Raw genomic sequence first — 57,105 nt, forward strand, 5'->3', positions numbered from 1 at the left:
CGGGCGCGGACCCCGGATCGGCAACAGCCCGATGTCGTTCGCCGCGCCCGGGGTGCGGGAACCGGAACTGGTCATGGACATGGCGCAGTCGGTCAGTTCGCGCGGGCGGATCAAGGTGTTCGAGGCCGAGAACCGGGAGCTGCCGCAGGGGTGGGCCGTGGACCGCGACGGGCTGCCGACGAGAGATCCGGCGGCCGCGCTGGCCGGCGGGGTGCTGCCGAGCGGCGGGCACAAAGGCGCGGCGTTGTCGCTGATGGTCGAAATGCTGGCGTCCGGGATGACCGGCGCCCGGCTCACTCGCGACATCCGGCACGCCGGGTTCACCTCGGCGGGTGCCCCGGACCTCGCCTCCGACGTCACCGTCGGCAATTCCTTCCTGGTTCTCGACGCGGCAGTGTTCGGCGACGCCGCCGCGGTCCGCCGCAGGGCGACCGAGATCGCGGAGCACGTGCGGCGCAGCGAGCCGGCCCGCGACGTCGACCAGGTCCTCGCCCCGGGCGATCCCGAGCGGGCGCGGTTCGCCGAGGCGGCCGCGGCCGGGGTCCCCTTGTCTTCCGCGACCGCCCATGGCCTTCGCGCTCTCGCGGATGAACTCGGACTCGCCTTCCCCCATCCCCTCAACGACGATCAGGGAGCCGACCATGGACACCGACGCAAGCAAGAAACCGGCCCCCTGCCCGAATGACGAGCTGCCCGCCGCCACCTCCGCGCGGGACCGCCGCCGGACGATCGTCGCGGCCTCGGCGGGCAATTTCGCGGAGTGGTACGACTGGGGCGTCTACGGCGTCGTCGCCACCATGATCGCCCAGCGGTTCTTCCCGGCGGGCGACAGCGCCTTGGCTCTCGTGGGCGCCTACGCGATCTTCGCGATCGCGTACCTGACCCGCCCGTTCGGAACTGTCCTCTTCGGACACATCGCGGACAGTTTCGGCCGGACGAAAGCCCTGTCGCTCACTATCGTCCTCACCTGCGGCGCGACCGCGCTGATCGGTTTCATTCCGACCTACGCGTCCATCGGCGTCGCCGCGCCGCTGCTTCTCCTGCTCTGCCGGTTGATCCAGTCGCTGGGCACCGGCGGGGAACACGCGACCGCCATCGCCTTCGTCTACGAACACGGACCCCGGGGCGGAAAAGCGAAGGCGGTCGGCATGCTGAGCGCACTGACCCTTGCCGGCCTGCTGTCCGGAACGCTGCTGGCGACCGGCCTGTCCGCCGTGCTGCCGCCGGACGCGTGGAGCACCTGGGGCTGGCGCATGCTGTTCTGGCTGTCGCTCCCGATGGGGCTGATCGGCCTCTACGTGCGCCGCAACACCCAGGACAGCGAGGAGTTCCGGCAACTGCAGCGGTCCCGGCAGCACAAGGCCACGCTGCGCACCTCGCCGGTCCTCGAAGCCCTCCGGACCTCGTGGCGCAAGATCCTCCTGTTCGTCGCCTTCCTCGGCACCTGGTCGATCGTCTCGGCGATCGTGACCTCATACCTGGCGACGTTCCTCAAGCAGAATCACGCGCTCTCGCAAGCTCAGGCTTACGCCGCCAACACGACATCCTCAGCGACGGCCGTGGTGTTCGTGCTGCTCTTCGCCCCGTTCGTCGACCGCCTCGGGCTGCGCCGGGCCACCGTCGTCGCCTGCCTCTTCGTAGCCGCCGCTGTCGTGCCGGGCTTCCTGCTGGCCGGCACGACTCCGGCGGGAGCGTTTCTCGGGGCTGTCCTGCTGGGCGCGGCCAAGGGCATCCTGGCCGTACCGTCGCTGCTCGCCGTGAGCCAGATCTTCCCGGCACGCTTCCGGGTCAGCGCCGGCGGCCTGTCGTACAACGTAGCCGCGTCCGGGCTGGGCGGCACCGCGCCGATCGTGGCGATCGCGCTCAACGAGACTTTCGGGTCGTCGCTGGCTTTCGCCTCCTACATCGTTCTCGCTGCTCTGGTCACCATCGTGATCATGCTGACGGCGGGGCGTCGGTGGACGGGGGAGTCCGCGTAGCAAGCAACTCGGGGAGGACCCGACTCGCCGATGTACCGCCGTCATCGAGGCCGAGTTGGATGCGCAGTGCTGGCGTATCCATCGGCTGCGGCTTGCGTTCCCGGCTGCCCGGCGGTCGCTCCGGATGCGTCCCGTTCAGTAGCATGCGAGCGATATTCGCGGCTTCGGCCGGACAGGTTGCCTGGGGGACGCATGGCCATGAAGTTCCACCCGCCTTTCCCGCACACTTTGCCGGATCCCCGTTCCTTGGGGTATGCGGCGGCGGTCGAGACTTACGCGTTGCGCCTGCGCAGCTTCTACCACGCGCGCGCGATGTGGCACCGGCGGTTCTTCCGGCTCAGCGGGATCACGGTGATCGTGGTCGGCGCGGCACTGCCGCTGCTGGTCACACTGGACTACGCGGGCCGGAACCTGATCGTTTCGGCCGCGGGCGTGCTCGTCGCCGGGGTGACCGCGCTGCGTGCGTTCTACCGGTGGGACCAGTCTTGGATCCTGCTGCGCAACACCGAGCGCGCGATCACCGCGGCCTGGTGGGAGTGGCACGGCCGGATGGACGCGGCCGGTTCCGGCGAGGACGGGCCGGGTCCTGGGCAGCAGGAAATCACGCGGGGGTTCGCGCGGGACCTTTTCGCCATCCGCAAGCGCGAAGCGGACCGGTTCTTCACCGACTTGGCGTTCCCGGCCCACGACATGCACGGCGGCGGCGAGGCTCCGGCCGGCACACCCGAGCCTCCGGGGTGAACCCGGAAAAGAAGCAGCCGTCGGCGAGCCGGGCGGCCCGTTCGGCCTCCGCCGGGGAATGCGCGGTGTAGGCGAGCACCGGGCGCTGCGGCCCGCGCCAGAAAGAGACGAACGGGTCCGGCAGTGCGGACAGTTCGTAGGTGAGGAAATCCGGGCGCACGACAGCGTTCGTGAGCATCGTCCGGCCCAGCACGGTTTTCAGCGGCCCGGCCGACGGCAGCGTTCCGGACGCTTGACCGGCCGCCCGGTCCGGCAGCAGCCGCCGGAGGCGCGCGACCGCGAACGGGTCGAAAGACTGCACGACCGCCGCGCCGGAGTATCCGCGCAGCCGGTCCGCGACCGCTCGTTCGAGCGCCGACGAACGGTCGAAACCCCAGCGGCGGACGTCGACCACCATCGGGACCTTGCCGTCCACCGCATCGAGCACGTCGTCGAGCCGCGGGATCGGCTCTCCCGACTCGCCGATCCGCAGCTGCCGCAGCCGAGCCCAGTCCAGCTCGCACACGAGCCCCGCGCCGCTGGTCGTCCTAGCGACGTCCGCGTCGTGCACCACGACCGGCACGCCGTCGCGGCTGAGCTGGACGTCGAACTCGAAGGGCACCTCCTCGGACACCGCGTGCGCGAAGGCGGCAAGGGAGTTCTCCGGCCGTGCGCCGCCCTCGTCGTGCAGGCCACGATGGGCGATGGGCGCCGAGGTGAGCCAGTCGGGTGCGGTCACAGTCGTTCCTCCGGTCGCGGAACGCAACCCTATCGCCCGCTGCGGTCCGAGATTGCCGCGCCGGGACAGTCGAGGTCCTCGACCAGCGGAGCCGGCCGGCGCAAGCGTTTGGCCGTTGCCCCCGCGGTGACCGGGACATCCGCGCCGACACCGCGACCGTCCTGCTCGCCGCCGATTCGCTCAGCCGATGATGCCGAGCTTCGCGCGGAGATGTCCGAACGGATCGGAACTTCAGATCGACGACAAGGGCTCGGCGGGAACTCGCGCGGTTTCCAGCCCGAGGCGGCGGCGATCCCGCTGCTGGTTCGCGAACAGCGCGCACAGTACGCCCATTCCCAGGCTCAGCGCGCCGGCCAGGATGAACGCGCTCGGGTAGCCGCGGGCGGCGGAGGTCGTGCTCCCGATCAGCACGCCGGACACTGCTGGTGCGAAGAGCCCGGCGCTGGTCTGCGCTGCGTTCGCCAGGGAAAGGTTCGCGCCGCGGCGGGCGGCTGTCGTCAACTCCGTGACGATCAGGAGGCTCAGCGGGAACAGCGCGGGAGCGGTGCCGAAGCCGATGGTCAGCAATGCCACCGCGGCCGTTGGCGAGTGCACCCACACGGCCGCCAGCACCGCGCTCCCGGAGACGATGGCACCTCCGCCCAGCAGCCACGCCCGGGATCGACGCGTGGGCACGCCGCGTCCGTGCAGTCGTTGGGACAGCGCGTTCAGGCCGATCATGGCGGCAGTGCCCCAGACGGACGGCAAGGCGATCAGCACGCCGGCTTCCTGGCCGGAAAAGCCCAGTACGGTCTGGAAATACGCTGGTCCCCACGACATCGCGAGGGTGAAGGTCCAGTACCCGAAGAAGGACGTCCCCAACGCCAGCAGCCAGGTCGGGTTCAAGATCGTGCGCGAGTACGGGACGGTGCCGCGCTCGGCGGGCTGACCCGCGGATTCCATGCCGTCGTACGGACCTTCCTTGCCGAAGAAGACCCAGTACGCCGCCCAGGCCATGCCGGCCGCGGCGAGGATCGCGAACGCCGCCCGCCAGCCGTAGGCCGTGGTGAGCCAGGCCAGCACCGGCGAGAACGCGACGATCCCGAGCGTGACGCCCGCGGAGGCGACCGCTCCGGGGGTCGCGCGTTTTTTCTCCGGAAACCACTTGTAGATCCCGTGCAGCATCACCGGCGCGAGCGGTCCTTCGCCGAGACCGAGCAGGAGGCGGCCCGCCCACAGCGCGGGTGCGGTCGCGAACAGCAGCACCGGCAGCTGCGCCGCCGACCAGAGCAGGCACAGGACGAGCAGGGCCCATTTCGCGGACACGCGGTTCACGACCGGCGCGCCGAACACCTGGGCCAGGACGAACGTGCCGAACATCGCGCTGCCGAGAAGGCCGAATTCGGCCGGGCTCAGGCGGAGCTCCCGCATGATCGGCACCGCCGCGATGCCGAGCACGGCTTTGTCCGCCCAGTTGAGCATCATGAGCAGCAGCAGCGAAAAGGTGACGAGCCAGGCGTAGCGGCGCCGCCGGCAGGCGCCCCACGACGCCGGTCCGGTCCGGGGTTCGGTTCGGGCCATCTCGATCCACTCCTTCGTGGCGGAGAAGCACTGCGGGCTAGTCCAGGCCGAGCGTCATGAGGTCTTCGCCGACGACGAGGGTTCCGGAGAACCCGGCCTGGGCCCTTCGCCATTTCCCGGCGGGGGCGTTGGCGGGCACGAGATGGGTGAGCACGAGCGTGCCGACGCCGGCTTTTTCCGCCTGCGGCCCCACTTCTTCGACGGAGGTGTGCGCGGCGAGCATGTGCTGCATGAGGTTCGGGTCGGGCGTCTCCGATCCGGGGCCGATGAGCTGTTCCACCCAGTCCAGGTCGATGCATTCGTGCACGAGCAGGTCGGCGCCGCGGGCGATGGTCACGAGGTTGTCGCACACGCCGGTGTCGCCGGAGAGCACGACCGAGCCGCCGGCGGTGTCGAACCGGAACGCGAAAGCCGGGAAGACCGGCCGGTGGTCGACCAGGATCGCGGTGACGCGGACGTTTTCGTCGCGGTAGACCTCGAACGGGGACATCTCCGGCGCCGGATCGCCGTTCGGGTCGTCGCCCGTGCCCTCGGGCAGCGGAATGTCGCGGATCTCGAAGATCTCCCGGAGATCCGGTTTCGCGTTGTCCCGCATGCGGTCGTTGATGTCGAGCGCGTACGCCTCGAGCAACCGCCCGGTCGACTCGACCAGTCCGGGGGTGGGGGATTCGGGGTGGAACACCTCCGGCGGACGCTCCCGCCGTTCGGGCGCGAACACCGGCGGGAGAGTCCCGCGGTCGCCGGGGCCGAACACCTGGATCGGCCGGCGCAACCCGTCCGCGCCGTTGTGCCAGGCCAGCAGAAGCAGGTTCGGGTAGTCGACGAGATGGTCGGAATGGTGGTGGGTGACGAACACGCCGCGCAGGCCGTCGAGCCCTCTTTGGAACCCGGCGGGGCCCAGGCCTGCCGCGCGGAACCGGCGGCCCCAGCCTTCGCCGCAGTCCACCAGGTAGTGCTCGTCGCCGACCGAGACGACGGTGGAGATGCCGGCTCGGTCGGAGCCGTCCCACCACGGCGGTCCGCCTGCCGTCCCGAGCAGGGTGACGCGGGTGCGGTGGCGGGCGGCGGCGCGCGCCTCGCCCGGGCGATGGACCGTGACCATGCGAGATCTCCTAGGAATCGCGGGCTGGCTCACCGCCAGCGTCGCCCTCGCCCAGCGAGATGACAAATATCAAAAGTGCGCGCAAGCCATACAATATTCGACTATGCACCTGCGGAAGATCGAGTACTTCGTAGCGGTGGCGGAGGAGGGCTCGATCTCTCTCGCCGCGCAGCGGCTGCACATGACGCAGCCCCCGCTGAGCCAGGCGATCCTGGCGCTGGAAAGGGAATTCGGTGCCCCGCTGCTGCGCAGGCACGCGCGCGGCAGCGAACTCACCCCGGCGGGACGGCTGTTGCTGGAGCAGGGCCGCCGTCTGCTGCGCTGGTCGGAACGGCTCGGCGAGGACGTCCGGCGGCTCGGCAGCGGCGAGGCCGGGCGCCTGCGGATCGCCTCGGTCCCGACGTTCGCGTGGTCGAACCTGGCCCCTCTGCTCGTCGCGCTGGCCGAGGACGCTCCCGGGCTCACTGTCGAACTCAGCGACCCCGATCCCGGCACCGTGCTCCATCGCGTCCGGGAAGGCGAGGCCGACCTGGGTTTCGTCGCCACCTCCAGCACAGCGGGCCTGGCCGCCGCGCATCCCGAACTCCGCGTCCGGATGGTGAAGGAGATGCCCCTCGTGCTGGCCGCCCGCGCCGGCTCGGCGGACGGGGCCTCGCTCGCGGACCTGGTGGAGCAAACCTGGATCGTTCCCGTCGCCGTGCCGGGATTCCCCGGTCTGCTGGAGGTCGCCGAAGAACTGGCGCGCCGCGCCGGGCACGCGCCCCTCCGGATCCAGAGCGTGACGACGCTGCAGACCGCCCTGCCGTTGATCGCTGCCGGGCTGGGCGTCGGCCTGGTCCCGGCCGATTTCGTCAGCGCCGCGGCCGGGGGGATCGCCGTCCAGGACGTGGGCGTGCCGATCCCGCCGATCTACGGGACGTCGGTGCAGTCGGCGGATCTCGAACCCGCGCCCGCGCTGAAGACGTTCCTCCGGACAGTTTCGCGGCACTTCGGCATCGAAGAGCATCCGGATGCCCAGACTTAGCGGCCCGTCGAACGCGCGCGCCTCGGCTCCGCACTGGGGAGTCGTTCAGGAGCTGCAGGCGACAAGCGCGCCGTTCCAGCCTGCTGATGCGCAGGTTCCTGCCCGGCGTGGTGTCGGAAGGAGAAGCTGGGCTCTTCTCGCCGGTGTTTGTGCCGGGCGCGGCGACCCGGCGCTCCTGCGCTGGACTGAGAGCTGCGGGCACAGAGCTAGACCTGCCGACTACGGTTTGGGAAGCCATACTGCGACTTCGGCAAGGGCGTCGAGCACGTCGTCGTTTACGTGGCCTCCGATGGTCTCCGTTTCAGCGATGACGGCGAGTGGAGTGATGTCGCCGCTGCCCAGAACCGCTTCGAGGTTTTCGAAGGCGTCTGCGTCGGTGCGGTTCGCGAAACTGGTCCACGTCACGGAGATGACTGCGGAATTCCCCGCGGGATCGCCGACGGCCAGAAGCATCCGGTCGAGTGCGGGAATCCGCGATCCGCGCGTGCGAGTCCTTTGTGGACGACGACGCGGCGGTCGCGGACTTCGCCGACCTGATGCTGCCGATCGTGAGCTTCTGACGGTGCTACCGCTAGGAAACTCCCGCGCGCTCAAGATTCCCCGGGGTACGGCCTGCCTCCACGACCTGGCCAATCCGGCAGGACTTTCAAGCGCGAACTGGCCGCGCGAGCGCCTCGTGTGCTGACTGATGTTCAGTCGGTGGCGAGTGCGGCGACCAGCATGTCGAGTAGCCCGACGTGGCCACGCCCCACAAGAACGGGGCGGCTTGCCCGGCGTGCGCGGGCACGGCGCCGAACGCCGCGATCAGCGACAGCAGCATGGCGAACGGGAGCAGGAGGCGCCGCGGGCATGGGACGCTCCCGGCATGTTCGGCCGGCTGGTCACCGCGCACCGCGGCGCGTACGACCTGATCCACCGGCTCGACCCGGGCGCGCCGGTGTCGAGCAACGCCGCGTACATCCCTGGCGTGCAAGGGATTCTCGACACGCAGTTCGTGGATCAGGTCAAGGACAAGCTCGACTTCGCCGGCCTGGACTACTACTACGGCGCGAGCCTGGACAACCTCTCCGCGGTGCACGCGGCGAGCGGCGAGTTCTGGAAGGTTACGCCCCAGCCGGACGGCATCTACTACGCGCTTCGCTACTACGCGCACAAATTCCCGGACCTGCCGCTGTATGTGGTGGAGAACGGAATGCCGACCGACAACGGAGCGGCCCGGCCGGACGGCTACACCCGCGCGCAGCATGTGCGTGATCACATCTATTGGGTGCAGCGCGCGAAAGCGGATGGAATGAAGGTGATCGGCTACAACTACTGGAGCATCACCGACAACTACGAGTGGGGCAGCTACCAGCCGCGGTTCGGACTGTACACAGTGGACGCACGGACCGATCCTTCGCTCACCCGCCGCCCGACCGACGCGGTGGCCGCATACCGCGACCTGATCCGCGACGGCGGAGTACCAGCAGGCTATCTGCCGGTCGCGCACCCGGCGACGTGTTCGCTGGTGGACGGGTTGAACAGCTGCCTGTTCCCGGCGCGCTATCCCGGGCCCGTCGCACCGCTGAACTGAGCGGGTGCGGGCAGCCGCCTGGAACCTGACCCCGAGGCACCCACGCGGCTGGCGCTACGGCGGGCTCCGTTGCCGGTGCTGCCCGAAGCGCTACCACCATCCGGTCGCCGGCGACGTCGGGCCGGTGACGTACGAGTCCGCATTTTCACCCCGACCTGCGAGCTGCCGTTCGCCGGGCACCCGACCTTGGGAACCGCGATTGCACTGGCCCAATCGACCGACCGAACCTCTCTCACCATGGAGACGATGGTCGGCGAAATCGAGTTCACATTCCGCCGCGAAGGCGGCGAAGTGGTGTCAGCCAGCATGCGGCAACCTGTACCGGAGTGGGAGCCGTACGAGCATGCGGGCGTCCTGGCCGATGGTCTGGGAGCGTCGCCTGCGGAACCGGTCGTGTTCGGATATCGCAATGGGCCGCGGCACGTCTTGTTCCCGGTACGGGAGGTCGAAACCCTCTCCGGTCTCAAGCCCGACCTTCGGGTGCTCGCGACGCTGCCGGACATGAGCGCCTTCTGTTTCGCCGGCCAAGGCAGGCAGTGGCGGGCCCGGATGTTCTCCCCGGCCTACGGAGTGACCGAGGACGCGGCTACCGGCTCGGCCGCTGGATCACTCGCGGTGCATCCGGCCAGAACCGGGAAGATCGGTTATGGGGAACGGATCGAGATCCGTCAGGGGGTCGAGATGGGACGACCGTCGACGATGTTGGCGACGGCGTGGGGCTCTGCCGACTGTCCCGAGCGGGTGGAGGTGAGCGGAACCGCGACAGCCGTCGCGCGTGGCGAGTTCTTGATCGAGGGCGACGGGTCTGCAGAGTGATTCCAGGGAATCCCGCACCGGCATGCGCGCAAGTGCGAATATGACCGAAATCCAAGCGTGCGGCGGGTTCGATTCAGTGTTCACAAGTAGCGTCAGCTTGCCACCGTTGTGTGATTTAGACATAGAATTCGACCCCTGCTTGCCGTGGATCGGCGGTGAAGTGCACCGGCATACCGTCTAGGGAGTGACCGGACTGCCCTGGACGCCTCGCGCGGGGAGAGAACGAGATCTGGAAGGTTCCGGCAAGTCCGCATCCGGTCACAGCGTTCCGGCGCACGTCCTGATGCGGTCTTCGACGGCTAATCGTCCTGGGACGGCACGCCCCGTCGGTCCGTTGCACGCCGCGGGAGTGTCACAGTGAAGACGGCACCGCCGTCGTTGTGCGCGGTGAGGTCGCCGCCGTGGATCAGGGCGTTCTCCCGGGCGATGGACAGTCCCAGCCCGCTGCCTTCGGTCTGCTGTCGTGCATGATCACCCCGGACGAAACGGTCGAACAGGATCGGAAGCAGATCCTTGGGGACTCCCGGACCGGAATCGGAAACCGTGATCGTCACGTTGTCGGGAGTGCCGTCGATCGACACGGCGATCGGGGCTTGGCCGTGTCGCACGGCGTTGACCAGCAGGTTGGACACGATGGTGTGGACGCGGCGCGGGTCGGCGACCACAGTCGTCCCGCCGGTGGTCGTGACCCGGACCTCCGTGTCCGGCCCGCTGGCCTCGCTCGCATCCTCGACCAGCTCGGGCAGGTCGAGGAGTTCGAGACGGAAGTCGGCGGAGCCCGCGTCGAAGCGGGAAATCTCCATCAGGTCCTCGACGAGTCTCGCTAGTCGTCGGACTTGCGTTGCGAGCAACCGCGCCGCCCGGGTCCGGGTCTCGGGGTTGGCGTTGTCGAGGGCACCGGCGCTGGCGACCAGCGAGGCGACCGGGGTCCGCAGGTCGTGGGCGACGTCGGCGACGAACCGTTGTTGCTGACGGTCCTTGGCGAGAAGTTCCGCGACCGACTCGCTGACGCGCTGCGCCATGGTATTGAAGGACGCAGCGAGATCGGCGAGTTCGTCGCGGCCCTTGACGGGCACGTGCACGTCGAAGCTACCCTCGCCCAGTTCGCGGGCGGCGGAGGCGACCCGGCGGACTGGGCGTTGGACGTACCGGGCAGCGAGCAGTGCGGCGACGATCCCGAGCGCCGCCACGCCAAGTGCGATGTACACCAGTGTCTGTGGCTGGCTGGTCAGGTTCTGTTCGAGCGGCGTGAGGTCGAAAAACTGCACTACCCAGTAGCCGGCGACGTTCCCGCTGACCACGAGTAACGTCCGGCCGGTCGGCGGGTCGACCGTGGTCGCGGTTCGCACGTCGGCAGGGTTGTTCGTGCGCACCAGGACCTGGTCCGCGACCGAATCCACGACTGTCGTCCGGTCGGAAACGCGCAGCGGAATCGGTTGCGAGGGCCGCCAGAGGTTGTGCGAGCCGTAGTCCACCAGCTGGGCTGATCCGTCGGGCGTCTTGGCGATGAGCGTCCAATCTGTCGTCCGGTCTGACATCACGCGAGCGAAGTCGGACAACGTGGCCTGGTGGCCTGCCGCCGCCTGCTCGAGCACACGCCGGGTCTGCTCGAACAGGGCGCCGAACGACGACTGTGCCGCGAAGGTGAATCCGTTGCGTACGTCGTCCTCTTGCAGTCTGGTCGCCGCGAAGACCATCACCGCAGTCGCTGCCGTCGTCGCCAGCGCGACCGCAGCCGTCGCTCTCGCCCAGAGCCCGAAGACAGGCCGCCTCACTGGTCCACAAGCCGGTAGCCGAGCCCGCGCACCGTCCGCAGCACCACCGGATTCGCCGGGTCGTCCTCGATCTTCGCCCGCAGCCGCGCGACCGCCGCGTCGACGATCCGCGAGTCGCCGACGTATCCGTAGTCCCACACCCGCTTCAGCAGCACCTGCCTGCTCAGTACCTGGTTCGGATGCTCGGCGAACTCGACGAGCAGGCGGATCTCGGTGGCGGTGAGCGCCAGTTCGGCTCCGTCACGGGCCACGCTCATCGCCCCGGCGTCGATCTCCAGGTTCCCCGCCCGTAGCAGGCCCGCCGACGGCCCGGAAACGGTGACGGCGCGGCGGCCAACGGCCTTGATCCGCGCGTCGATCACCCGGGGTTCGGCGGGTTTGACCACGTAGTCGTCGGCTCCGCATTCCAGTCCGGCCACGATGTCGATCGGGTCGCCACGAGAGGTCAGCAGGAGCAGCGGGAGCCTGCTCCCGGCGCGGATTCGACGGCAGACCTCGAAGCCGTCCATCCCGGGCAGCATGACGTCGAGTAGCACGAAGTCGAACCCAAGCCGGTCGGCGAACAGGGTTTCCAGCGCTCGTTCCCCGGTCGGTGCCACGACGACGTCGTGCCCGAGCGCGTCCAGCGCCAGCGTGAGCGCTTCGGCCAACGCCCGGTCGTCCTCGACGAGCAGGAGCCGCGGCATAGGACCTCCAAAGATCAAGTTCGAACCCGATCCTAGGGCGGTGGGGCGTGGGCGCGGTGAATTCGTGCGCAACTGTGGCGGTGGCGTGCGGTTTCGTTACAAGAAGACAGGCGTTCTCGGGTTCGAGGCTCGGACAGTCCGGGGTGCTGACCTCGTTTCCGTTGTCGGCGACGACAACACTTGTCTGTCCGAACCGGACATCACCACGACCTTGCCGGGCCGCTGTCCGCGAAGACCTTCCTGGCGTGCAGCACCGCGCGAGCGGCTCGATGACAGAACCGTGCGGAGCGGTCGAGAGTCCGTCACGGTAGGCGCATGATCCGTTCGTAGTTTGGGCTCCAAGAGATTCCTCAGAGGGCTAGTCAGTGAATTGCCCAGGCAATGGAACTAACTTCGAAATACGCAAGGGCCTATTCGTTCTATGAATACTAGCGTACCTGTTGTACGTGCTGTCGATACCGCTCGCGGTTCTCAGGCGACGAGAACCCGCTGGAATCTGACAGTCATGGCGGCCGCGGCGTTACTCGTCGCGGTTCTGGGATACTTGACGCGTTGGATCTGCGACGACGCGTTGATCTACACTCGCGCAGTCGAGCAGATCCTCGCGGGAAACGGACCGGTCTACAATATCGGCGAGCGGGCGGAGACGTCGACCAGTGCACTCTGGCAATGGCTGCTCGCATTGGCCGGATTCGTCTTCAGGCAGCCGGATACCTCGATGATCTCGTGGGTGCTCGGACTTGTGTTCACCGCGGCTGGGGTTGGCCTCGCGGTCGACGCCACGTCCCGGCTTCACAACTGGCGCAACACCACGGTGCTACTGCCTTGCGGCGTCCTCGTGCTGCTGGGATTGCGGCCTGTCTGGGAGTACGCCACCTCCGGCCTGGAGACCGGGCTCAACACCTTCTGGATGGCGGCCAGCTGGTGGCTTCTCGTGCGCCTGCGAGAGCGGAGCTCGACGAAAGCGACCCTGTTCACGGCCTTCACGATCGGCCTCGGTCCGCTGGTACGGCCGGACCAGGCACTCGTCGCCGCAGTGTTCCTCGCCGCGTTGTGGTTGGCAGTCCGGCCCGGCTGGCACTTGACACTGGGTGCCGCCGGTGCGGCGGGCACGCTGCCGGTGGCCTATGAAATCTTTCGGATGGGCTTCTACGGCATCATCGTTCCGATGCCCGCGCTCGCGAAGAACGCGGGCGAGTCGATGTGGACGCGCGGGTTCGCCTACGTCGCGGATTTCGCCGGCCCCTACTTGTTGTGGCTGCCGCTGGCTGTGCTCATGGTCGTGTTCGCCAGGCTGCTGCATTGCTTGAAAAGCAGGCGTACTGATCTGACGTTGGCACTCGCCCCGGTAGCGGCGGGTGCGCTGCACCTGGCGTACGTGGTGAAGGTCGGCGGAGACTACATGCACGCGCGCATGGCGTTGCCGGCCCTGTTCCTCGTCCTGCTGCCTATTCTCGTGGTCCCCCGTTCTAGGACCGCGGGTGCAATCGCGGTGGTCGTGATGGTCTGGGCGTCCCTCTGCGCGGGCTTGTGGCGGTATCCGGCGGTGGACGGCTCCGTGCGCGGCATCGACGACGAGCGTGCGTACTACGTCGCGTGGACTGGCAGTTCGCATCCCACGGATTCCGCGACCTATGTTCGGAAGCTCCAGGGACTGAAGGACGTCGTGACAGCCGAGGCTGGTTCGGGGCATCGGTCGCTGATTTACCATGGGTTGGGTCCGGCCAACGACATCATCACCACGTCCATACGTACGGGTATTACGGAGAGGGGCATGGTCGTCGGCGTCTACCTCGGTACAGCCGGAATGCTCGCGCCCATCGACGTCGGGATAGCTGACTTCTGGGGCCTGGCCAACCCGATCGGTTCCCGGTTCGAATTCCCGACGGCGAAACCGGGACATTCGAAACCCCTCGGCAACGCCTGGCTGCTCGCCGACTACGCTGATCCGGCGACACCGCCGCACCCCTCTGGAAACTTCGCCGTATCCGGCACCGTCACCTCGGAACAGGTGATCGCGGCGCGACACGCACTCAGCTGCGGGGACCTCGCCGAAATCCAGCGATCCGTACGAGAACCGTTGACGTTCAAGCGCTTCTGGGACAACCTGACCGGTGCCTGGCACCGGACCCGGGTCACCATCCCGCCGGACCCTTTCGAAGCCGAGCGAAAATTCTGCGGGCGACCGTGAACCAGGAAACCCCACGTGGTCTCGGCCAACGAGTCCTCCGCGACACCTCGGTGTCAGTGAGGCGCACAGCGGCCGATCTGTCTGCGCGGCACGAGACCTCAACAGAACCGCAGCGTCGCCCCTGCTGGTCCGGTGCCCAGCCACGGTCGCATCATCGTCAACGGCCAGTGATCCGGATGCGGCACGGGATAGATCAGGAGGACATCCGCGGAACTGTTGGCGGCCAGCAGCAGTGGGTCGCCGGTGCGTATTTCGCACCGCGACCGCAAACCGGCTGGCGCCTTCACCCGTGGCCCGCCGATTACGGCGAACGCGCCCTCCGGATCTCGGTGGACGAGTACTGCGGTGTCGTCGCGCGACGTGACGGACAGCCTGGTGCCCGCGGTCCAGCCAAGCGTCTGCAGCAGCCTCCGCTCTGCGATCCGCCCGGACCGGTCGATCCGGGCGATCGTGTAACTCCATGCGGCTTCAGGGAGCCGGCGGCGGAGTGCGGGCAATGCCGGCGACGGCGAAGGGGCGTTCCCGGAGCCGATCGGGCGCGCGGTCGCAGGCGGGATCAGCGGCGTGAGTCGCGGCTCAGGCATCCGACCACCCGCCAGCCTCGCCGGGCTTCCCGGCCGGGTCTGTCAGGCCGCACTTGACGGACCTGGGCGAACGCGCAGGGTTGCGGCAATGGTCACCGACTGTGGTGTGACGGTCGTTGTAGCGGCTTGAGGTTGCGTGGGGATGCATCACCGATATTCTGCGGTAAGCGGCCGCTTAGCGGAGGCTGTCCAGCGTCGGACAAGGAGACGGTGTGGTGGAGTCGTTCAAGGATCGCGTTGCCCTGGTCACCGGGGCCAGCCGGGGGATCGGGCTGGCTATCGCGAAGGGGCTCGTCGAGCGCGGGGCCAAGGTGTGCATCACGGCGCGCAAGCCGGAGCCGCTCGCTGAGGCCGTCGAGCAGCTCGGCGGGCCGGACGTCGCGATCGCGGTGCCCGGCAAGGCCGACGACGCCGCGCATCAGCAGGAGGCGGTCGCCGCCGCGGTCGAGAAGTTCGGCAGTCTCGACATGCTGGTCAACAACACCGGCATCAACCCGGTTTACGGGCCCACGCTGGAGGTCGACCCGGCCGCGGCGAGCAAGATCTTCGCGGTGAACGTGGTCGCGCCGCTGTCGTGGATCCGCGCCGCGCGGGACGTGTGGATGGGCGAGCACGGCGGGGCGGTGGTCAACGTCGCCTCGATCGCGGGCATCCGCACCTCGCCGGGCATCGGCATGTACGGCGTCAGCAAGGCCGCGCTGATCCGGCTCACCCAGGAGCTCGGCGCGGAACTCGGCCCGAAGATCCGGGTGAACGCGGTGGCTCCGGCGGTGGTCAAGACGCAGTTCGCGACCGCGCTGTACGAGGGCCGCGAGGAAGAAGTCGCGGCGGCGTATCCGATGAAGCGGCTTGGTGTGCCGGAGGACATCGCGGGCGCGGTGGCGTTCCTGCTGTCCGGTGAGGCGGGCTGGATGACCGGGCAGACGGTCGTTCTCGACGGCGGCGTGACGCTCGGCGGCGGTCTGTGAGCGCCGGAGTCGTCATCACCGGTGGCGGCGGCGGGATCGGGGCGGCGCTGGCGCGTCGGTTCGCCGCGGACGGGGCGCGCATTGTCGTCGCGGACCTCGACGGTGATCGTGCCGCCGAAGTCGCGGCGGAGGTCGGCGGGACGGCGTTCGCGGGTGATGTGGCGAGCGAAGCCGGCGTGGCCGACCTGATCACTGCGGCCCGCGAAACGCTGGGCGAGATCGATGTTTTCTGTGCGAACGCCGGGGTCGCGCCGTTCGGCGACGCCCACGCGGACGAGGACGCGTGGGCGCTGGCTTGGGACGTGAACGTGATGGCGCACGTCCGCGCGGCCCGGTTGCTGCTGCCCGCGTGGCTGGAGCGCGGCGAGGGCCGGTTCGTCGCGACGGTGTCCGCGGCCGGTGTGCTCACCAGCCTTGGCTCGGCCCCGTATTCGGTGACCAAGCACGGCGCGCTGGCGTTCGCGGAATGGCTGTCGGCCACCTACCGGCACCGCGGGATCACCGTGCAGGCGATCTGCCCGCAGGGCGTGCGCACCGCGATGCTGGAGGAGACCGGCGAGCGCGGCAAACTGCTGATGGGCGCGACCGCGATCGACCCGCCGCAGGTGGCCGACGCGCTGTTCGCCGCGATGGCCGAGAACCGCTTCCTGGTGCTGCCGCACGCCGAGGTCGCGGACTTCTATGCCTTGCGCGCCACCGAAACCGACCGCTGGCTCGGCGGGATGAACAAGCTGCAGCGGAAGATGGAGGAGCTGCCCGGCGACGCGTGACCCGATAGTCTCCCGTGGCGGCACCGGGCCGCAGGGGAGAACAGGGAGCCGGAATGACCGCACCCGCGCGTGCCGACACCTCGCGCATCGCCACCGCCAGTTTCATCGGCACCGCGATCGAGTTCTACGATTTCTACATTTACGGGACCGCGGCGGCGCTGGTGTTCGGGAAGGTCTTCTTCCCGAATTTCTCGTCCGCCGCCGGGGTGCTGGCGTCGCTCGGCACCTTCGCGGTGGGCTTCGTCGCGCGCCCGGTCGGCGCGGTCCTTTTCGGACACTGGGGCGACCGGATCGGCCGCAAGTCGATGCTGGTCACGTCGCTGCTGGTGATGGGACTGTCCACAGTGGCCGTCGGGCTGGTGCCGGAGTACGGCACGCTCGGCATCTGGTCGCCAATCCTGCTGGTGGTGCTGCGGTTCGTGCAGGGCATCGGCCTCGGCGGCGAATGGGGCGGCGCGGTGCTGATGTCCACGGAGTACGCGCCGCCGGGCAAACGCGGGCTGTACTCGGCGTTCCCGCAGCTCGGCCCTGCGATCGGATTCGTGCTGGGCAACCTGCTGTTCCTGGTGCTCGACGCGGTGCTGCCGCCGGAGGCGTTCCTGTCCTGGGGCTGGCGGCTGCCGTTCCTGTTCTCCACGGTGCTGCTGGCGGTCGGCTTCTACGTCCGGATCAAGATCGCCGAAACACCGGTTTTCCAAGCCGCGCTAGACAAAGCCGAGCAGGCGAAAGTGCCGCTGTTCGAACTCCTGCGGAAGCAACCGCGGGTCCTGGTGCTGGCGACGCTCTCCTTCGTGCTCTCGCACGCGCTTTTCTACACTGTCACCACGTTCTGCCTTTCGATGGCGACGACCACGCTCGGCATCCCGCGCACGACCGTCCTGATCGGACTGCTCATCGCGGCCGCGGTGATGGGCGTGGCGACACTGGTGTTCGCGATGAAATCCGACCGGTGGGGACGGCGGCGGCTGAGCGCGGCAGCCGGGGTTTCCGTTGTGGTGTGGGCGTTTCCGCTGTTCGCGTTGCTGCAGACGGGAAATCCGGTGCTGCTGACGCTCGGGTTCGTCGGCGGGCTGGCGTGTTTCGCGATGCTGTACGGGCCGATGGGCGCGTACCTGCCGGAGCTGTTCCGGGTGCGGTACCGGTATTCCGGGGCGTCGATCGCGTACAGCGTCGCCGGGGTGCTCGGCGGCGGGATCGTGCCGCTGATCTCGACCGACCTCTGGGCGTCGACCGGTTCGACGGTGCCGGTCGCGCTGGTGCTGGTCGGCCTCGGGGTGCTCAGTTTCCTGTGCGTCCTCGGCCTGCCGGAGACAAAGGACCACGACTTCGCCGACGGGCTGGCCGAGGAGTCCGGGCGCACCCACCCGGGCGGGGGATAAAGCCGCCCGGGCGCACCGTTTCCGGTCCGGTGCGCCGTTCGGGCTGCCGCTCTTGACACGTTGTTTTGGTCTAGTCCAGTGTGTGACGGCACCCTTCCGGGTGCACTCCTCCCGGGTTGATCCCGCCGCCTCAAACCGGAGGTGTTCCGTGGTGCTCGTGGGAGGAACACGATGAGAACAATGCGTCGGCTGGCCGCGCTCGCGGCCGCGGCAGGGGCGGCTCTCGGGGCAGTGGCCGGGGTGGCTTCCGCCGCGCCCGCCCCAGGCCTTGCGGCCGCGCCGGACCCGGTTCTGGCGTCGCCGTACCTGTACCAGTGGGCGGGACAGACCAGTGCGTCGGCGGCGATGTCCGCGACCGGGATCAAGACGTTCACGCTCGCGTTCATGCTGTCGGACGGCTCGTGCAACCCGAAATGGGACGGCGACCGTGCGCTGTCCGGTTCGGACAAAACCCTGATCAAGGGCATCCGCGACGCGGGCGGCGACGTGATCCCGTCCTTCGGCGGCTGGTCCGGCACGAAGCTCGGCGCGAAGTGCACGACGCCGGCCGCGCTGGCCGGGGCGTACCAGAAGGTGATCGACGCGTACGGCCTGAAGGCGATCGACCTCGACATCGAGAACACCGACGAGTTCGAGAACGCGACCGTGCAGGACCGGATCCTGAACGCGGTCAAGATCACCAAGCAGAAGAACCCCGGCGTGCGCGTGGTGATCACGATCGGGACCGAAACGTCCGGCCCGAACACCTGGGGCAAGCGGCTGATCAAGCAGGCGAAGGCGATCGGCGCGCCGGTGGACGTGTGGTCGGTGATGCCGTTCGACTTCTCCAGCGGCGGCGACATGGCGGGCAAGACGAAGTCCGCCGTGGACGGTCTCGTGGCACAGCTGAAGTCGACCTTCGGCTGGGACAGCGCCACGGCGTACCGCCGCGCGGGCCTGTCGTCGATGAACGGCAAGACGGACAACGCCGGCGAGGTCGTGTCGGTGGCGGACTTCACCGCGATCCGCGACTACGCCGCCAGCCACCACCTCGGCCGCTTCACCTTCTGGGCCACCAACCGGGACTGCTCGGGCGGCGGCGAGTGCAGCGGGATTTCGCAGCCGAAGTACGCGTTCACGAAGGTTGTGGCCGGGTACCACGGCTGACCTGGTCCGGGCTGGGAGCTGGCCAGGGTTGGGGCTGAGCCTGGGCCGGGCTGGCTGCGGTTGGGCTGGCCTGGCCGGGTTTTGGCGAGGTGTGGCTGAGCCTGGCCCGGGTGGACTGGCCCGGCCGGGCCGAGTCCGGGTCGAGCTGGGGCGAACCCGGCCGAACCCGGCCGAGTGTGGCGACGAGGCCGCCGTTTCCGAGGGGTGCGGCCTCGTCACCAGCTGCTGGGGGGTCGTGAGTGGCGATCCCGGTTCTAACCGCGATTGCCACTCACGACTCAAGCAGGCAGATCCACCAGCTCAGCCAGCCGGGCCCGATGCCGCCCCGGCGTGCCGAACGCGATCTGGTCGCTCTTGGCCCGCTTCAGGTAAAGATGCGCCGGATGCTCCCACGTCATCCCGATCCCGCCGTGCAGCTGAACAGCCTCCTCCGCCGCGTGCACCGCGATCGGCGACACCCGTGCCTGCGCGACCGCCACCGCGATCGGCACGTCATTCCCGCTCGCCAGCGCATCCGCCGCGTACCGGGCCGTCGCTCGTGCGTTGACCAGTTCCGTGTACAGGTTCGCCAACCGGTGCTTCAGCGACTGGAAACCACCCACCGGACGGCCGAACTGGTACCGACCCTTCAAGTACGTCACGGTCTCGGTCAACGCCCATTCCGCGATCCCGGTCTGCTCCGAGGCCAGCAACCCGGCCGCAGTGGTCAGCGCGTTGTCCAAAGCGGCAGAAGCAGCCGAGCCAGTGCAGATCTCCTGCGCGGCAGCGGATTCGAAGGTCACATCGGCGATCCGACGCGTCAGATCCAGCGACACCGCTTCGGTCACAGTCGCCGCAGAAGCGTCCACGGCGTACAGCGCCGGACCGTCCGGGCCGACAGCCGGGACTACCAGCACATCCGCCACCGAAGCATCGACCACTGTGGACACCCGGCCGGTCAACACGCCGTCAACAGACCGCACGGTGGAAGGAAAATCAGCACCCGGCGCCGTCGACAAAGGCACCGCCAGCGCACCGGTCACCGCGCCGGAAGCGAGCTGGGGGAGCAGGTCCGAACCGGTGGGAAGCAAAGCCGAGGTCGTGAGCACCGCACTGCCCAAGAACGGCACCGGCGCGACGCTCCGGCCCAGTTCCTCCAGCACGACCGCCACCTCGCGCGTCGAAGCCCCGTGCCCGCCAAGGGATTCCGGCACCATCAAACCAGCCGTGCCGAGGTCGGCGGCCAGCGTCTTCCACAGCGAAAGGTCGTACGGCGTGTCCGTTTCGACCCGCGCGAGCAACTCGACCGGACCGGCACGGTCGGCCAGCAGCGACCGCACCGAGGACCGCAGATCCTCTTCCACGTCCGAGTACAGCAGGTCCGGCGTGCTCATCGCGGCAGGTCCTTCCAGGCGACGTCCTTGTCCACCCGCGGCTCGGACGGCAGCCCCAGCACGCGTTCGGAGATGATGTTCCGCAGCACCTCCGAGGTGCCGCCCTCGATCGAGTTCCCCTTGGCGCGCAAGTACCGGTACCCGGCGTCGCGGCCGAAGAAGTCGACGTTCTCCGGACGGCGCATCGTCCAGTCCTCGTAGCGCAGGCCCTCCTCGCCGAGCAGTTCCAGCTCCAGCCCGGACAGCTCCTGGTTCAGCTCCGCGAACGCCACCTTCATCGCCGAACCCTCCGGGCCCGGCGCGCCGACCGCGAGCTGCTGCCGGAGCCGGGCGCCGGCCAGCCGCAGCGATTCGGCCTCGACCCAGTGCTGCACGAGCCGGTCGCGCAGTTCCGGCGTGCGCAGCTCCGGGCGGTCCCGCCAGGTCTTCGCGACGATCCCGATCATGCCGCCCTCGCGCGGCATCGCATTGCCGCCGATCGCGACGCGTTCGTTCATCAGCGTGGTCTGGGCGACCTTCCAGCCTTCGCCGACCGCGCCGATCCGCTGCGAGTCCGGAATCCGCACCTCGGTGAGGAAAACCTCGTTGAACTCCGCCTCGCCGGTGATCTGCCGCAGCGGCCGCACCTCGACGCCGGGCGCGGTCATGTCGCACAGGAAGTACGTCATGCCCTGGTGTTTCGGCACGTCCGGATCGGTGCGGGTGACGAGGATGGCCCACTGCGCGAGATGCGCGCTGGACGTCCACACCTTCTGCCCGGTTACCACCCAGTCGTCGCCGTCACGCACCGCGCGCGTGCCCAGCGCGGCGAGGTCGGAGCCCGCTCCCGGTTCGCTGAACAGCTGGCACCACACCTCTTCGCCGGTCCACAGTGGACGGAGGTAGCGCTTTTTCTGTTCCTCGGTACCGAAGGCGAGGATGGTCGGCGCGGCCATGCCGAGCCCGATCAGGATCCGGCGCGGGTTGTTGTCCGGTGCGCCCGCTGCGGCGAAGGCGGCCTCGACCTCGCCCTGCAGTTCGCGCGGCGCGCCCTGGCCGCCGAGCCCCTCGGGGAAGTGCACCCAGGCGAGCCCGGCGTCGAAGCGAGCCTGCAGGAAGTCCAAAGTGGACAATGAAGCGGGATCGTGCCCGGCAAGGAACGCGGCGACCTGCGCGCGCAGTTCCTCGGCGGTCACTTGCCCGCCTCCGTCCGGTACTTCTTCAGCTCGCGCCGCGCCAGCGACCGCTTGTGCACCTCGTCCGGACCGTCGGCGAGCCGCAGCGTGCGCACCCCGGCCCAGATCTCCGCCAGCGGGAAGTCCTGCGAAACGCCGCCCGCGCCGTGCGCCTGGATCGCCTTGTCCAGGATCCATTCGACGGCCAGCGGGGTGGAGATCTTGATCGCCTGGATCTCGGTGTGCGCGCCCTGGTTGCCGACGGTGTCCATCAGCCACGCGGTCTTCAGCACCAGCAGCCGCTGCTGTTCGATCCGCACCCGCGCCTCGGCGATCCAGTCCTGCACCACGCCCGAATCGGCGATCGGACGGCCGAACGTCTCACGCGACAGCGTGCGGCGGCACAGCGCCTCCAGCGCGCGCTCCGCCATGCCGATCGCGCGCATGCAGTGGTGGATGCGGCCGGGCCCGAGGCGGGCCTGCGCGATGGCGAAGCCGGAACCCTCGTCGGCGATCAGGTTTTCCGCGGGCACCCGCACGTCCTCGAACAGCACCTCGGCGTGCCCGCCGTGGTCGCCGTCGGTGTAGCCGAACACCTGCATGCCGCGCACGACGGTCAGGCCCGGCGTGTCGCGCGGGACCAGGATCATGCTCTGCTGCTTGTGCGCGGGCGCGTCCGGATCGGTCTTGCCCATCACGATGAAGATCTTGCAGTTCGGGTTCATCGCGCCGGTGATGTACCACTTGCGCCCGTTGATGACGTACTCGTCGCCTTCACGGCGGATGCTCGTCGCGATGTTGCGCGCGTCCGAAGAGGCCACTTCAGGCTCGGTCATCGCGAACGCGGAGCGGATCTCCCCGGCCAGCAACGGTTCCAGCCACTGCTTCTTCTGCTGCTCGCTGCCGAACATGGTCAGCACTTCCATGTTCCCGGTGTCCGGCGCGGCGCAGTTCACCGCGGCGGGCGCGAGATGCGGGCTGCGGCCGGTGATCTCGGCGAGCGGCGCGTACTGCAGGTTGGTGAGCCCCGCGCCGTGGTCGCCGGGCAGGAAGAAGTTCCACAGCCCGCGCTTGCGCGCCTCCGCCTTCAGCTCGTCGACGACCGGCGGCGGCGACCACGGGTCGGTGCGCGCGGCGAGCTGCTCGTGGAAGACGGCCTCGGCGGGGTAGACGTGCGAATCCATGAATTCGAGAAGCTGCCCGCGCAGTTCCTCGGTGCGGGCGTCGAACGCGAAGTCCATCAGTTCTCCTTGGTGAGCGTCTTGCTGCCCTGTTCGATCAGCGGGGCGACGGCGGCGCCGATCTGGTCGAAGCCCTCGCCGACGGTTTTGCCTTGCTGGAAACGGAAGTAGATGCCTTCGAGGATCACCGCGAGCTTGAAGTACGCGAAGCTCACGTACCAGTTCAGCGCGGACAGATCGCGGCCGGAGCGCTGTGCGTAGCGGGCGATCGTCTCGTCGGTGTCCGGGTAGCCGGGCGCGCTGCTGGCGTTGGACACCATCGGCAGCGACAGCTGGTCCCGCTGCGCGTAGGTGATCATCAGGCCGAGGTCGGTGAGCGGGTCCCCGAGCGTGGACATCTCCCAGTCCAGCACCGCGGTGATCTTGTCGTCGCCGTCGACGAGCACGTTGTCCAGCCGGTAGTCGCCGTGCACGATGGCGGGCGGGCCGGACGCCGGGATCGCCGCGGCGAGCTGGTCGTGCAGCCGGTCCGCACCCGGCAGGTCGCGGCTGCGCGAACCGTCGAGCTGCTTCTTCCACCGGCGCAGCTGGCGTTCCAGAAAGCCGTCCGGACGGCCGAAATCGCCGAGCCCGACCGCTTCCGGATCGACCGCGTGCAGGTCGACGAGCGTGTCCACCAGCGAATCCGCGATCGCCCGCGTCCGCTCCGGGCCGAGCTGCTGCAGTTCTTCGGCGGTGCGGTACGGCGTGCCCTCGACGAACTCCATCACGTAGAACTGCGCGCCCAGCACGTCCGCGTCCTCGCACAGCAGAACGGTTTCCGGCACCGGCACCGGAGTGCCGGCGAGCCCGCTCATCACGCGGAACTCGCGCCGCATGTCGTGCGCGGTCGGCAGCACGTGCCCGAGCGGCGGACGGCGCACGACCCACCGCCGCGTGCCGTCGGAGACGAGATAGGTGAGATTGGACCGCCCGCCCTGCACCACGTCCGCGGTGAGGGGGCCGGCGACGAGCCCGGGCCGCTCGCGGTCGAGATGGGCGCGCAGCCTCGCCAGGTCGAGGCCGGGCGGGTCGGTTTCGGTCATCGGAGGGACTCCAGTTCGTGCGGGGTCGGCGATCAGAGAATGAGCCGGGAAACCATCTCGGCGACGCAGGCGGGCTTGTCCTCGCCCTCGATTTCGACGGTCCAGCGCACGACGGCCTGCTTGCCGCCGGGCACGTCGGTCAGCTCGACCAGCTCGGCGGTCCCGCGCACCCGCGAACCGACCTTCACCGGCTGCGGGAACCGCACCTTGTTGAGGCCGTAGTTGATGCCCATCTTCAGGCCGTCGACCCGGTAGATCTCCGGCAAGAACGCCGGGATCAGCGACAGCGTGAGGAACCCGTGCGCGATCGTCGAGCCGAACGGGCCCGCGGCGGCCTTTTCCTGGTCGAGGTGGATCCACTGGTGGTCGCCGGTGGCGTCGGCGAACAGCTGCACCTGCTCCTGGGAGACGGTGTGCCATTCGCTCGTGCCCAAGGGCTTGCCGACCGCTTCGGCGAGTTCGGCGACGTCGGAGAACACGCGCATCGGGATCAGTCCTTCGGTCCGCCGGCGACGTAGATGACCTGGCCGGACACGAATCCCGCGCCCTCGCTGACCAGGAACGACGCGACGTTCGCGATGTCCTCGGGCGTGCCGACGCGCTGCACCGGGATCTGCGAGGCGGCCGCGGCCTTGAAGTCCTCGAAGCTCATGCCGACGCGCTCGGCGGTCGCCGCGGTCATGTCGGTGGCGATGAACCCGGGCGCGATCGCGTTGGCGGTGACGCCGAACTTGCCCAGCTCGATCGCCAGCGTCTTGGTGAAGCCCTGCATGCCCGCCTTGGCCGCGGAGTAGTTGACCTGGCCGCGGTTGCCCAGCGCCGACGTGCTGGACAGGTTGACGATCCGGCCCCACTTCTCCTGCGTCTGGTACTTCTGCACCGCGCGGGTCATCAGGAACGAACCGCGCAGGTGCACGTTCAGCACCGAGTCCCAGTCCTGTTCGGTCATCTTGAACAGCAGGTTGTCGCGGGTGATGCCGGCGTTGTTGATCAGCACGGTCGGCGCGCCGAGATCCTCGGCCACGCGGGTGACCGCGGCCTCGACCTGCTCGGCGTCGCTGACGTCCAGCGCGACGCCGACCGCGCGGCCGCCGTCGGCGACGATCGCTTCGGCGCCCTGCTTCACCCCGGCCTCGTCGAGGTCCAGCAGGCCGACGGCGAACCCGTCGGAGGCGAGGCGGCGGGCTACGGCGGCGCCGATGCCACGGCCGGCTCCGGTCACGATGGCCACACGGGAAGCGGTCACGGGGTTCTCCTCATCGTCGGGGAAAGCCTGCTCGGCACGTCCGGACAGGCTGGGCACGCTCGGACTGCCTGCGCAGGATGCCACGGAGCGGCACCTGTCGCTGGCGGCTAAGCGTACGCTTATTACGCGTCGATCGCGAGCCCCTCGTCCGATCGGGGCGGGGTCAGCGGCGGCGTCCGACCGGAGCGGCGAGCGCGGCCAGTGCGACGAGTTCGGTGAGCGCCATCCCGCGTTCGACGAGGCCCAGCGGGATGAGCAGCCACCAGTGCTGCCCGGTCATCGCGGCGACCGCGACCGCGCCGAGGATCACCGCGAACCACGCGAGCGACGCCACGGCGAGCACGCGGGCGAGAAGCCGGCGGCGCGGCGAGTCCGGAAAGGCCGTGCGCGCTGAGACGAGCACGGCGAGCGGAAGGCAGACGAAGGCGACGACGCTGGCGATCCGGTGCAGCGTGCCGCCCGCGCCGGTGGCCGCCGCGTTGGCCCAGTCGGTCTTGGGGAACGCGACGATCACGAGCAGTCCGGCGGTCCAGAAGGCACCGAGCACCGCGGCGAGGACCGGCAGCCGTCCCTGCAGCCGCAGCACCGCGAACGCGACCGCCGAACCGGCCGCGACCAGCACGAGAGCCAGGTTGAACACCCATTTGTGGTCCGACAGCCCGTATTCGCTGATGGTCCGCCGGGTCACGCTGATCTCGTCGGTGGGCGGCACCACCTGCAACAGCAGCACCAGAACGGCGCCGAGGGCGAGCGCGGCGATCCCGGCCAGCGAGAGCAAGGCGGGACGGCGGTCCGCGTGCACGGTCGTCATGCACCCAGAGTGACAGGTGCCGGATATGTCCCCGGTGAGTCAGGCCGCCCGGCCGGACCCGGTGACCTGCGCGCGCACCGTGCGCAGCGCGTTGTGGTCCACAGTGGACGGTTCGGCGGACAGCCAGCCGCCGATCTCGTGCAGGAACTGCTCCGGCGTCATCGGGGGACCGGGTTCGCCGTCCGGTTCGGCGGTCGTGACCTCGCCGTCCCGGCTGGGGTACACGATCATCGCGCCGCGCAGCGCGACCCCGGGCAGCAGCTCGCGGTAGCGGTCGAGGCTTTCTTCCAGCTGGGTGCCGCCGCCGCGGAACGGCCGCCCGTTGCGCAGCAGCCGTCCGTCCTCGGCGGTTTCGTAATGCCCGGGAAGCCACAGCTTCGACTCGACCAGCACCAGGCGTTTCCCGCACAGCACCGCGTGGTCGACGTCGGCGAACACCGAACCGGGCCACGCGAGACCGTGGAAGATGCGCGCGCCGGGCAGCCGGGTCAGATACCGCTCCAGCAGGTCGGCGGTGAGCCGTTCGGCCAGTTCGTCGGCCTCCGCGCCGGGGGAGCCGAACACCGCGCTGCCGCCGAATTCCTCGGCGAAGGCGTGCCGGGCCCGGCGTGCGGACAGAAAGCCGCGGGCGAGCCGGTGCACGAGCAGTGCGGTGCCCGCGGTGAGCGCGAGCCAGACGATCAGCACCGGCGGCGTGAACTCGATCCCGGCGAGCAGCGGCAACAGCACCAGCACCGCACCGGCGACCGCCGCGACGACCGGTGTGTGCCCGGGGCCGCGCCTGCGCCCGTGCCGCATCCGCGGGTCAGCCGCGGCGAAGGACCACCACTCCAGGCTTTCCGGATCGATGTCCGGCGCTTCCGGCCGGTAACCGGGCTGCTCGCCGAATCGCCGCCGTGGCCGGGGTTTGGGCACCGAAGCGGCGGGAACGCCGGCGTCGTAGCGCGCGCGTTCGTTGGGGTCGGCGAGGGTGTCGTAGGCCTCGCGCAACAGCTGAAACGTGCCGACCGTGCCGCCCGCGTCCGGGTGCAGCGTCTTGGCCAGCCGACGGTAGGCGGCCTTGATCTCTGTGGGGGACGCAGTTTTCCCCACGCCGAGTACCGCGTAGTAGTCGGGCACGGTTCGGGTTTCACCTCCGGACGGCTGCCCGCGCAACGATATGGGGTCGCCGCGGCGGGGCGCCATCCGCCTCCGCGGCGCGCCGGAGTGAACCTGTGCGCTACGCCCACTCCTCGCGGCCGACGGCGTACTCGACGGCGTGGAGGTCGTCTCCAGGCGCGAAATACTCCGGGTCGGCGACGAAGTCCCGGACGTGCCGGAGCCCGATGGAGGCCATCGTCGCCTGGGAGACCTTGTTGGCGGCTGCGGTCCGGGCGTAGACGCGGTCGAGGCCGAGGTCGCGGAACCCGTGCCGGAGCATTTCGCGCGCGCCCTCCTTGCCGAGTCCTTTACGCCAATGGCAGCGGGGGAGCCGGTACCCCAGCTCCGCCTGCCCCGCGGACTCTCCCGGCCGCAGGGACCACAAACCGGCGAAACCGGCGTCGACGAAGCCCGCCCAGCAACCGAGGCCGCCGCGGGCGTACGCGAGGGTCGTCCGCAGCTCTTCCGCCGCCTGCTCCCGGGTCAGCACTCCGGCCAGGTAGCGCATCACCTCCGGGTCGGCCGAGAGGGCGGCCAGGTGCTCGAGATGTCCGGCGGACAACGGGACCAGCCGGATGCGCTCGGTGCGCAAGATCGGTTGCGACATCAGGCGAACCCTCCCCAGTCCGGCGGACGACGGGAAGCAGTTTGACAGTCGCGCGGGCCGTCCGTCAGCTGGTTTTCCGGCCGTCGTCGCAGGTGGCGGCGCTGCCGCTGGAGTCCGGTCTGCTGCGGTGCTGCCGCCGGGGCTCAGCCGGCCGCGGCGCTGCCGCCGGGTCTGGCCTGTCGCGGCGGCTCCCGGTCAGCGGCATCGTCCGGCCGGAGCACCGGTTTCCGCCGGGTCCCGCCCTCCTCTCCGGACCCGCGCCCCACCGTTCCCTTCTCCCACTCCCGCACCGGTTTCGGCAACTTTCCGGACGCAGCCCTTCCGCACCCCGTTCATCTTATGTTAAGAAGCTTTACTAACTATTGGACGGAGGCACGACGTGAGCGCACCCACCCGCCCGGGGGACTCCTCGCCCCTTCCGCGGACCGGTCTCGAACGCCGGATCGGGCCGCTGCAGGCGACCGCGATCAACATGACGCAGATGTGCGGGATCGGCCCGTTCGTCACCATTCCGGCGATGGTCGCGACGATGGGCGGCCCGGAGGCGATGTTCGGCTGGATCATCGGCGCGATCATCGCCCTCGCCGACGGGCTCGTGTGGGCCGAACTGGGCGCGGCGCTGCCGGGGGCCGGCGGGACCTACATCTACCTGCGGGAGGCGTTCCAGTACCGCTCGGGCAGGCTGATGCCGTTCCTCTTCGCCTGGAGCGCGGTGCTGTTCATCCCGCTCATCATGTCCACCGGCATCATCGGGCTGGTCCAGTACCTCGGCTACCTGGTGCCCGGCGTGACCGGCGCGGACGGCGTCACCCCGCTGGGCAAGGCGATCGGCATCGGCATCATCGTGCTGATCGTGCTCGCGCTGTTCCGCCGGATCGGCCAGATCAGCAAGCTCACCACCGCGCTGTTCCTCGTCATGCTGTTCGCCGTCTTCGCGGTGATCATCGCGGCCTTCTCGCACTTCGACGCGCACCAGGCGTTCGCCTTCACCCCGGGAGCCTTCAGCTGGGGCGGCTCGTTCTGGTCCGGTCTCGGCGCGGGCCTGGTCATCGCCGTCTACGACTACCTCGGCTACAACACCAGCGCGTACCTCGGCGGCGAGGTCCGGAACCCGGGCCGCACGCTCCCGCGCTCGATCATCTTCTCCATCCTCGGCATCATGACGCTCTATTTCCTGCTGCAGGTGGGCGTTCTCGGCTCGACGCCGCTGGAGGAACTCAAGAACGCGACGTCGGTGGCGTCGTCGGTGCTGGAGCAGGCGTGGGGTTCGGTGACCGCCAAGATCGTCACCGTCTTCATCGTGATCGCGGCGGTCGGTTCGGTGTTCGCCGGCCTGCTCGGCGGATCGCGGGTGCCGTTCGAAGCCGCGCGCGACAAGGTGTTCCTGCCGGTGTTCGGCAAACTGCACCCGAAGCTGAACCTCCCGACCGCGGGGGTGCTCGCGATGGGCCTGATCACCGCGATCGGTTCGCTGTTCACGCTGACCGACGTGATCAACGCGGCGGTCACCGTGCTGGTGATCATCCAGTCGCTCGCGCAGGTCGCGGCGATCATCGTTTTGCGCCGCCGTCAGCCGAACCTCCGGCGGCCGTATCGGCAGGTGCTGTATCCGGTGCCGACGATCATCGCGCTCATCGGCTGGGTTTACGTCTACATCTCGGCTAGCTGGCTGTCGATCTGGCTGTCGGTGGCCTGGATCGCCCTCGGGGTCGTCGCGTTCCTGGTCTATGCCTCGAAGGAAAAGGTCTGGCCGTTCGGGCCCAAGGAAATCCGCGAGGCGTTCGCGTCCCAGGCCGCGGGGGTGGAGTCGTGAGGAAGCCGCTGATCGCCGGGATCGCCGCGCTGGTCCTCGTTCCCGGCGCGGTGACGGCCACCGCTTCCGCACAGCAGCCGGAAACGGCGGCGTCGCGTCCGCAGGGACCGTCGACGATCGGCCTCGGCGGCTGGCAGGTGCTGACGACCGCGCAGGTCAAAGACGACGGCACCAGGGTGTCGAAGCCGGGCTACCCGACCGGCGGCTGGCTGAAGGTGAAGCCGGACGACGCGGGCGCACCGGGCACCGAGATCAACGCGCTGGTGCAAAACGGCAAGTGTCCCAATGTGTTCTATTCGGACAACATGCGCAAGTGCTTCGGCTACCAGGCGAAGCGCGGGCCAGTCGTGACGAAGCAGTTCCAGGCCCCGTGGTGGTTCCGCACTGATTTCGACCCCGGTTTCCGGCCGGGCAAGAACGCGAAGCTGACCGTCCCGGGCGTCGTCGGCGAAGGCGACGTGTGGGTGAACGGCACGCTCGTCGCGGGCAAGGACGTGGTGAGCGGCGCGTACGCGAGCCACACCTTCGACGTCACGAAACTCCTGCGGCCGGGCAAGAACACGCTCGCGGTCAAGATGTACCCGAACGACCCGAATTCGATGTACACGCTCGACCAGGCCGACTGGGCGCAGATCGTGCCGGACAACAACACCGGCCTGCAGTTCCCGCCCACGCTTCAGCTGTCGGATGCGCTGAGCGGCGGCAACGCGCACGTGGTGCAGGACAACGCGGCGGATCTGTCGACGTCCTCGCTGACCGCGAAGGTCGACGTCACGAACGACGCGGCCGCGCCGCAGACCGGCGAGGTGACCGCGACGGTGACACCGCCGGGCCGCGGCGCGCCGATCGTGGTGCGGCAGCGCGTCACGATTCCCGCGCACGCCAAGCAAACCGTGACGTTCACGCCGGCGAAGTTCCCGCAGTTGAAGATCGTGAAGCCGCAAGTGTGGTGGCCGTACTCGATGGGTGCACAACCGTTGTACACCTTGGGTACGACAGTTTCGCAGGGCGGCGTGGTGTCGACGTCCTCGTCGGACACCTTCGGGATCCGGACCGTGACGTCGAAGCTGGTCGGCAAGTCCCCGGCGCTGCCGGACGGCGCGCGGAAGTTCGCGGTCAACGGCCGCGATTTCGTGTTCCGCGGCGGCGGTTTCGCGCCGGATCTGTTCCTGCGCTACGACAAGGCCGACATCGCGCATCAGCTCGCGCTGATCAAGAACCTCGGCCTGTCCGGCGTCCGGCTCGAAGGCCACGACATGCCCGCGGACTTCTACGAGCAGGCCGACCGCGCCGGCTTGCTGGTGCTCGGCGGATTCATGTGCTGCGACGCCTGGCAACCGGAACATCCGGAGAAGCTGACCGAACGCGACTACCGGATCATGCACGATTCCGCGTACTCGATCGCGCAGGCCGAACGCGGCCACCCCAGCGTGATCACCTACGGCTGGAGCGACAACGCGCCCATCCCGCGCCAGGAAACCGAGACGCTGAACGCGTTCAAGGCCGCGGACTGGGACGTGCCGGTGACCGCGTCGGCGGAGTACAAGAGCACCAAGACGCTCGGCCCGTCGGGGGAGAAGGAAGGCCCCTACGACTGGGTCCCGCCTGCCTACTGGTACGACTCCTCGACCTTCGACAAGACCGACCCGAGCCGCACGAACGCGGGCGGCGCCTGGGGTTTCGCCAGCGAACAGAGCGCCGGGCACACGGTGCCGACCCTGGACTCGATCCGGCGGTTCCTGTCGCCGGAGGAGCAGGCGAAACTGTGGCAGGACCCGGCCTACAACCAGTATCATGCGAACTACGAATCAGGGCACGGCGGCTACAAGTTCGGCACGCTGTACACCTTGGACGAGTCGATCGCCCGCCGGTACGGAAAATGGGACTCGCTGGAGTCCTATGTGGAGTCCGCGCAGATCGCGAACTACGAGAACACCCGTTCCCAGTTCGAGGCGTTCCTCGCGCACTCCAAGGACCGGAAGAACCCGTCGACCGGCGTCGTGTACTGGCAGCTGAACAAGGGCTGGCCGACGCTGTTGTGGTCGCTGTACAACAACGACGGCGACCAGCCGGGCGCGTACTTCGGCGCGCAGAAGGCGAATAAGCCGCTGCACGCGCTGTACACCTATGACAACGGCACAGTCGCGCTGTCCAACCTCGGCGCTGCCCGGCAGAACGGGATTTCCGTGCAGGCCAAGGTGTACGACGCCGCGGGCAAGGTGCTCGACGACCAGACCGCTCCGGCGGTTTCGCTGGACAGCCAAGGCGTCGCGACCGGCCTGCTGAAGCCGAAGGTCCCGGCGGAGACGAAGGCGCCGGCGAAGGCGCGGGTGTACTTCGTGGAGCTGCAGGTGCGGCAGGCGGGGAAGGTCGTGGACCGGAACGTCTACTGGATGTCCACGCAGAAGGACGTCGTGGACTGGGCGAAGACGCTGCAGAACCCGCAGGCGACGATGAGCCAGTACAGTGACTTGACCGCCCTGCGCGACCTGCCGAAGTCGCAGGTCGACGTCACCGCCTCGACCCGCCCGTCGCGCGGCCCGGACGGCACGGACACCGCGACGACGGTCACCGTCGCCAACACGTCGAAGACCTCCGCGGTCAGCTTCTTCCTGCGCGCGGACCTGCGCCGCTCCTCCGACGGGTCGCAGCTGCCGGCCGCGACCTGGGACGACAACGACATCACGTTGTGGCCGGGCCAGTCGCAGACGCTGACCGTCCGCTACCGGGCCGCCGACCTGCACGGCGCGGCCCCGACCGTCAGCGTCGACGGGTTCAACACCGGCCGGGTCGTGGTGCCCGCCGGTCCGCACCGGGACAGCCACCGGGCTGACCCGCCGGTCATCGAGGGGACCCGCGAGTGACATCGGAAGACCTGATCCTGGGCATCGACTTCGGCGGCACGAAAGTGGCGCTGGGCCTGTCCGACCGGACCGGCACGCTGCTGGCGACCCGCCGCCTGGACACCGACGCCGAGGCAGGCGCCGTCCAGGTGGTCACCCGGGCCCTCGCCGCGGCCGCCGAGCTGGTCGCCGGTTCCCGGATCACCGCGATCGGCGTGGTAAGCCCGGGAATCGTGCTGCCGGACCGCATCCTGCTGGCCCCGAACGTGCCCGGCTGGGAAAAACTCCGCCTGGCCGAACTGGTGTCGGCGGCGTTCCCGGAGGTCCCCGTCGCCGTCGGCACCGACGCGAAAGCCGCGGCGCTGGCGGAATGGACCTGGGGCACCCTTTCCGGTGCCGACCCTGCGGTCTTCCTGTCCCTGGGAACCGGAATCGCCGCCGCAGTCCTGATCGGCGGCCGCCTGCTGACCGGCGCGAACGGAGCAGCCGGAGAGATCGGATACAACCTGCGGACCCCGCAAGACACTGATGGTTTCGCCGGCGGGGCAGCCCCGCTGGAGGAAGCCGTGGGCGGCCGATGGCTGGGCACGCGCGCGACGGAACTGCTCGGCCGCCCGGTGACGGCGGGGGAGTTGTTCGCGCTGGCCCGGGAGAACACGGAGGCGAAGGAGCTGGTCGCTTCGGCGCTGGACGAGCTTTCGATGCACGTGGCCAACCTGGCGATCGCGTTCGACCCTTCGCGGATTGCCGTTGGGGGTGGGTTGGTTCGGTCGGCTGATGTGCTGTTGCCCGCTTTAAGGGAACGGTTGGCGGCGGCTGTGCCGTTCCCGCCGGAGCTGGTGCCTGCGCGGTTTGACCAGGACGCTTCGCTGCTGGGCGCGGTGGCTTTGGCGATGCGGGAGTGAGACTCCGTGACCGGCGGGGCTGGGGTGACGCTCTGCCGGTCACGGGTACCACGTTTTGGCCGCCTTGCCGGGATCGCGAGTTCGGGGGCCAGCGGCCCGGGTGGCTCGCCGGAGGCGGATCGCTGGCGAACCGGCTCGCGTTCAGACTCTGCCGGTGCCCGCTGTCCGTGTCATAAGCCGCACCGGGCCGATTCCGTTCCCCATAAAGGGAACTCGAGCCGTGTCGCCCCGCTGAATGTCCACAAAGGACACAGCTGCCGCCGAAGCACCCGAGCGGCGGCCGTCTGACCGGATCTTCGCGTCCGTGAGGGCCACCTTGAGGGAATCAGGGTCCCTCAGGGTGGCCCTCACGGACCGCAAACCTGCTCCCGCCGCCGGAGGTCCGGGCCCGCTGGCGGTTTGCTCGGGCACGGCATCTTTTGGGTCCGGGTGCCTCGAATGCATCCGCGGCACCAGGTCCTCAGCTGCACCCCGCATTCGTCATCCCCGGATATGTGCCGTCTCGGCTCGCGGTTGGTGCGGAACTTCGGGCACTTGGTGCGATCGTCGACGCCATTTGCCCACCGTGCAATTCGTCAGCGTCTCGCGGTCCGTTGTCGCGGGTTCGTCGTCCCGTGCGGTTGCTCGCTGTGCGGCTTGCCGTCTGGTCGTGCCAGTTCGGTTCTGGCGCTTCCCTTCGCATCGTCTCTCAGTCAGCCCTCACCGCTCCTTCGTCCCGCGCGAGTGCTGCGTCCGGCTGCTCGCCGTGCACCTCGTCAGCTAGCTGCGCAGCTTTTGCGGTGTCTCGCACTCGGCTGTCGCCCTGCGCGAGCCGCCTCCGCCTGCTTGCCGCGTACTCCGTTGGCCAGTCGCGCAGCTTTTGCGGTGTCTCGCACTCGGCCGTCGCCCTGCGCGAGCCGCCTCCGCCTGCTTGCCGCGTACTCCGTCGGCCAGTCGCGCAGCCTTGGCGGTGTCTCGCGGTCGGTTATCGCAGTTCCTCCGTCCCTGTGTCCGGTCGCTCGTCGGCGAGCCGCGCAGATGCGTTCGCGCGCTTCCCTTCGCGGCATCTCGCACCCAGCCCTCGCCGCCCCTTCCCCCGGCGCAAGCACCGTGTCCGACAGCTCGTCGCGCACCCCATCAGCCACCCGCGCCAGATCCGCTCTCGCGCCTCGCTCCACCACACCTCCACCGTTCCCTCCCCGCCCTCGACCACCCCTCTGACCTGCCCCAACACCCGCTAGATTCAACCTGGCACCACCGCGCACCGATCTGGCGCCCAAGAAGTGTGGACGAGGAGCTGCGGATAGCCGTGCTCGTCGCCAGTACCCGGGAGGGCCGGGTCGGCGGCGAGATCGGGCGATGGTTCGTTGAGCGGGCCGCCGGGCGCGGCGGGCTGGTGCTCGACGTGCTCGACCTCGCGACGTTCGCGATCCCGGCCCGGCTGCCCGCCGAGCCGACGGCTGTCATGGCCGGGTTCGCGAGGCGGATCGCGGCGGCCGAGGCGTATGTCGTGGTCACGCCCGAGTACAACCGCAGCTTCCCGGCGTCGCTGAAGCAGGCGATCGACTGCGCGTACGAGGAGTGGCGGGCCAAACCGGTCGGCTTCGTCTCCTACGGATACCGCGCGGCCGGCCGGTACGCGGTGGAGCACCTCCGGGATGTCTTCACCGAACTGCACACGGCTCCGGTGCGGGATTCGGTGTGCCTCGACTTGCTCGAGCACGAATGCGGCGACCCGAGCGCGGGTCCGCACGGCGAATCCGCAGGCCACGCGGTTTCTGCTCTACTGGAAGAACTGGTCTGGTGGGGTCTGGCACTGCGCGACGGCCGGCGTGCGCGGCCGTATCGCGGATGACTCACTGAGGGGAAGGAACAGAACATGACCAACGCAGCCGGGCAACCGGCGATCGAAACTTCCGGGCTCGTCAAAGTGTTCGGCGAGACCCGGGCGGTCGACGGGGTCGACCTCGTGGTGCCCGCCGGCACCGTGTACGGCGTCCTCGGGCCCAACGGCGCGGGCAAAACCACCACCGTCCGGATGCTCGCCACCCTGTCCCGCCCGGACGGCGGCGAGGCGCGGGTCTTCGGCCACGACGTGGTGCGCGAGGCCGACGCCGTGCGCAGCCGGGTGAGCCTCACCGGCCAGTACGCGTCGGTCGACGAAGACCTGACCGGGCAAGAGAACCTGGTGCTGCTCGGCCGGTTGCTGGGGCACCGGAGCGGGCCCGCGCGGGACCGGGCGGCCCAGCTGCTCGCGGCGTTCGGGCTCACCGACGCCGCGCGCCGCCAGGTGAAGAACTACTCCGGCGGCATGCGGCGGCGGCTCGACATCGCGGCGAGCATCCTCAACACGCCGGACCTGCTGTTCCTCGACGAGCCGACCACCGGTCTCGATCCGCGCAGCCGCAACCAGGTGTGGGACATCGTCCGCGCGATCGTCGCGCAGGGCACCACCGTCCTGCTCACCACGCAGTACCTCGACGAGGCCGACCAGCTGGCGTCGCGGATCGCGGTCATCGACCGCGGCCGCGTCATCGCCGAGGGCACCAAGGGCGAGCTGAAAGCGTCGGTCGGGGTCGGCGCGGTCCACCTGCGCCTGCGGGACGCCGACCAGCGCGCCACCGCCGCCGAACTCCTGGAACGCGCGCTGTCCGCCACCGTGCAGCTGGAGCACGACCCGGTCGCGCTCACCGCCCGGCTGTCGTCGGACGCGCGGGAACCCGCCGCCGACCGCGCCTCGCGTGCCCTCGCGGAACTCGCGAAGGCAGGCATCACCGTCGACACGTTCTCGCTCGGCCAGCCCAGCCTCGACGAGGTCTTCCTGGCCCTCACCGCTCGCACAGCCACCGAGGAGGCGGCGTGACCACCGTCAAGGAACCCGATCTCGACCTCGCGGCCCCGAAACCGGAGGACCTGGCCGCGGTCCTGCTCTCCACCGAACGGCCGCCGCGGCCGAGCGCGCTCTCCGCGTCGTTCTCGTTCGGCTGGCGGGCGGTGCTGAAGATCAAGCACGTGCCGGAGCAGCTGTTCGACGTCACCGCGTTCCCGATCATGATGACGTTGATGTTCACCTACCTCTTCGGCGGCGCGCTGGCCGGTTCGCCGACGCAGTACCTGCAGTTCTTCCTGCCGGGCATCCTCGCGTCGAGCGTCGTGATGATCACGATGTACACCGGGGTCGCGGTGAACACCGACATCGAGAAGGGCGTGTTCGACCGCTTCCGCACGCTTCCGATCTGGCGGCCCGCCCCGATGGTCGGCTACCTCCTCGGCGACGTGCTGCGGTACCTGATCGCGTCCGTGGTGATCATGGTCGTCGGCCTGATCCTGGGCTTCCGCCCGGACGGCGGGATCGGCGGCGTGGCCGCGGGAGTCCTGCTGCTGCTCGTGTTCTCGTTCGGCCTGTCGTGGGTGTGGACGATGTTCGGGCTGCTGCTGCGGTCCGAGAAATCGGTGATGGGCGTCAGCATGATGGTGATCATGCCGCTGACGTTCCTCAGCAACATCTACGTCGACCCGTCCACCATGCCCGGCTGGCTCCAAGGCCTCGTCTCGGCCAACCCGATCAGCCACCTGGTCACCGCGGTGCGCTCGATGATGTCCGGCGCCTGGGACGGAGGTGCCATCACCTGGACGCTGATCGCGGCGGTCGCGCTGACCGCGGTCTTCGGGACGCTGACTATGCGGCTGTACAACCGGAAGTGACCCGTCGAGGGAGGCCGTCCAGAGCCGGACGGCCTCCCGGGCCCGTCGTTTCAGGTCGCAGGACAGAGCACATAGGAGAACCGGCGGACGGCGGGCACCCACTGCTGGAACCGGGAAAGCGTGTCGACGCGCAGTGTGGTCGACACGTGGGTCAGACCGCGGTGCAGCTGACGCCACTCCCGCAGTTCCTGGTCGTCGAGCGCGCCGGCGATCGGGTTCTGCCAGCTGTCTCCGTGCCGCCGCGGGGCGCAGTCGGCGACGAACCCGGACCAGGTGGCTGCCGGCGAACGGTGAACGAGGCCGCCGGTGATCGACCGGTCCGGGTCGGGCCGGGTGTCCAGCGCCTTTTCGAGCACCCGGCCGGGCGCGGTGAGCAGGCCGAGCAGCGCCACGACGGCCTGGTAGTCGCCGGGTTCGGTGTCGTCGCCGAGGAAACGCGACGCCTCGGACAGGTCACGCGTCGCACGAAGCATGCGGTACAGGTTGAACAGCCGTTTCGCCTCGCGCGGTGTGCCGATCAGCAGGTCCAGTTCGGACAGCAGGTCGATCTCCTCCGGCGTGAGCGGACGCGGCGGATCCGCGGCCCGCTCCGGGCGGCTTTGACTGTCCACTTCGGACCCTTCCTCGATGTCGGGAATCAGGTCGAAGGAAGTCGGGGCCGGAGCGGGAATGCGCTGGGTCCGAGGCAGTTCCTCGCGCGCCGGTTCCAGCAGGCGGTCGTCGGTGAGCGACCGCAGCAGCCTGCGCAGGCTGCCCTCCGACATGGCGGGCAGCACGAGCGGCAGGTTGATGATCTTCGCGAGATAGTCCTCCGGCGACGCGAGCCGGCCGTCTTCGGGGGAGTCGCCGAGCATCCCGGCGTAGTGGCTCGACAGCGAGCGGGTCAGCCAGCGCGGGTCGACACCGACCACCACCACGAACAGTTCCAGGGCGAGCAGCAGGTGCACCGCCTCCAGCACCTCGACGACCTGGCGCGGGCTGCACCGGTCGAGGTCGTCGATGTAGAGCACGATCCGGTCGATCGGGGTGCCGCCCGATCCGGGATGCGCCCGCCAGTCGGCCATGAGGTCGACCAGCTGCTCGAAATCCTTGCGGATGGTCGAGATCAGCCCGAGGTCGCGGCGGTAGGAATCGCCGTGCGCGCGATCGGCCAGGAACGCGTACAGGTTGCGGCCCGGCGTCAGCTCGGTCAGCTGCCTGCCGAGTTCGCCGACCCGCGCCACCACCTCTTCCAGCTGCGCCTCGGCGACCCGCTGGTCGGTCTCCGTCTTCCGGATCGCCTCGAGCAGCCGGGCGACCTTGGGCTCGACCGTCCGGCTCGCGGCGCGGTCGATGCCACGGCTGAGGTCTTCGCTGAGTTCGCGCAGCTCCCGGACTCCTGACCGGGCACGGCTGAGCAACGCGGCCCCGGTACCGGCCACCGCGGCGAACCCGACTCCGGCGCCAGCCAGCCATTCCCGCGCCACCGGCACGGCCGCGGCGGCGAAGAATCCGACGATCAGGATCACCGCGGCCGCGATCAGCGCCGCTTTGCCCCAGCGTCCCTTCGGCGATCTGCGCAGCGCTTCGGCCTCGGACAACGTGCCGCGCAGCTGCTCGGCCAGCAGCGCCCCTTGCTCCGCCTCATCCTGAATCCCGAGGCGGCGCCACACTTCCCGGCTGCCAGCCAAGGCGCGGATCAGCACCTTCGCGGTGTCTTTTCGATTCAGCGCGGCCTTGTCGACGTCCGCTTGGAGCTTCGCGGCGGTCGCCTGTGCCTGGAGCTTCGCGTCCTCGAGTTCAGTGACCTGGTCGAGCCGTTTGGCCAGTTCGTCGCGCAACTGCGCACGGCGCTGCTGCGCGTTCGGGCCGGGACCGGCGAGCTGCCGGAAGATCTCGTCGCCGAGGCTGGCCCACAGATTGCGGTCCGCGTAATGCCAGGCGTTGAACCCGATCTGGACGATCTCGCCGCAGTAGGCCGGGTTCCCCGACTCCGCGAGCCGGTCGATCTCGTTGCGCAGCAGGCCCATGAAGTAGCTCTTGCCGGACCCCCATTCGCCGAACACCCCGACCGACAACGGCGGCAGCGTGCTCCGGTCGGCGATCACTGTCGCCAGCATCGACACGTAAGGCGAGACGCCGAGCCGGTCGCGTTCGAGCGGGATGCCGAGCGTCGGATCGACCAGGTCGTTCGAGACGCCGCCGGCCAGCTCGACCGAGGAGAACCTCGTGATCGCCGCCGATTTCCAGGCCGTGCGGATCGCGGCCTCCGCCTCCTCGGAGGTGCAGACGAAGACCAGGTCGCGCAGCCCGCCGGTTTCCTGGAGAGCCTTGACCGCCGCCGGAATCGCCACCGCGGCGACTTCCTCCTCGTTGAACCCGAGATCGCCGGTGCCCAGCAGCGGCAACCCGAACGAGCCCGAATTCGTGCTCGCTGCGAGCCGGATCCCGGCGGCAGTGGCCGTGGCGATGGCAGGCAAGGTCGGCCGACCGGAGCCGCCGCCTTCGTGCGGCGTCACGAGCACGGCGAACTGCAGCGAGTCCCGGTCGTCGGTGCGGAGGCGCAGCACGAACGGCTGTTCCGGGACGATCGCCTCGTAGTCGACCGAATCCCAGCTCGCGTCCGGAAACCGCTCGCTGACGGCGCGGCCGAGGCTGCCGAGCATGCCGCCGACGGACACCGCGATGGCGTCGATCCCGGCCGTCCACGGACGGTGCGTGCGCATCAGACGGACCGAGGTCCCGCCCACCGAACCGAGATGGCCGGATTCGCTGGTTTCTGGGGTGCCTGCCATAGCAGCCTGCGGCCTCCATGACCTCGGGGTCGACGCGGACGGCCAGCCTAGCCAACAATCCCGCCGCGGCGCTCGGCTAGCGCGGTTTCGGCTGGACGCGGGTTCGGGGCACGGGCGGCCTCGGACTTGCCGGGAGGCTCCGGGCTTGCCAGACGGCGTTGGGCTTGCCAGGCGGACGCCAGTGTCTCCGGCGGCGGGCGGTGCCGGTGTTGGTGGCGGGCGGTGCCGGTGGCGCTCGCGGGATTCGCTTGCGTGGCTTGGTCCTGTTTGGTCGCCTCTCGTCGGTGCGTCGGTGCGTCGGTGCGTCGGTGCGTCGGTGCGTCGGTGCGTCGGTGCGTCGGTGCGTCGGTGCGTCGGTGCGTCGGTGCGTCGGTGCGTCGGTGCGGTGGTGCGGTGGTGCGGTGGTGCGGTGGTGCGGTGGTGCGGTGGTGCGGTGGTGCGGTGGTGCGGTGGTGCGGTGGTGCGGGTGGGCTATAGCCGCCAGGTGACGGGGGTTTCCGGCTGGTAGCTGCAGGACGAGCCGGTGGTCACGGTGGTGCGGAGGTGGTCGGCCAGTTCCGGGTGGAGGCCGGCCAGTTTGCGGAGGGTGTCGCGGATTCGGGCGGTCACGGCTTTGCGGGCGCGTTCCGTTTCGTCGCCGAGGCGGCGGGTTCGGCCGGACAGGCCGGTCGAGGTGCGGAGTTCGTCGAGCAGGGCGGCGCGTTCGGTGTCCAGCTTGGCGGCTTTGGCGTCGTCGCCGCGGAGGGCGGCGGCGTCGATGGCTTCGTCGAGTTGGTCGAGGCGGCGGCGGTAGGCGGCTTTCGCGGTGTCGTCCAATACCGGGTCGCCGCTGTAGGTCCGGGTGGCTTCTGCTTCCGCGCCGCCGTCGGGGGAGAGCAGTTGTGCGGCGGGGATTTCGGTTCCTGGTCTGCTCAGCAGGAAGTTCAAGTCTCGCAGGCCTTTCGCGTCCGGCATGCGTACTTCCCGGTTGGCGAAGCGCAGCGTCCACACTGCGTCAGTTCGGCGGAACTCGTTGGCTGGGGGCGGTTGTGGCGCCGCGGCGGGGCGCGGGCGGGCGGTGAGGTGGTGCATGCCCAGGTCGGTTGCTTCGGTCTTGACGGCCTCGGACAAGGTCGCCGCGCGGTCGGTGTCGCCTAGTGTCAGCAGGGTGGTTGCCAGGTGGCTGCGGGCTTCGATGGCCCAGGGACGGGCGCGCAGGCGGTCTGCGGAGCGGGCGGCGGAGGCGAAACAGGCGGCGGCTGCTTCGTGATCGCCTAGGGTTTTGTGCAGCAGGCCGGTCCAGAGGTCTACTGGGCCGCTCAATTCGCAGCCGTAGAGGGAAACCAGCCATTCTCCGGCGTGCGGGGCGAATTCGCGCAGCAGGCGTTCTGCGGCTGGGCGGTCTTCCAGCACCGCGGCGGCTTGGGCTTGGCAGCGCAGCCACAGCGGGGTGAAGACGCGGGCGTAGGGCGCGTCGGCGGCTGCTTCGGACAGTTCGTGCCGGGTGGTGGCTGCGTCGCCGGCGAGTGCGGCGGTCAGGGCGCGCAGCAGGGCGGGGTGGGGGAAGCCGGTCTCGGCCATGCGTGACGGGAGGTCGGCGGCTTCGGCGAAGCGGCCTTGGACTAGCAGGGCGCTCCATCGCAATTGGTCGGGCATGTAGCCGTAATCGTTGCTGCCGAACAGTTCCGGAGCGGAGAGTGCTTCTTCGAGCGCTGCGTCGGCCTCGGCGAACCGGCCGCGGAAGGTGCAGAGGATGCTGCGGTCGATCGCCTCGGCCAGCCGTGCGGCGGGTACACCTTCGTCGGCGATCGCCTGGAACACCTGGAATTGGTCCAGGTAGCGCGGATCTCCCTGTTCCAGCATCGCGACCCACTTGAGCGAGGCGGCGAAGAACTCGTTTTCCCGGTCGTCGGTGCGCCGCGCGATCGCGGTGAGTTCATCGGTGAGCCGCTCGCGTTCGGCTCCGCTGCCCAGGCCCCAGATCGCGTCGTGCCGTGCCCACAAGGTGAACGCCAGTGCGTCGTCGTCCTCGTCGTCGCGGGCGAGGATCGCGGCGCGGGCGGTGAGTTCCAGCCGGATGCGGTCGAGCGAGAGCGGGGCGGCCGCGTCGCCGCCGCACAGTTTTTCGTGTGCCTCGCGGAGAAGCCGCTCGGTGAACTCGCGCCGTGCGCCGCCGGGGGCGAGTTTCGACAGGGTGAGCGCGGCGCGGGCGAGGAGGTTCTCGGTGTCCAGTCGCCGAGCCACTTCGACGGCTTCCTCGCAGAGGAGCCAGGCTTCGTCTTTGTCCTCGAACCGCCACAGCGCGGTGCCCAACTCCAGCGCGACGACCGCCTGGCCGCGTTCGTCCGCGGCTCGTTCGCGGGCTCGGCGCAGGTGTGCGATGGATTCCTCGAACGCCATCCGCGCGCCCGCGTCTTTGGCAGCGGCGAGCAGCAGGCGGACGACGTGCCGCGGTTCCAGGTCGGAACCGGCGAGGTAGGCGTGCCGGGCGCGTTCGGCGACGCCGACCAGGGCCGGGGTGTGTTCGCCGGCGCGTACTACGGCCGCGTGCCGGCGTTGTGCTTCGGCGGGGGTCAGCTCGGCGTATCTCGACTCCCGGACCAAATCGTGCGCGAAGGCGAAGCGTCCTTCGCCGAGCGCGAGGACCAGCCGGGCCGCGACGGCGCGGGTGAGCAGGTGGTCGACCTGTGCGGCGGGGGCGCCGACCGTGGCCGCGAGCAACTGGAGCGAGAACTCGCGGCCGAGCACCGCGGCGTTGGTGAGCAGATCGGTGACGGGGCGGGGGAGGAGGGACAGCCGCCGCTGGAGTGCGTCGGCGACCCCCGGCGCGACCGCGGACACCGTGCTCCCGCTGTGCCACAGCCGCGCGGTCTGCTCCACGAAGAACGGGTTGCCGCCGGTGCGCCGGTACACGTCGGCGGCCAGTTCCGCACCGGGATCGGCACCCGCGGTGCGGTTCATCAGCTCGGCGACGCCGGTCTCGTCTAAGCCGGTGAGCGTGATCGTGGTCGCTTTCGCGACGAGCGGCAGCATCAGCTCGTGCAGGGGATGGCTGGGCGCGTCCACTTCGACGTCGCGGTACGTGCCGATGAGCAGCAGCCGCTCGAACCACGTGTGCCGGGCCGCGAACTCGAGCAGCCGCAGCGACGCCGGGTCGGCCCAGTGCAGGTCGTCGAGGATCACGACCACCGGCCGCTCCTGTGCCACCGTGACCAGCGCTCTGGTGACCGAGTCGGGCAGCTGGAACCCGTCGTCGGCGGGCGCCTCGGGGCTTTCGCCGAGCAGCGCGGACAGCGCGGGCGAGCTGGCGGCCGCCCATGCGTGCGGCGCGGCTTCCCGGCGCAGCGAGCGCATGACCTGGACCCACGGCCAGTAGCCCGGTGCGGCCCCGGACTCCCAGCAGGTGCCGCCGAGGACGAGTGCGCCCGCCTCGCGCGCGTCGTCCGCCAGTGCGCTGACCAGCGTGGTCTTGCCGATGCCCGCTTCTCCGGTGACCAGGGTGAGGCCGCCGTGGCTGGCCGTGGCGCGCGAAAGCTGCGCACGCAAGGTCGAGGCGGGGTGGGCCCGCCCGATCAGCGCCGCAGTCATGTCCGGTTCCTCCCTTTCGCTGCGAGCCTCTCACGAGGACTCGCTTGCCGTCCTGTACTTTCACCGGCTGCGACCGGCTGGTCACGCAGGTCGCTGCCGATGCGGGTCATTCTGTCCAAGGGGTCTGACAATTTTCGGCAGCGGTCACCTGGCCGGGTGACGGGAGTCCACTGTGGACCGGCGCTGGTCACAGGGTGACGGGCGTCTCCGCCCGGGACCGGCGCGAGGGGCGGTTGCGGTACTGTCGCCGGCATGGGGAGTCTCCGTTCGCGCGTCCTCGCTTGGGCCGGCCGCCGGTACATCGCCCGCCAGCAGAAGCGCGGTTTCGATCTCGAGAAGATGGCGCTGCTGCCGGATTCGGCGCTGGAGCCGTTGCGCCGCCAGGGCCTCGACCCGGTGCCGGACCTCGGCCGCCTGCGCGGCGAGGCGCCGATCAGCAAGCTGGACCTGCCGTTCGGCATGAACGCCTGGCTCGTGACCGGGTACGAGGAGGCCAAGGCCGTCCTCGGGAAGGGCGCGGAGTTCAGCAACGACTTCACGAACCTCGTCGGCAACGCGGGCGTCACCGAGGACCAGAACCCGGGCGGCCTCGGGTTCGCCGACCCGCCGGTGCACACGCGGCTGCGGAAGCTGCTGACGCCGGAGTTCACGATGCGCAGGCTCTCCCGGCTCACGCCGCGGATCGACGAGATCGTGGCGGGCCAGCTGGACGCGATGGCCGCCGCCGACGGCCCGGTGGACCTGTGGGAGCAGTTCGCGCTGCCGATCCCGTCGCTCACGATCTGCGAACTGCTCGGCGTGTCCTATGAGGACCGGGCGGACTTCCAGCGGCTGAGCACGGCGCGGTTCGACCTGTTCAGCGGCGCGGGCGCGTCGCTCGGCGCGATCTCGGAGTCGCTGGGCTACCTGCTGGAGATCGTGCGCAAACAGCGCGAGCAGCCCGGCGACGGCCTGCTCGGCATGCTGATCAAGGAGCACGGCGACGAGATCGACGACCGCGAACTCGCCGGCCTCGCCGACGGCATCCTGACCGGCGGCCTGGAGACCACGGCGAGCATGCTGGCGCTGGGCGCGCTGGTGGTGCTGCGCGACGAGGCCGCGTTCGACGCGGTCCGGGGCGACGACGACTCGGTGCACCGCTTCGTCGAGGAGCTGCTGCGCTACCTGACGGTGGTGCAGATGGCGTTCCCGCGGTTCGCCAAGCAGGACCTGGACGTCGCCGGCGTGCACATCAGCGAGGGCGACATCGTGCTGGTGTCGCTGTCGGTCGCGGACCGCGACCCGGTGCTCGGCCAGGGCGACATGGACCGCTTCGACCCGACCCGGGAGCCGTCCTCGCACCTGGCGTTCGGCTACGGGATCCACCGGTGCATCGGCGCGGAACTGGGCCGGATGGAGCTGCGCGCGGCGTATCCGGCGCTGGTCCGGCGGTTCCCGAACCTGCGGCTGGCGGTGCAGCCGGAGGAGCTGGCGTTCCGGAAGGTGTCGATCGTGTACGGCCTCGATTCGCTGCCGGTGCTGGTGGATGGACTGAGGCCGGGTTTCCCGGCTCGGTGATCAACGGGGCGGGTGCGCGGTCTTGTACGCGGAGCGTGCCGCGGGTTTCGGGTGTGGCCGCAGGGAGGATCCGGGCGCGGTTGAAGGGCGGCGCGCGGACGTCGTGGCGCGACGCTGACGGTGGGCTGGCGGTGCGAGCCGACGATCTTGTACGCGAAGCCGTGCTGCCGTGAGACGGCGGGCGCGCTGACCTTGCGCAGCGGCGATGCCGTCGGGCGAGGGCCGCGCTGACCTGGAACCCCCGCCGAACCCCTATCGCACCCCTCTCGGCCGGAACTGCACGCTGATCCGCGGCCCGACCGCCCGGGCCGTTTTCGGGATCGCGTGCTCCCACGTCCGCTGGCAGGACCCGCCCATCACGATCAGGTCCCCGTGTCCCAGCGGGTACCGCACGGACTCCCCGCCGCCCCTCGGCCGCAGCGCCAGATGCCGGGCCGCTCCGACGGACAGGATCGCCACCATGGTGTCTTCCGTCCGGCCGCGGCCGAGGTCGTCGCCGTGCCAGGCGACGCTGTCCTGGCCGTCCCGGTAGTAACAGAGCCCGGCCGTGCGGAACGGTTCGCCCAGCTCTGCCGCGTAGTACGCCGACAGCGCCTCCCTGGCCTCGGTCAGCACCGGATGCGGCAGCGGCGCGTGCTCCCGGTAGAAGCACAGCAGCCGCGGCACGGCGACCACGCGGTCGTACATCTGCCTGCGTTCGGCATACCACGGGACCTCGGCCGCCAGGTGCTCGTACAGCTCGTCCGAGCCGTCGAGCCATCCCGGCAGGACGTCGATCCACGCGCCTTGCCCCAGTTCGGTGCGCTGCACGCCGGACAGCGAGCCCAGCGTGGCCGGCCCGCTGGCACCGAACAGCGAGCCCTGAAGTGCCTGACCCATGCCTCCACGCTACACGACGTTCGAACACCTGTTCGGATGAACTACTCGGCGGGCTTGGGGTGCGCGGTGATCACGAGCCGGTGATAACGGGCGTCGGCGGCGGATTCGTTGTGGTAGCGGGACACGAGGTCGGCGACGAGGGTGGTCAGCTCGTCGGTGAACGCGGAACGGTCGCGGGCCGAGGCGAAGGCGATTTCCGTGTCCACGGTCAGCGTCGAGAGCGGTTTGCCCGCGCGAGCCGCGCGCCGGGCGAGACCCGCGACCTCGCGCAGGGTGCGGCCCGCGACGGCCAGGAGGTAGCCCACCGACAGGCGGTCCGGTTTGACCCGGGCGCTGCCCGCCGCGCCGAGTGCGGCGGGGGAGACGAGGTAGCCGCCGGCGGTGGCGGAGAAGAGGCGTTCGGTGAGGCCGCCCCACTGCCGGGTTCCGGCGGGTTCCACCAGGCCGTGCGCTTCGAGCGCGCGCAGGTGGTAATTGACCTTTTGCCTGGTCAGGCCCACTTTGGCGGCCAGCGCCGCGGCGGACGCCGGTTCGGTCAGCGCCGCCAGCAGGCGGGCGCGCACCGGGTCCAGCGCGGCCGCCGCGACGGCGGGGTCCTCGATCACTTCGACGTCCTGCATCCCCTGAGCCAAGCAGTGACAAACAAAGTCGTCAAGGGATCGGCCCTTGTCCGCGACTGGGCCGGGACCTACAGTGATCACCCAGTGGTCTGGACCTGTACCGCTACCGCCGCCCTGAGTTCGACGGAGGTTGGCACGTGCGCACGAGAACCCGGATCGGCGGAGCACTGGCGGCGGCGGTGTGCGGAGTGGCGATTCTCGCCCCGGCCGCGGACGCGCAGGTCGGCGGCGGCACCTGGAAGCCCTGGTCGCCGGGGTACAAGGAGCAGCAGAAGGGCTGCGGCCAGGTCAGCGGGCTCACCTTCAAGCTGACCTGCTCCGACGGCAGCGGCGAGCAGCGGGCCGAGCGCCGGTACGACACCTACACCGGCGGGACGCACCAGTTCGAGGGCTCCTTCAAGATCACCAGCATGGGCGGTTCGCGGATCAGCCTCAAGCAGACGTTCCGCGACGGTTCTAACGCCGGGCCGTATTTCCTGCTGGCGGTCGAGAAGGGCGGCCGGCTTTACAGCGTGGAGAACGGGCAGACGGTGGCGACCGGGGCGACGGTCGGGACTTCGGTGCGGGTCAACACGGTCAACCAGGTCGGCAGTTCGCACAAGGTTTACGTCAACGGTTCGCTGAAGCAGACAGAAAACAGCCCGTCCGGCAGTTATTACGACAAGTTCGGTTCGTATCGGACGGCGAGCGGGGCCGGGCCGATCACCGTGCAGTGGAGCGGGATCAAATTCTGGACCAGGTGATCGCTTGCCCGCCGGACGGGTGCCTGCCGCCGCCTGGCATCCGTTCGGCGGGAATTTCCGTTGCCGTGGCTGGGGAATTCGGTCACCGTGGCGGTCATGACTTTGGTCGAGCATTACGACACCGGCACGGACGAGAACACCCGGCTGACCCGATCGCCGCACGGCAGGCTGGAATTCCGGCGCACTCAAGAATTGGTGCGCAGAACGATATCGGGGGCCGGGCGAAGAGTGCTCGACGTTGGCGGGGCGACTGGAGTGCACGCCCGATGGCTGGCTGCGGATGGACATTCGGTGCACGTCGTCGATCCGGTGGCCAGTCAGGTCGCGGAGGCGGCCGGGATCGACGGCGTCACGGCGGAGGTCGGCGATGCCCGAGCCTTGACCTGGCCGGACAGCAGCGCGGATGTCGTGCTGCTGATGGGGCCGCTCTACCACCTGACCGAATCCGCCGACCGGGCGCGGGCGCTGGCTGAAGCCCGGCGCGTGCTTCGGCCTGGCGGAGTGCTGTTCGCCGCCGCGATCAGTCGCTATCTCTCGGCGATGGAGACCGGAACCAACGGCCAGCTCGCCGAACGACTGAGTCCCGCAGTCGAAGCCGTCATCGCGACTGGCCGCTACGACGGCCACGCCGGCTTCGTTCCCGCGCATTTCCACACTGCGGACGAGCTTCGCGGCGAGCTGGAAACCGCTGGCCTGTCCGGGATTTCCGTCTACGGCGTGGAAGGACCCGCCTGGCCCGCGCTGGACGTCGCCGGGATCGAGGAATTCGACGCACGCGTGGACGCGGCCGTTCGCTGCGCCCGCATGGTCGAGCAGGATCCCCTTTTGATCAACGCGAGCGCGCACTTCCTCGCGGTAGCTGTCAACTAGCCCAGTCGTCGAGAGAATCCCAGGCCGTGAGCGTCCGGCGGCTGGTGAACCGGCGGTGTTCGCCGGTCAGCGGGTCGTCGAACTCCAGCACTTTCGCCAGCAGCTGCAACGGTTTCGTGAAGTCGTCGAGCGGTTTCTCGTGCAGTTCCGGGTAGAAATCGTCGCCGAGGATGGGGATTCCCAGCGAACTCAGGTGCACTCGCAGCTGGTGCGTGCGCCCGGTGGCGGGGAGAAGGCGGTACCGGCCCAGCCCGTCCCGATGTTCCAGAAGCTCCACTGTGGACTCTGAGTTCGGCGGTCCGGGGAGCTCCTGCGCGGCCAGCACGCCGCGTTCCTTCACGATCCTGCTGCGCACGATCCGGGGCAGCTCCAGGTCCGGATCATACGGTGCGATCGCTTCGTATTCCTTGTGTACCAACCGATCGCGGAACATCGTCTGGTACGCCCCGCGTGCGGACGGCGTGATCACGAACATCACCAGACCGGCCGTGACGCGGTCTAGGCGGTGGGCGGGGGACAGCGCGGGCAGATCGAGGGATCGGCGGAGGCGGACCAGGGCGGTTTCCAGGACGTGCCGTCCGCGCGGGATTGTGGCCAGGAAGTGGGGTTTGTCGACTACCAGTAGGTGTTCGTCGCGGTGCAGGACGGTGACGTCGAACGGCACCGGGACCTCGTCCGGCAGGTCGCGGTGGAACCAGATGAACGAGCCGGGGACGTACGCCGCGTCGATCCCCAGTGGACCGTTTTCGCCGTGGATGCGCTGCTCGTGCAGCATTTCCTCGATCCGCGCGGGGGCGACCCGGGGCAGGCGTTCGACCAGGTGCTCCAGCAGGGTCGTCCACGGGCCCTCGTCCGGCAGCCGCAGCCGGGCGGGGTCGAGGCCGTGCCGGGGCGGGATCGGGGCCGGGCGCTTGCGTCTCATCGGCTCCCGAGTCTAGTCGGCGGGGTCGCGCCGGTACGCCGCGATGTAGCGGGCGGTCGCTTCGGCGTTGGCCTCGGCGGCCTTCTCTCGCCGGATCCGCTTGCCGGTACCGGGTGGGAAACCGTTGCGGGACAACCGGTGGTCGATGCTTTCCTCCATGTAGGCGCACGAGTAGAAGTACGACACCAGCGCGGCCATCAGCACGATCGCCAGCCGCAGCCCGAGCGGGGCCGGCAGCAGCAGCCAGACCAGGCACAGCGGCGCGATGCCGACCGACGCGCGCAGGACGTGCCGCGCCTTCCAGTGCTTGGACGTCGCGTCGTGCAGGAGCCAGTCGCGGTAGCGCTCGGGGAGCCGTCCGCTGACGGCGTACCAGAACCAGCGGAGTACGCCGGGCCGTTCGGTCATCGTGCCTCCTCGTGTCCGTCCGCCACAGTACCCTAATGATTAGTACACTAACTATTAGTGTGGTGCAGCCCGCGCTAGAGTGGGCCCGAGCACGAGGAGGACGAGTGGCCGAGATCGACCTTGGCGAGGACCCGCTGAAGCTCGACCGGCAGGTGTGTTTCGCGCTGTCGGTCGCCTCGCGCAGCGTGATCGCGATTTACCGGCCGCTGCTGGAGCCGCACGGGCTGACCCATCCGCAGTACCTCGTGATGCTGGCGCTGTGGGAACAGTCGCCGCGGTCGGTCAAGGACCTCAGCGTGGCGTTGCGGCACGAGCCCGCGACGCTGTCGCCGCTGCTCAAACGGCTGGAGGCGGTCGGGTACGTGACCCGCGGCCGCAGCCGGGCCGACGAGCGTCAGCTGACCGTCGAACTCACCGAGAAGGGGCGGGAGTTGCGCGCGGAGGCGGAGAAGATCCCGTATCGCGTGGTCGAACGGCTCGGCATGGAGGTTTCCGAGCTGGAGGCGCTGCACGCCGCACTCGGCCGGGTCATCGAAGCGACCGCCTAGCGGGAAGAACTCGCGCCGGGATCCGGTTCTGTCGAGGGGAACGTGCCGACTGAGCGGAGCGAGTGTGGACAAGATCCGGGTGGGGGTGGCTCCGGGACTCGGGACCGGGCCGGCGGAATTCACCGGTTTGGCCGAGCTGACGGAAGCGGCGGGCGTCGACTCGCTGTGGCTGTCGGAAGTGGTCTATTCGCCGGATGTCGACCCGGTGATCGGCATGACCCACGCGCTCGCCCGGACCGAGCGGCTCAAGCTGGGCACCGGGGTGGCGATTCTGCCCGGGCGGAATCCGGTGCTGGTCGCGAAACAGCTGGTCACGCTCGCCGGACTGGCGCCGAAACGCGTGCTCCCGGTGTTCGGCCTGCTGCCCGCGCAGCCGGCGGAGCGCGGCTTGTTCCCGGTGCCGGAAGGCCGTCGCGCGGCGGTGTTCGACGAGTCGCTCGCGTTGCTGCGGCTGTTGCTGGAGCAGGACGACGTGTCCTTCGACGGCGAGTTTTTCCAGGTCGACGGCGTGACGATCGGGCCGCGTCCGGCGAAGCGGCTCGACGTCTGGGTCGGCGGGGCGGCACCGGCGGCGTTGCGTCGCGCGGGCCGGTTGTCGGACGGGTGGCTCGGCAGTTTCCATACGCCGGAGCAGTCCCGGGCGGCTCGGCTGGCGATCCAGGAGGCGGCTGCCGATGCCGGTCGGGAGATCGAATCGGATCACTTCGGGTTGAGCATGGTCCTTGCGCTGCACGGGATCCCGGACCGGCTGCAGGCGGTGGCGCAGCGGCGTAATCCGGGCCGTTCGGCCGCCGAACTCGTGCCCACCAGCCGGGCCGAGGCGCGCCGGATGATCGAGCAGCACATCGAGGCCGGACTCACGAAATTCGTGGTCCGGCCTGGATACTCCGGCGACTACCGGAAGTTCCTCGACGAGTTCGTCCGGGAAATCGTGCCGCTGCAGAACTAATCAGAACTAGAAGGTCAGCTGTTCGGTCTTGCGCGGCATGAGCAGCAGCGCGACGACCATCAGCACCGACACGACGACGATCGCGAGGAACACGTGGTGCGTGGCCCCGGCGAGCGATTCGCGGACGTACCCCGTTGCCGGTGAGTTGTCGTGTGCGCCGCTGAGGATCCGGCTGGTGGCGTCGACGCTGGCCGGGAGGTGCCCGGCGACCTCCGCGGGCGGGTTCGCGAACCGGCTGGCGAGGGTGGCGTTGGCGATCGCGCCGAAGATCGCGGTGCCGACCGCGCTGCCCAGCGAGCGGCTGAACATGTTGGTCGCGGTCACCACGCCGCGCCGCTCCCAGCCGACGGTCGACTGCACGGCCACCACCGTCGGGCTCGACGAAAGCCCGAGCCCGATCCCCACCACGAACACCGCTGCCGCGGCCATCCAGACCACCGAGTCCAGTCCGAGGAACGTCGCCAGGACCGCCCCGACGAGCAGGAATCCGCTGCCGATCAACGCGGTGTCGCGAAATCCGATCCGCAGGTAGATCCTTCCGGACAGGGACGCCGCGATCGGCCAGCCGATGGTGAGCGCGGCCAGCGCGAAGCCCGCGGTGAGCGCGTCCGTGCCGAGCACGCCTTCCGCGTACGTGGGCAGGAACGAGCTGAAGCCCAGCAGCACCGCGCCGGTGACGAGCGCGACCAGGTTGCCGCCGATCAGGGTGCGGCGGGTGAACACCCACAGCGGCAGCACGGGTTCCGCCGCGCGCCGTTCCACCAGGACGAACGTGACCAGCATCAGGACGGCGACGGCGAAGATCGCCAGGCTCGGCGCGGACGTCCAGCTCCACGCGACCCCGCCTTCCAGCAGGGCCAGGATCAGCAGCGCGCAGCCGAGCGTCAGCAGGGTCGCGCCGGCGTAGTCGACCTTGTGCCGCGTGCGTTTCACCTGCTCGGTGAACTTGCGGTAGAGCATCCACGCGGCGAGCGCGCCGAGCGGCAGGTTGACGAAGAAGATCCACCGCCAGCTGAGGTATTCGGCGAACACGCCGCCGAGCGTCGGCCCGATCACCGAGGCGACCGCCCACACGCCGGCGAGGTAGCCCTGCACCCGGGCGCGTTCCTCGACCGTGTACAGGTCGCCGACCATCGTCATGCTGATCGGCTGCACCGCGCCCGCGCCGATGCCCTGCACCGCGCGCGCCGCGATCAGCACCGGCATGCTCCACGCGATCCCGCACAGCACCGAGCCGACCAGGAACGCGGCGATCCCGAAGAACATCACCGGGCGGCGGCCGAGGACGTCGGCGAACTTGCCGTACAGCGGAACGGTGACCGCCTGGGTGAGCAGGTAGATCGAGAACAGCCACGGGAACTGCGAAAACCCGCCGAGATCGTGGACCACCGAGGGGACCGCGGTGGCGATGATGGTGCTGTCGAGGGCCACGAGGCCGGTGCTCAGCATGACTGCGGCGAGGACGGGGCCCCGCTCGGAACGAAGGCCTACGGCGGCGCGTTTCGCCGCGGGCGGACTGCTCGTGCTACCCATGCTGGGAATAAACTCGTTCGCCTCGGTAAGCATTCCCCAGCCGATCGATCGGTGCCCGGGTGTTCGCCTGGCCGTCATGATGGAGGGATGGACAGGTGGGTGCGGCCGATCGACCGCGGCTGGGTCGTGCGGGGCGCGGTGCCGGGACCGGACGTCGACGAGTTCGCCGAACCGGAGGCGGTGACCAGGGCGTTGGCGGCGGCCGACGGCGACACTCTGCTGGCGGCGCAGCATCCGGCGCGCACCCCGGCGGCGCTGGCGGCCGGGCTGGACGTCGAGGCCGCGCTGCCCGAGGCGAGGGCGACGCTCGAACGGCTGCTGGCCGGGCATTACCGGCCGGAAACCGGCTTCGTCGCGGCTTACCGGATCGGCGAAACCATCGCGGGCGTGCTGTGCCTGGTCGACGTCCGTGAGCTGACGTCGGCCGGGGCGCACGTGAAGCACACCGAGGAGGTCTACCCGGAGGTCGTCGCGGAGCGCGCGGCCGTGCTGGACGGTCTCGGCTGCGCGACGAGCGCCGCGCTGCTCGTGCCGGTCGGCGACGGCGCGGACCTGACGGCGGCGGTCAAGGAGGCGGCGAGTTCGGCTGATCCCGATGTGTCCACTGTGGACCGCGCGGGGCTGCCGCACGAGCTGTGGGTGGTGGGGCCCGGCGAGATGCGGGAGCGGCTGCTGGAGGCCGCGTCCGCGAGCGATCTGCTGGTGGCGGACGGGAATCACCGGGTCGCGGCCGCGGCGGGGAGCGGGCAGCTGCTGGCGTTGGTCACGGCGGGGTCGCAGCTGGAGATCCGGGCGATCAACCGGGTGCTCCTCGGGACCGGTCTTGCCGCGGACCGGCTGTTCGCGTCGTGGCGGGAGGCCGGGCTGGAGGTCGCCTGGTCGGACGACCGGATCCCGCCTTCGTGCCCGGGCACCGCGGTGGTGCTGGCCGGATCGCGGGCGCTGCGGGTGCGGTTGCCGGGCTCGGACCCGCTGGTGATCGACCACGAGGTGGTGGAACAGGTGCTCCTCGGCTCGGCGCTCGGGCTCGACCCGGACGGCCCGCACGTGCGCCCGCTGCTGCCGGGCAGCCCGGTCCCGCCGGACGCGGACGCGGTGGTGCAGCTGGCCCCGGTGCCGTTCGAGACGGTGCAGGCCGTGCACGCGGCGGGGCGGCGGATGCCGCGGAAGGCCACGTACTTCACGCCTAAGCCGCGGGGCGGGCTGGTGCTGGCGCGCTGGTAAACGCTGGTAAAAAGGTGCAGGTCAGCGTCTGTTCCGCTTAGGATCGCGCGGGTGGAGCTACCTCTGATGCCGCCGGTGCGGCCGATGCTCGCCAAAGCCGTGCACGAGGTGCCGCGCGACGGCGGGTTCTGGTACGAGCCCAAGTGGGACGGCTTCCGCTGCGTGGTGTTCCGCGACGGCGACGAGGTCGAACTCGGCTCGCGCAACGACCGGCCGCTCACCCGGTACTTCCCGGAGCTGGTCGAGCTGCTGCGGGAGGCGTTGCCGGGCAAATGCGTCGTCGACGGCGAGATCGTGCTGGTCACGCCGCGCGGGCTGGACTTCGGGGCGTTGCAGCTGCGGCTGCACCCGGCGGCCAGCCGCGTCCGGAAGCTGGCCGAGGAGACGCCGGCCAGCTTCGTCGCGTTCGACCTGCTCGCGCTGGGGGAGCGGGACCTGACCGGCGAACCGTTCGCGGAGCGGCGGCGGGCGCTGGAGGGGATTTTCGCGCCCGCGAGCGGGCTGCAGCGGGTGCACCTGACCCCGATCACGACGGATCCGGACCTCGCGCAGGACTGGTTCACCCGGTTCGAGGGCGCGGGCTTCGACGGGGTCATGGCGAAACCTGCGGATCTGCCGTATGAGCAGGACAAACGCGTGATGCTGAAGGTGAAGCACGAGCGCACCGCGGACTGCGTCGTCGCCGGGTTCCGGTGGCACAAGGACGGCAGAGGCGTCGGCTCGCTGCTGCTCGGCTTGTACGACGATGCCGGGGCGTTGCACCACGTCGGCGTCGCGAGCAGCTTCACCGCGGTGCGGCGGCGGGAGCTGGTCGAGGAGCTGGCCCCGTGGCGGGAGAACGCGCTCGACGGGCACCCCTGGCGCACCTGGGCGGAATGGCAGGCCGAGGAGGTCCGGCGGCCCGGCGCGAACAGCCGGTGGGCACCGGACAAGGACCTGTCGTGGGAACCGCTGCGCCCGGAACAGGTCGCCGAGGTCCGCTATGAACACTTGCAAGGCGGCCGCTTCCGGCACGGCGGGCGGCTGGTGCGCTTCCGCCCCGACCGGACCCCGGAATCGTGCACTTACGCACAACTGGACGAGGCCCCGCCCGCCGAACTGGCGGATCTGTTCGGGGAGGCCCGATGAGCGGCTTCACACTGGAACTCGACGGCGTGGAATTGACCATCTCCAGCCCCGACAAGGTCTATTTCCCGGAACGAGGCGAGACGAAACTCGATCTCGTGCGCTATTACCAGGCCGTTTCCGGCCCTTTGCTGGACCGTCTCGGCGGACGGCCATTGCTGCTGGAACGCTATCCGGACGGCGCGGGCGGGAAATCGTGGTTCCAGAAACGGACGCCCAAGAACGCCCCTTCCTGGCTGACCACCGCCGTCGTTTCCACCCCGAACGGCACCACCAGCGACGCGCTGGTGGCCGCTGACCTGGCGCACGTCCTGTGGGCGGTGAACCAGGGCTGCCTGGGCTTCCACGTGTGGCCGAACCGCGCGTCCGCGCTGGAGATCGCGGACGAACTGCGCATCGACCTCGACCCGTCGCCCGGGATCGGCTTCCCGCAACTGCGCGAGGCGGCGGTCTTGGTGCGGGAGTTCCTTACGGAGCTGGGAATCGAGGTCTATGTGAAGACCTCGGGTTCGCGGGGCTTGCATCTTTATTCGATGCTCGAACCGCGGTGGGACGGGTACGAGGTGCGGGCTGCCGCGGTGGCTTTGGCGCGGGCGTTGGAACGGCGGCATCCGGATCTGATTACCGCGCAGTGGTGGAAGGAAGAGCGCGGTTCGCGGGTTTTCGTGGACTTCAATCAGAATGCGCCGCATAAGACCGTGTTTGGGGCTTGGTGTGTGCGACCTCGGGTCGGCGGGCAGGTTTCTACGCCGATTTCCTGGGATGAGCTGGCGACGGTGGAGCCGGATGCATTGACGCTGTCGACGGTTCCCGCGCTGCTCGCTTCGCGGGGTGACCCGTGGGCGGGGGCGAATGATCGGCCGCAGTCGATCGAGGCGCTGCTGGAGATGTCTCGGGCGGATATGGCTGGTGGGTTGATGGATGCTCCTTGGCCGCCGGTGTATCCGAAGATGCCGAACGAGCCGCCTCGGGTCGCGCCTAGCCGGGCGAAGAAGGAGTGATTTCGGTGTATCGTGGTGGTACGGCGAGGTGATCGCCGCGCTAAGGGGAGTGGGCCTTAGCTTGCCCAATGGAAACATTGGTCGGGCTGACGTGTCCTTGTCTGCCGGGCCAGGCAGGCAGGGAGCGCGCCATGGCGATGGGGCTTACCGAGTATGCGGCGATAGTCGCGGTCACCGGCACTGTTGTTGGGGGCATTGTTCGCCCGTTGTGCAAGTGGCTCACGGTGCGGACGCTTGCGGCGAAGGCTCGTCCGGAGGACCTTCCGAAGATCGCTGAAGCCCTGCACCCGCCGATGCAGTTGCGGCCAGTGCGCTCGGTTGGGGGGAAGGCGGCTTCGAGCCGTGCCGCCGAGGAGTCCGCCGCAAGCCCGCCCGAAGGTCCGTGAGGGGAACCCTCACGGACTCTGATTCCCATGCCCAGGGACTTAGGGCGGCGTTGTGGGGGCGGCTGAGGCGTGTTCGCCCAGGTCCGGGCTGCTGGCGGACCGGGTTGGCTTGCGTTGGGGCCGACCCCGACCCCGACGCCGACGCCGACGCCGACCCCGACGCCGACGCCGACGCCGACGCGGGCGCCGACGCCGACGCGGGCGCCGACGCCGACGCGGGCGCGGGCGCGGGTGCGGGTGCTGGGCGTGTCGTCCGTGAGGGGAACCCTGAGGGAATCTGATTCCCTCAGGGTTCCCCTCACGGACCTGAAGAACCGGTCAGGCGACCGTAAAGCGGGCAATTCGGCGGGTATGGAGTCCTTTGTGGATGGTCCAGCAGGCGTGGGCCGCGCAGCCCAAGTCCCTGACATGGGACGGGTTCCCTCAAGGGGCCCTTCACGGACGTAGATTCCCTCAAGGAGTCCTTCACGGACCAACCCCCGCCGCGAGCGACGCACCCAATGTGGCGTTGGGTGCGTGACATGCACCCAACGCCACATTGGGGCGCAAGCCCCACCCCCCCAACCGGCAGCGAATCCACCCACCCCAGTCAGGGCAGCCACACCCCCCCCGCACCCCGATACGAAGCCAAAAACACGGTCTGTGGGTGCTTGTCAAGGCATCTTTCCCGCCTTGACAAGCACCCACAGACCGTAGTCACACTCAGGCTGAGGGGTGCCCAACGCAACCCAGGCCCGAAACAAAACCGCAGCGGCTCACCCCAACGGCAAGTCAAACGCCAGCTGCTCCTCGGCCCCAACCTCGACCGGCACCCCGGACAACGTAGCCGCACACCCCGCACAAGGCGTGACATCCCCAGTCCCCGGCGCAGTCAAATCCACCGGCGTCCAAGTCCGGGAATCCCGCTCCCCGCAGGCAGACCGCCGATATCGAAGATCATCCGCACGGGTCATCAGATGCGCGACAGGGTCATCCTCGGGCAACGCCCCCACGAGGTACCACCGGGCCGTAACAGTCATGGAACTCGTCCTCCAAAGAGGCTGGATTCGAGCTACCACGACATACTGCGACTAACCCCCCGCCAACCGGCGCGTTTACGTTTCCTCGGCGTGGCGCGCGCCCTCATCAGGCTCATTCAAATACCG

50 protein-coding genes (2 of these 50 running past the window's edge) are annotated in these 57,105 nt (G+C 69.6%); 26 read left to right on the forward strand and 24 right to left on the reverse strand.

The features are described 5' to 3' along the window. The 3 genes from ACFSVL_RS43195 to ACFSVL_RS43205 form a co-directional block, all read left to right on the forward strand. Positions 1-685: the 3' portion of an Ldh family oxidoreductase gene (locus tag ACFSVL_RS43195; protein WP_378313424.1), read on the forward strand. Its footprint begins 449 nt before the window's first position; the window shows 685 of its 1,134 coding nt (coding positions 450-1,134); the start codon falls outside the window, past its left edge; its stop codon occupies positions 683-685. Continuing rightward, on the forward strand, positions 642-1,979 hold the full coding sequence (locus ACFSVL_RS43200) for an MFS transporter (protein ID WP_378313426.1): 1,338 nt from the start codon (positions 642-644) through the stop codon (positions 1,977-1,979). The genes ACFSVL_RS43195 and ACFSVL_RS43200 overlap by 44 nt, the downstream gene beginning before the upstream one ends. 198 nt (positions 1,980-2,177) lie before the next feature. Beyond that, the gene (locus tag ACFSVL_RS43205; RefSeq protein ID WP_378313428.1) at positions 2,178-2,720 is read left to right on the forward strand and encodes a DUF4231 domain-containing protein; all 543 of its coding nucleotides are present in this window, start codon (positions 2,178-2,180) and stop codon (positions 2,718-2,720) included. Here the strand turns inward: ACFSVL_RS43205 and ACFSVL_RS43210 are convergent. From ACFSVL_RS43210 to ACFSVL_RS43220, 3 genes are all read right to left on the reverse strand, one after another. Beyond that, positions 2,641-3,438 carry a glycerophosphodiester phosphodiesterase family protein gene (locus tag ACFSVL_RS43210; RefSeq protein ID WP_378313430.1) on the reverse strand — a complete coding sequence of 266 codons (798 nt, stop codon included), beginning with the start codon at positions 3,436-3,438 and terminating at the stop codon, positions 2,641-2,643. The genes ACFSVL_RS43205 and ACFSVL_RS43210 overlap by 80 nt on opposite strands. Before the next feature lie 231 nt (positions 3,439-3,669). Next, positions 3,670-4,998: an MFS transporter gene (locus ACFSVL_RS43215; RefSeq protein WP_378313432.1), complete on the reverse strand. Its 1,329-nt coding sequence runs from the start codon at positions 4,996-4,998 to the stop codon at positions 3,670-3,672. Positions 4,999-5,035: 37 nt separating this feature from the next. Beyond that, positions 5,036-6,100, reverse strand: a complete 1,065-nt coding sequence (locus ACFSVL_RS43220) for an MBL fold metallo-hydrolase (RefSeq protein ID WP_378313434.1) — start codon at positions 6,098-6,100, stop codon at positions 5,036-5,038. 103 nt (positions 6,101-6,203) lie between these two features. Here ACFSVL_RS43220 and ACFSVL_RS43225 point away from each other — a divergent pair, with 103 nt between their 5' ends. Beyond that, a complete protein-coding gene (locus ACFSVL_RS43225; RefSeq protein WP_378313436.1) occupies positions 6,204-7,124 on the forward strand; it encodes a LysR family transcriptional regulator in 921 nt (306 codons plus the stop codon). Positions 7,125-7,343: 219 nt separating this feature from the next. On the opposite strand, the gene ACFSVL_RS43230 is transcribed toward ACFSVL_RS43225, so the two are convergent. Further along, positions 7,344-7,577: a hypothetical protein gene (locus ACFSVL_RS43230; protein WP_378313438.1), complete on the reverse strand. Its 234-nt coding sequence runs from the start codon at positions 7,575-7,577 to the stop codon at positions 7,344-7,346. Positions 7,578-7,989: 412 nt separating this feature from the next. Between ACFSVL_RS43230 and ACFSVL_RS43235 the strand changes: the two genes are divergently transcribed. Together ACFSVL_RS43235 and ACFSVL_RS43240 are read left to right on the forward strand one after the other, a co-directional pair. Further along, positions 7,990-8,697, forward strand: coding sequence for a family 1 glycosylhydrolase (locus tag ACFSVL_RS43235; RefSeq protein WP_378313440.1), 708 nt, complete (start codon positions 7,990-7,992; stop codon positions 8,695-8,697). A gap of 75 nt (positions 8,698-8,772) precedes the next feature. Beyond that, positions 8,773-9,513, forward strand: coding sequence for a PhzF family phenazine biosynthesis protein (locus tag ACFSVL_RS43240; protein ID WP_378313582.1), 741 nt, complete (start codon positions 8,773-8,775; stop codon positions 9,511-9,513). 299 nt (positions 9,514-9,812) lie between these two features. On the opposite strand, the gene ACFSVL_RS43245 is transcribed toward ACFSVL_RS43240, so the two are convergent. Together ACFSVL_RS43245 and ACFSVL_RS43250 are read right to left on the reverse strand one after the other, a co-directional pair. Then, entirely contained in the window at positions 9,813-11,288 is a 1,476-nt protein-coding gene (locus tag ACFSVL_RS43245; protein WP_378313442.1) for a sensor histidine kinase, read from the reverse strand. After that, positions 11,285-11,974 (reverse strand): winged helix-turn-helix domain-containing protein, encoded by a 690-nt coding sequence (locus tag ACFSVL_RS43250; protein WP_378313444.1) that lies wholly within the window; start codon positions 11,972-11,974, stop codon positions 11,285-11,287. The genes ACFSVL_RS43245 and ACFSVL_RS43250 overlap by 4 nt, the downstream gene beginning before the upstream one ends. 505 nt (positions 11,975-12,479) lie before the next feature. Between ACFSVL_RS43250 and ACFSVL_RS43255 the strand changes: the two genes are divergently transcribed. Further along, positions 12,480-14,165 carry a hypothetical protein gene (locus tag ACFSVL_RS43255; RefSeq protein WP_378313445.1) on the forward strand — a complete coding sequence of 562 codons (1,686 nt, stop codon included), beginning with the start codon at positions 12,480-12,482 and terminating at the stop codon, positions 14,163-14,165. 98 nt (positions 14,166-14,263) lie between these two features. Here ACFSVL_RS43255 and ACFSVL_RS43260 read toward each other — a convergent pair whose 3' ends face one another. After that, positions 14,264-14,749, reverse strand: a complete 486-nt coding sequence (locus ACFSVL_RS43260) for a hypothetical protein (RefSeq protein ID WP_378313447.1) — start codon at positions 14,747-14,749, stop codon at positions 14,264-14,266. Between the two features lie 215 nt (positions 14,750-14,964). Here ACFSVL_RS43260 and ACFSVL_RS43265 point away from each other — a divergent pair, with 215 nt between their 5' ends. The 4 genes from ACFSVL_RS43265 to ACFSVL_RS43280 all read left to right on the forward strand — a co-directional run bounded on the left by ACFSVL_RS43265 (position 14,965) and on the right by ACFSVL_RS43280 (position 19,012). After that, positions 14,965-15,717, forward strand: coding sequence for an SDR family oxidoreductase (locus ACFSVL_RS43265; protein ID WP_378313449.1), 753 nt, complete (start codon positions 14,965-14,967; stop codon positions 15,715-15,717). Next, on the forward strand, positions 15,714-16,487 hold the full coding sequence (locus ACFSVL_RS43270) for an SDR family oxidoreductase (protein WP_378313451.1): 774 nt from the start codon (positions 15,714-15,716) through the stop codon (positions 16,485-16,487). The genes ACFSVL_RS43265 and ACFSVL_RS43270 overlap by 4 nt, the downstream gene beginning before the upstream one ends. Before the next feature lie 53 nt (positions 16,488-16,540). Further along, positions 16,541-17,866, forward strand: coding sequence for an MFS transporter (locus ACFSVL_RS43275; protein ID WP_378313453.1), 1,326 nt, complete (start codon positions 16,541-16,543; stop codon positions 17,864-17,866). Between the two features lie 171 nt (positions 17,867-18,037). Further along, complete coding sequence (locus tag ACFSVL_RS43280; protein ID WP_378313455.1) at positions 18,038-19,012, forward strand: chitinase; 975 nt, start codon at positions 18,038-18,040, stop codon at positions 19,010-19,012. 278 nt (positions 19,013-19,290) lie between these two features. On the opposite strand, the gene ACFSVL_RS43285 is transcribed toward ACFSVL_RS43280, so the two are convergent. The 9 genes from ACFSVL_RS43285 to ACFSVL_RS43325 form a co-directional block, all read right to left on the reverse strand. After that, entirely contained in the window at positions 19,291-20,385 is a 1,095-nt protein-coding gene (locus ACFSVL_RS43285) for an acyl-CoA dehydrogenase family protein (protein ID WP_378313457.1), read from the reverse strand. Next, positions 20,382-21,560: an acyl-CoA dehydrogenase family protein gene (locus ACFSVL_RS43290; RefSeq protein WP_378313459.1), complete on the reverse strand. Its 1,179-nt coding sequence runs from the start codon at positions 21,558-21,560 to the stop codon at positions 20,382-20,384. The genes ACFSVL_RS43285 and ACFSVL_RS43290 overlap by 4 nt, the downstream gene beginning before the upstream one ends. Then, the gene (locus ACFSVL_RS43295) at positions 21,557-22,780 is read right to left on the reverse strand and encodes an acyl-CoA dehydrogenase family protein (RefSeq protein WP_378313461.1); all 1,224 of its coding nucleotides are present in this window, start codon (positions 22,778-22,780) and stop codon (positions 21,557-21,559) included. The genes ACFSVL_RS43290 and ACFSVL_RS43295 overlap by 4 nt, the downstream gene beginning before the upstream one ends. Further along, positions 22,780-23,805, reverse strand: coding sequence for a phosphotransferase family protein (locus ACFSVL_RS43300; protein WP_378313462.1), 1,026 nt, complete (start codon positions 23,803-23,805; stop codon positions 22,780-22,782). Before ACFSVL_RS43300 ends, ACFSVL_RS43295 begins: the two co-directional genes overlap by 1 nt. A 32-nt stretch (positions 23,806-23,837) precedes the next feature. Continuing rightward, positions 23,838-24,290 carry a MaoC family dehydratase gene (locus tag ACFSVL_RS43305; RefSeq protein WP_378313464.1) on the reverse strand — a complete coding sequence of 151 codons (453 nt, stop codon included), beginning with the start codon at positions 24,288-24,290 and terminating at the stop codon, positions 23,838-23,840. 5 nt (positions 24,291-24,295) lie between these two features. Continuing rightward, on the reverse strand, positions 24,296-25,051 hold the full coding sequence (fabG, locus tag ACFSVL_RS43310) for a 3-oxoacyl-ACP reductase FabG (protein WP_378313466.1): 756 nt from the start codon (positions 25,049-25,051) through the stop codon (positions 24,296-24,298). A 163-nt stretch (positions 25,052-25,214) separates the two neighbouring features. Beyond that, on the reverse strand, positions 25,215-25,862 hold the full coding sequence (locus ACFSVL_RS43315; RefSeq protein WP_378313468.1) for a DUF998 domain-containing protein: 648 nt from the start codon (positions 25,860-25,862) through the stop codon (positions 25,215-25,217). Positions 25,863-25,901: 39 nt separating this feature from the next. Beyond that, positions 25,902-26,981 carry a J domain-containing protein gene (locus tag ACFSVL_RS43320; protein ID WP_378313470.1) on the reverse strand — a complete coding sequence of 360 codons (1,080 nt, stop codon included), beginning with the start codon at positions 26,979-26,981 and terminating at the stop codon, positions 25,902-25,904. Between the two features lie 100 nt (positions 26,982-27,081). After that, the gene (locus tag ACFSVL_RS43325) at positions 27,082-27,609 is read right to left on the reverse strand and encodes a GNAT family N-acetyltransferase (RefSeq protein ID WP_378313472.1); all 528 of its coding nucleotides are present in this window, start codon (positions 27,607-27,609) and stop codon (positions 27,082-27,084) included. 379 nt (positions 27,610-27,988) lie between these two features. On the opposite strand from ACFSVL_RS43325, the gene ACFSVL_RS43330 reads away from it, so the two are divergent. The 6 genes from ACFSVL_RS43330 to ACFSVL_RS43355 all read left to right on the forward strand — a co-directional run bounded on the left by ACFSVL_RS43330 (position 27,989) and on the right by ACFSVL_RS43355 (position 36,854). Then, positions 27,989-29,422, forward strand: coding sequence for an APC family permease (locus tag ACFSVL_RS43330; protein WP_378313474.1), 1,434 nt, complete (start codon positions 27,989-27,991; stop codon positions 29,420-29,422). Continuing rightward, on the forward strand, positions 29,419-32,286 hold the full coding sequence (locus tag ACFSVL_RS43335; protein WP_378313476.1) for a glycoside hydrolase family 2 protein: 2,868 nt from the start codon (positions 29,419-29,421) through the stop codon (positions 32,284-32,286). Before ACFSVL_RS43330 ends, ACFSVL_RS43335 begins: the two co-directional genes overlap by 4 nt. Then, positions 32,283-33,170, forward strand: a complete 888-nt coding sequence (locus ACFSVL_RS43340) for an ROK family protein (protein ID WP_378313478.1) — start codon at positions 32,283-32,285, stop codon at positions 33,168-33,170. The genes ACFSVL_RS43335 and ACFSVL_RS43340 overlap by 4 nt, the downstream gene beginning before the upstream one ends. A 1,264-nt stretch (positions 33,171-34,434) precedes the next feature. Continuing rightward, positions 34,435-35,004, forward strand: coding sequence for an NADPH-dependent FMN reductase (locus tag ACFSVL_RS43345; protein ID WP_378313479.1), 570 nt, complete (start codon positions 34,435-34,437; stop codon positions 35,002-35,004). Positions 35,005-35,028: 24 nt separating this feature from the next. After that, positions 35,029-36,012 (forward strand): ATP-binding cassette domain-containing protein, encoded by a 984-nt coding sequence (locus tag ACFSVL_RS43350; protein ID WP_378313481.1) that lies wholly within the window; start codon positions 35,029-35,031, stop codon positions 36,010-36,012. Beyond that, positions 36,009-36,854, forward strand: coding sequence for an ABC transporter permease (locus tag ACFSVL_RS43355; protein ID WP_378313483.1), 846 nt, complete (start codon positions 36,009-36,011; stop codon positions 36,852-36,854). Before ACFSVL_RS43350 ends, ACFSVL_RS43355 begins: the two co-directional genes overlap by 4 nt. A gap of 50 nt (positions 36,855-36,904) precedes the next feature. Here the strand turns inward: ACFSVL_RS43355 and ACFSVL_RS43360 are convergent, their stop codons facing one another. Both ACFSVL_RS43360 and ACFSVL_RS43365 read right to left on the reverse strand, forming a co-directional pair. After that, positions 36,905-39,628: a P-loop NTPase fold protein gene (locus ACFSVL_RS43360; RefSeq protein WP_378313485.1), complete on the reverse strand. Its 2,724-nt coding sequence runs from the start codon at positions 39,626-39,628 to the stop codon at positions 36,905-36,907. Positions 39,629-40,099: 471 nt separating this feature from the next. Beyond that, positions 40,100-43,195, reverse strand: coding sequence for an ATP-binding protein (locus ACFSVL_RS43365; protein WP_378313487.1), 3,096 nt, complete (start codon positions 43,193-43,195; stop codon positions 40,100-40,102). 252 nt (positions 43,196-43,447) lie between these two features. Here ACFSVL_RS43365 and ACFSVL_RS43370 point away from each other — a divergent pair, with 252 nt between their 5' ends. After that, on the forward strand, positions 43,448-44,752 hold the full coding sequence (locus ACFSVL_RS43370; protein WP_378313489.1) for a cytochrome P450: 1,305 nt from the start codon (positions 43,448-43,450) through the stop codon (positions 44,750-44,752). Between the two features lie 252 nt (positions 44,753-45,004). On the opposite strand, the gene ACFSVL_RS43375 is transcribed toward ACFSVL_RS43370, so the two are convergent. After that, positions 45,005-45,631 (reverse strand): alpha-ketoglutarate-dependent dioxygenase AlkB, encoded by a 627-nt coding sequence (locus ACFSVL_RS43375; RefSeq protein ID WP_378313490.1) that lies wholly within the window; start codon positions 45,629-45,631, stop codon positions 45,005-45,007. A 41-nt stretch (positions 45,632-45,672) separates the two neighbouring features. After that, entirely contained in the window at positions 45,673-46,251 is a 579-nt protein-coding gene (locus tag ACFSVL_RS43380; RefSeq protein ID WP_378313491.1) for an ArsR/SmtB family transcription factor, read from the reverse strand. Between the two features lie 137 nt (positions 46,252-46,388). Here ACFSVL_RS43380 and ACFSVL_RS43385 point away from each other — a divergent pair, with 137 nt between their 5' ends. Continuing rightward, a complete protein-coding gene (locus ACFSVL_RS43385; protein WP_378313493.1) occupies positions 46,389-46,994 on the forward strand; it encodes a hypothetical protein in 606 nt (201 codons plus the stop codon). A 96-nt stretch (positions 46,995-47,090) separates the two neighbouring features. Beyond that, entirely contained in the window at positions 47,091-47,864 is a 774-nt protein-coding gene (locus tag ACFSVL_RS43390) for a class I SAM-dependent methyltransferase (RefSeq protein WP_378313495.1), read from the forward strand. On the opposite strand, the gene ACFSVL_RS43395 is transcribed toward ACFSVL_RS43390, so the two are convergent. Next, positions 47,857-48,786, reverse strand: coding sequence for an RluA family pseudouridine synthase (locus ACFSVL_RS43395; protein ID WP_378313497.1), 930 nt, complete (start codon positions 48,784-48,786; stop codon positions 47,857-47,859). The two genes, ACFSVL_RS43390 and ACFSVL_RS43395, sit on opposite strands and share 8 nt — an antisense overlap. A 12-nt stretch (positions 48,787-48,798) precedes the next feature. After that, positions 48,799-49,194, reverse strand: a complete 396-nt coding sequence (locus tag ACFSVL_RS43400) for a DUF5313 domain-containing protein (protein WP_378313499.1) — start codon at positions 49,192-49,194, stop codon at positions 48,799-48,801. A gap of 104 nt (positions 49,195-49,298) precedes the next feature. On the opposite strand from ACFSVL_RS43400, the gene ACFSVL_RS43405 reads away from it, so the two are divergent. Next, on the forward strand, positions 49,299-49,742 hold the full coding sequence (locus ACFSVL_RS43405; protein ID WP_378313501.1) for a MarR family winged helix-turn-helix transcriptional regulator: 444 nt from the start codon (positions 49,299-49,301) through the stop codon (positions 49,740-49,742). A 64-nt stretch (positions 49,743-49,806) separates the two neighbouring features. After that, positions 49,807-50,691 (forward strand): TIGR03854 family LLM class F420-dependent oxidoreductase, encoded by an 885-nt coding sequence (locus ACFSVL_RS43410; RefSeq protein ID WP_378313503.1) that lies wholly within the window; start codon positions 49,807-49,809, stop codon positions 50,689-50,691. Positions 50,692-50,697: 6 nt separating this feature from the next. Here the strand turns inward: ACFSVL_RS43410 and ACFSVL_RS43415 are convergent, their stop codons facing one another. Beyond that, positions 50,698-52,224: an MDR family MFS transporter gene (locus tag ACFSVL_RS43415; RefSeq protein ID WP_378313505.1), complete on the reverse strand. Its 1,527-nt coding sequence runs from the start codon at positions 52,222-52,224 to the stop codon at positions 50,698-50,700. Between the two features lie 87 nt (positions 52,225-52,311). On the opposite strand from ACFSVL_RS43415, the gene ACFSVL_RS43420 reads away from it, so the two are divergent. The 4 genes from ACFSVL_RS43420 to ACFSVL_RS43435 all read left to right on the forward strand — a co-directional run bounded on the left by ACFSVL_RS43420 (position 52,312) and on the right by ACFSVL_RS43435 (position 56,241). Beyond that, positions 52,312-53,448 carry a DUF1015 family protein gene (locus tag ACFSVL_RS43420; RefSeq protein WP_378313507.1) on the forward strand — a complete coding sequence of 379 codons (1,137 nt, stop codon included), beginning with the start codon at positions 52,312-52,314 and terminating at the stop codon, positions 53,446-53,448. A 51-nt stretch (positions 53,449-53,499) separates the two neighbouring features. Beyond that, positions 53,500-54,576, forward strand: coding sequence for an ATP-dependent DNA ligase (locus ACFSVL_RS43425; protein WP_378313509.1), 1,077 nt, complete (start codon positions 53,500-53,502; stop codon positions 54,574-54,576). Beyond that, positions 54,573-55,574, forward strand: coding sequence for a non-homologous end-joining DNA ligase (ligD, locus tag ACFSVL_RS43430; RefSeq protein WP_378313511.1), 1,002 nt, complete (start codon positions 54,573-54,575; stop codon positions 55,572-55,574). The genes ACFSVL_RS43425 and ligD overlap by 4 nt, the downstream gene beginning before the upstream one ends. Positions 55,575-56,064: 490 nt before the next feature. Beyond that, positions 56,065-56,241 carry a hypothetical protein gene (locus tag ACFSVL_RS43435; RefSeq protein ID WP_378313513.1) on the forward strand — a complete coding sequence of 59 codons (177 nt, stop codon included), beginning with the start codon at positions 56,065-56,067 and terminating at the stop codon, positions 56,239-56,241. Positions 56,242-57,054: 813 nt separating this feature from the next. On the opposite strand, the gene ACFSVL_RS43445 is transcribed toward ACFSVL_RS43435, so the two are convergent. After that, positions 57,055-57,105: the end of a CobW family GTP-binding protein gene (locus ACFSVL_RS43445; RefSeq protein WP_378313516.1), read on the reverse strand. 987 nt of this gene lie beyond the right edge of the window; only the last 51 of its 1,038 coding nucleotides appear in the window; its start codon lies beyond the right edge, outside the window; its stop codon occupies positions 57,055-57,057.

Origin of the sequence: Amycolatopsis silviterrae, from assembly GCF_042684085.1 — a bacterium.
Classification (GTDB): Bacteria; Actinomycetota; Actinomycetes; order Mycobacteriales; family Pseudonocardiaceae; genus Amycolatopsis; species Amycolatopsis silviterrae.

Bases quoted from the DNA above. Each gene is read 5' to 3' on its own strand.
- ACFSVL_RS43200 (WP_378313426.1), top strand. From the start codon at position 642: ATGGACACCGACGCAAGCAAGAAACCGGCCCCCTGCCCGAATGACGAG.
- ACFSVL_RS43205 (WP_378313428.1), top strand. From the start codon at position 2,178: ATGAAGTTCCACCCGCCTTTCCCGCACACTTTGCCGGATCCCCGTTCC.
- ACFSVL_RS43215 (WP_378313432.1), bottom strand. From the start codon at position 4,998: ATGGCCCGAACCGAACCCCGGACCGGACCGGCGTCGTGGGGCGCCTGC.
- ACFSVL_RS43220 (WP_378313434.1), bottom strand. From the start codon at position 6,100: ATGGTCACGGTCCATCGCCCGGGCGAGGCGCGCGCCGCCGCCCGCCAC.
- ACFSVL_RS43225 (WP_378313436.1), top strand. From the start codon at position 6,204: ATGCACCTGCGGAAGATCGAGTACTTCGTAGCGGTGGCGGAGGAGGGC.
- ACFSVL_RS43230 (WP_378313438.1), bottom strand. From the start codon at position 7,577: ATGCTTCTGGCCGTCGGCGATCCCGCGGGGAATTCCGCAGTCATCTCC.
- ACFSVL_RS43235 (WP_378313440.1), top strand. From the start codon at position 7,990: ATGTTCGGCCGGCTGGTCACCGCGCACCGCGGCGCGTACGACCTGATC.
- ACFSVL_RS43250 (WP_378313444.1), bottom strand. From the start codon at position 11,974: ATGCCGCGGCTCCTGCTCGTCGAGGACGACCGGGCGTTGGCCGAAGCG.
- ACFSVL_RS43255 (WP_378313445.1), top strand. From the start codon at position 12,480: ATGGCGGCCGCGGCGTTACTCGTCGCGGTTCTGGGATACTTGACGCGT.
- ACFSVL_RS43260 (WP_378313447.1), bottom strand. From the start codon at position 14,749: ATGCCTGAGCCGCGACTCACGCCGCTGATCCCGCCTGCGACCGCGCGC.
- ACFSVL_RS43275 (WP_378313453.1), top strand. From the start codon at position 16,541: ATGACCGCACCCGCGCGTGCCGACACCTCGCGCATCGCCACCGCCAGT.
- ACFSVL_RS43280 (WP_378313455.1), top strand. From the start codon at position 18,038: ATGAGAACAATGCGTCGGCTGGCCGCGCTCGCGGCCGCGGCAGGGGCG.
- ACFSVL_RS43285 (WP_378313457.1), bottom strand. From the start codon at position 20,385: ATGAGCACGCCGGACCTGCTGTACTCGGACGTGGAAGAGGATCTGCGG.
- ACFSVL_RS43295 (WP_378313461.1), bottom strand. From the start codon at position 22,780: ATGGACTTCGCGTTCGACGCCCGCACCGAGGAACTGCGCGGGCAGCTT.
- ACFSVL_RS43300 (WP_378313462.1), bottom strand. From the start codon at position 23,805: ATGACCGAAACCGACCCGCCCGGCCTCGACCTGGCGAGGCTGCGCGCC.
- ACFSVL_RS43305 (WP_378313464.1), bottom strand. From the start codon at position 24,290: ATGCGCGTGTTCTCCGACGTCGCCGAACTCGCCGAAGCGGTCGGCAAG.
- ACFSVL_RS43315 (WP_378313468.1), bottom strand. From the start codon at position 25,862: ATGACGACCGTGCACGCGGACCGCCGTCCCGCCTTGCTCTCGCTGGCC.
- ACFSVL_RS43325 (WP_378313472.1), bottom strand. From the start codon at position 27,609: ATGTCGCAACCGATCTTGCGCACCGAGCGCATCCGGCTGGTCCCGTTG.
- ACFSVL_RS43350 (WP_378313481.1), top strand. From the start codon at position 35,029: ATGACCAACGCAGCCGGGCAACCGGCGATCGAAACTTCCGGGCTCGTC.
- ACFSVL_RS43360 (WP_378313485.1), bottom strand. From the start codon at position 39,628: ATGGCAGGCACCCCAGAAACCAGCGAATCCGGCCATCTCGGTTCGGTG.
- ACFSVL_RS43365 (WP_378313487.1), bottom strand. From the start codon at position 43,195: ATGACTGCGGCGCTGATCGGGCGGGCCCACCCCGCCTCGACCTTGCGT.
- ACFSVL_RS43370 (WP_378313489.1), top strand. From the start codon at position 43,448: ATGGGGAGTCTCCGTTCGCGCGTCCTCGCTTGGGCCGGCCGCCGGTAC.
- ACFSVL_RS43375 (WP_378313490.1), bottom strand. From the start codon at position 45,631: ATGGGTCAGGCACTTCAGGGCTCGCTGTTCGGTGCCAGCGGGCCGGCC.
- ACFSVL_RS43380 (WP_378313491.1), bottom strand. From the start codon at position 46,251: ATGCAGGACGTCGAAGTGATCGAGGACCCCGCCGTCGCGGCGGCCGCG.
- ACFSVL_RS43390 (WP_378313495.1), top strand. From the start codon at position 47,091: ATGACTTTGGTCGAGCATTACGACACCGGCACGGACGAGAACACCCGG.
- ACFSVL_RS43395 (WP_378313497.1), bottom strand. From the start codon at position 48,786: ATGAGACGCAAGCGCCCGGCCCCGATCCCGCCCCGGCACGGCCTCGAC.
- ACFSVL_RS43400 (WP_378313499.1), bottom strand. From the start codon at position 49,194: ATGACCGAACGGCCCGGCGTACTCCGCTGGTTCTGGTACGCCGTCAGC.
- ACFSVL_RS43415 (WP_378313505.1), bottom strand. From the start codon at position 52,224: ATGGGTAGCACGAGCAGTCCGCCCGCGGCGAAACGCGCCGCCGTAGGC.
- ACFSVL_RS43420 (WP_378313507.1), top strand. From the start codon at position 52,312: ATGGACAGGTGGGTGCGGCCGATCGACCGCGGCTGGGTCGTGCGGGGC.
- ligD (WP_378313511.1), top strand. From the start codon at position 54,573: ATGAGCGGCTTCACACTGGAACTCGACGGCGTGGAATTGACCATCTCC.